Source organism: Bacillus sp. CZDM1 (assembly GCF_055502545.1).
This window is the reverse complement of record NZ_JBUESO010000012.1, coordinates 57,672-115,342: the sequence shown is the minus strand read 5'-3', so window position 1 is coordinate 115,342 and position 57,671 is coordinate 57,672. Positions and strand designations below refer to the sequence as shown.

Annotated in this window: 30 protein-coding genes (1 of these 30 only partly in view); 5 read left to right on the top strand and 25 right to left on the bottom strand. The window is 37.1% G+C overall.

The window, feature by feature from the left end:
- Positions 1 to 580, bottom strand: partial view of a spore germination protein gene (locus ACY3XC_RS22790; protein ID WP_464870594.1) — the 5' end (the start) only. 860 nt of this gene lie to the left of the window's left edge; only the first 580 of its 1,440 coding nucleotides appear in the window; it begins with the start codon at positions 578 to 580; its stop codon lies beyond the left edge, outside the window.
- A gap of 254 nt (positions 581 to 834) precedes the next feature.
- On the opposite strand from ACY3XC_RS22790, the gene ACY3XC_RS22785 reads away from it, so the two are divergent.
- Positions 835 to 2,055, top strand: coding sequence for a helix-turn-helix domain-containing protein (locus ACY3XC_RS22785; RefSeq protein WP_464870593.1), 1,221 nt, complete (start codon positions 835 to 837; stop codon positions 2,053 to 2,055).
- 129 nt (positions 2,056 to 2,184) lie between these two features.
- Here ACY3XC_RS22785 and ACY3XC_RS22780 read toward each other — a convergent pair whose 3' ends face one another.
- The 5 genes from ACY3XC_RS22780 to ACY3XC_RS22760 form a co-directional block, all read right to left on the bottom strand.
- Complete coding sequence (locus tag ACY3XC_RS22780; RefSeq protein ID WP_464870592.1) at positions 2,185 to 10,356, bottom strand: S8 family serine peptidase; 8,172 nt, start codon at positions 10,354 to 10,356, stop codon at positions 2,185 to 2,187.
- A gap of 702 nt (positions 10,357 to 11,058) precedes the next feature.
- Entirely contained in the window at positions 11,059 to 15,744 is a 4,686-nt protein-coding gene (locus ACY3XC_RS22775) for a S8 family serine peptidase (RefSeq protein ID WP_464870591.1), read from the bottom strand.
- 389 nt (positions 15,745 to 16,133) lie between these two features.
- Positions 16,134 to 19,688, bottom strand: a complete 3,555-nt coding sequence (locus tag ACY3XC_RS22770; protein WP_464870590.1) for a S8 family serine peptidase — start codon at positions 19,686 to 19,688, stop codon at positions 16,134 to 16,136.
- Positions 19,689 to 20,281: 593 nt separating this feature from the next.
- Positions 20,282 to 23,821: a S8 family serine peptidase gene (locus tag ACY3XC_RS22765; protein ID WP_464870589.1), complete on the bottom strand. Its 3,540-nt coding sequence runs from the start codon at positions 23,819 to 23,821 to the stop codon at positions 20,282 to 20,284.
- A 551-nt stretch (positions 23,822 to 24,372) separates the two neighbouring features.
- A complete protein-coding gene (locus ACY3XC_RS22760) occupies positions 24,373 to 27,924 on the bottom strand; it encodes a S8 family serine peptidase (RefSeq protein ID WP_464870588.1) in 3,552 nt (1,183 codons plus the stop codon).
- A gap of 605 nt (positions 27,925 to 28,529) precedes the next feature.
- Here ACY3XC_RS22760 and ACY3XC_RS22755 point away from each other — a divergent pair.
- Positions 28,530 to 29,345, top strand: a complete 816-nt coding sequence (locus tag ACY3XC_RS22755) for a M15 family metallopeptidase (protein ID WP_464870587.1) — start codon at positions 28,530 to 28,532, stop codon at positions 29,343 to 29,345.
- A 625-nt stretch (positions 29,346 to 29,970) separates the two neighbouring features.
- On the opposite strand, the gene ACY3XC_RS22750 is transcribed toward ACY3XC_RS22755, so the two are convergent.
- Entirely contained in the window at positions 29,971 to 30,708 is a 738-nt protein-coding gene (locus ACY3XC_RS22750) for a M15 family metallopeptidase (protein ID WP_464870586.1), read from the bottom strand.
- A 293-nt stretch (positions 30,709 to 31,001) separates the two neighbouring features.
- On the opposite strand from ACY3XC_RS22750, the gene ACY3XC_RS22745 reads away from it, so the two are divergent.
- Complete coding sequence (locus ACY3XC_RS22745) at positions 31,002 to 31,787, top strand: SDR family NAD(P)-dependent oxidoreductase (RefSeq protein WP_464870585.1); 786 nt, start codon at positions 31,002 to 31,004, stop codon at positions 31,785 to 31,787.
- Positions 31,788 to 32,043: 256 nt separating this feature from the next.
- Here the strand turns inward: ACY3XC_RS22745 and ACY3XC_RS22740 are convergent, their stop codons facing one another.
- The 11 genes from ACY3XC_RS22740 to ACY3XC_RS22690 all read right to left on the bottom strand — a co-directional run bounded on the left by ACY3XC_RS22740 (position 32,044) and on the right by ACY3XC_RS22690 (position 46,585).
- Positions 32,044 to 33,357, bottom strand: a complete 1,314-nt coding sequence (locus ACY3XC_RS22740; protein ID WP_464870584.1) for a 6-phospho-beta-glucosidase — start codon at positions 33,355 to 33,357, stop codon at positions 32,044 to 32,046.
- Positions 33,357 to 33,668: a PTS lactose/cellobiose transporter subunit IIA gene (locus ACY3XC_RS22735; RefSeq protein WP_464870583.1), complete on the bottom strand. Its 312-nt coding sequence runs from the start codon at positions 33,666 to 33,668 to the stop codon at positions 33,357 to 33,359. The genes ACY3XC_RS22740 and ACY3XC_RS22735 overlap by 1 nt, the downstream gene beginning before the upstream one ends.
- Positions 33,669 to 33,901: 233 nt before the next feature.
- Entirely contained in the window at positions 33,902 to 34,210 is a 309-nt protein-coding gene (locus ACY3XC_RS22730) for a PTS sugar transporter subunit IIB (RefSeq protein ID WP_464870582.1), read from the bottom strand.
- 14 nt (positions 34,211 to 34,224) lie between these two features.
- A complete protein-coding gene (locus ACY3XC_RS22725) occupies positions 34,225 to 34,761 on the bottom strand; it encodes an RDD family protein (RefSeq protein WP_464870581.1) in 537 nt (178 codons plus the stop codon).
- A gap of 12 nt (positions 34,762 to 34,773) precedes the next feature.
- Entirely contained in the window at positions 34,774 to 36,111 is a 1,338-nt protein-coding gene (gene celB, locus ACY3XC_RS22720; protein WP_464870580.1) for a PTS cellobiose transporter subunit IIC, read from the bottom strand.
- A 75-nt stretch (positions 36,112 to 36,186) separates the two neighbouring features.
- The gene (locus ACY3XC_RS22715; RefSeq protein ID WP_464870579.1) at positions 36,187 to 39,822 is read right to left on the bottom strand and encodes a hypothetical protein; all 3,636 of its coding nucleotides are present in this window, start codon (positions 39,820 to 39,822) and stop codon (positions 36,187 to 36,189) included.
- Positions 39,823 to 39,948: 126 nt separating this feature from the next.
- Entirely contained in the window at positions 39,949 to 41,880 is a 1,932-nt protein-coding gene (locus ACY3XC_RS22710; protein WP_464870578.1) for a BglG family transcription antiterminator, read from the bottom strand.
- 373 nt (positions 41,881 to 42,253) lie between these two features.
- A complete protein-coding gene (locus tag ACY3XC_RS22705) occupies positions 42,254 to 42,970 on the bottom strand; it encodes an SIS domain-containing protein (protein WP_464870577.1) in 717 nt (238 codons plus the stop codon).
- Between the two features lie 69 nt (positions 42,971 to 43,039).
- A complete protein-coding gene (locus ACY3XC_RS22700; RefSeq protein WP_464870576.1) occupies positions 43,040 to 44,407 on the bottom strand; it encodes a sugar phosphate nucleotidyltransferase in 1,368 nt (455 codons plus the stop codon).
- 93 nt (positions 44,408 to 44,500) lie between these two features.
- Positions 44,501 to 45,628, bottom strand: a complete 1,128-nt coding sequence (locus ACY3XC_RS22695) for a MupG family TIM beta-alpha barrel fold protein (protein WP_464870575.1) — start codon at positions 45,626 to 45,628, stop codon at positions 44,501 to 44,503.
- Positions 45,629 to 45,646: 18 nt separating this feature from the next.
- On the bottom strand, positions 45,647 to 46,585 hold the full coding sequence (locus ACY3XC_RS22690) for an N-acetylglucosamine kinase (RefSeq protein WP_464870574.1): 939 nt from the start codon (positions 46,583 to 46,585) through the stop codon (positions 45,647 to 45,649).
- Positions 46,586 to 47,165: 580 nt separating this feature from the next.
- Here ACY3XC_RS22690 and ACY3XC_RS22685 point away from each other — a divergent pair.
- Positions 47,166 to 47,651, top strand: coding sequence for a hypothetical protein (locus tag ACY3XC_RS22685; RefSeq protein ID WP_464870573.1), 486 nt, complete (start codon positions 47,166 to 47,168; stop codon positions 47,649 to 47,651).
- A gap of 152 nt (positions 47,652 to 47,803) precedes the next feature.
- On the opposite strand, the gene ACY3XC_RS22680 is transcribed toward ACY3XC_RS22685, so the two are convergent.
- From ACY3XC_RS22680 to ACY3XC_RS22670, 3 genes are all read right to left on the bottom strand, one after another.
- A complete protein-coding gene (locus ACY3XC_RS22680) occupies positions 47,804 to 48,847 on the bottom strand; it encodes an ATP synthase beta subunit C-terminal domain-containing protein (RefSeq protein ID WP_464870572.1) in 1,044 nt (347 codons plus the stop codon).
- 132 nt (positions 48,848 to 48,979) lie between these two features.
- A complete protein-coding gene (locus ACY3XC_RS22675; RefSeq protein ID WP_464870571.1) occupies positions 48,980 to 51,556 on the bottom strand; it encodes a DEAD/DEAH box helicase in 2,577 nt (858 codons plus the stop codon).
- A gap of 73 nt (positions 51,557 to 51,629) precedes the next feature.
- Positions 51,630 to 51,821, bottom strand: coding sequence for a YbxH family protein (locus ACY3XC_RS22670; RefSeq protein ID WP_464870570.1), 192 nt, complete (start codon positions 51,819 to 51,821; stop codon positions 51,630 to 51,632).
- A gap of 152 nt (positions 51,822 to 51,973) precedes the next feature.
- Between ACY3XC_RS22670 and ACY3XC_RS22665 the strand changes: the two genes are divergently transcribed.
- Positions 51,974 to 53,377, top strand: a complete 1,404-nt coding sequence (locus ACY3XC_RS22665) for a PQQ-dependent sugar dehydrogenase (RefSeq protein ID WP_464870569.1) — start codon at positions 51,974 to 51,976, stop codon at positions 53,375 to 53,377.
- Positions 53,378 to 53,451: 74 nt separating this feature from the next.
- Here ACY3XC_RS22665 and ACY3XC_RS22660 read toward each other — a convergent pair whose 3' ends face one another.
- The 4 genes from ACY3XC_RS22660 to ACY3XC_RS22645 form a co-directional block, all read right to left on the bottom strand.
- Entirely contained in the window at positions 53,452 to 54,414 is a 963-nt protein-coding gene (locus ACY3XC_RS22660; protein ID WP_464870568.1) for a DUF4822 domain-containing protein, read from the bottom strand.
- Positions 54,415 to 54,464: 50 nt separating this feature from the next.
- A complete protein-coding gene (locus tag ACY3XC_RS22655) occupies positions 54,465 to 55,163 on the bottom strand; it encodes an ankyrin repeat domain-containing protein (protein WP_464870567.1) in 699 nt (232 codons plus the stop codon).
- Positions 55,164 to 55,344: 181 nt separating this feature from the next.
- The gene (locus ACY3XC_RS22650; RefSeq protein WP_179160554.1) at positions 55,345 to 56,031 is read right to left on the bottom strand and encodes a response regulator transcription factor; all 687 of its coding nucleotides are present in this window, start codon (positions 56,029 to 56,031) and stop codon (positions 55,345 to 55,347) included.
- Positions 56,032 to 56,033: 2 nt separating this feature from the next.
- Positions 56,034 to 57,476 carry a sensor histidine kinase gene (locus ACY3XC_RS22645; protein ID WP_464870566.1) on the bottom strand — a complete coding sequence of 481 codons (1,443 nt, stop codon included), beginning with the start codon at positions 57,474 to 57,476 and terminating at the stop codon, positions 56,034 to 56,036.
- Positions 57,477 to 57,671: the final 195 nt, after the last annotated feature.

Below are 57,671 nucleotides of genomic sequence, written 5' to 3'. Positions count from 1 at the left end.
CGATGTCGATGTTTGTTATCCTGCGATCAAACTCCTTTAAGACATCTTCGTTGGCGAGAGAACGTAGGTAAAGTACGGCAACTTTTGTATTCGACCTGCGGCCAAGCTGATAGGACTTTACGACAAGATCGGGCGACGCGATCTGCTTGCGCATCAAATTGAGATTCGTATCCAGGTTTTCAATCAACGCTTGGTTGGAACCGCGTAGTACCCGTTCATTAACTGGAATATTTACCGCACGTTCTTTATTAAGCTCGGTTCCAAGTAAATAGAACTTGGCTTCACCTTCAATTTGAATAACCGTCTTCCCCGCGACGAGCGCTGTCGATGCAACCGTAATAAGATCCGTCTCACCATAATCTAGAATGGATACAACTTCGCGTACGCTAACATCCGTGTTACTCAGCAATGGTCGGATAATATGCTCTTGTACTACGGCAAGTTCGATCATTGTATCCAAATAAAAAAGCCGAAAATGTCGGTCGCCGGCCACGAAATCGCTCGATTTGAAGTCTGAGCTATGGAATAGCATCTTCTGCAGCGACTTCTCGTTTTTGTCTAGTGATTGGTCGGCTTTCATTAAAGGTACCTCGTTTCTTCAAATCGGAAAGTTTTACATATTTTACCCTCAACTTCTTTTCCTATTCCGTTTCAATGCTATTAAAATGAACTTTTCTCTACATCGAGTGGCAGCTTTATTATTTGGATATTTCATTTGAATGTCTTCTTAAGTATTACTTCACAAGATACTCCATTTTTCTAAATGTACTTAATATTTCGAAGAATGTAGAATGTTGTAATAATAGAGATAATTGGCCAAGGAGGATATTAGTTATGTATGAGGGGAAAATCATCAAGTTTTACCGTGAGAAATACAAACTAACTCAGGAACAATTAGGGAAAGATATATGTTCTATCACACATATTAGTAAAATTGAATGTAATCAAACAACCTACTCACCTGAAATCATTTCATTATTATCCAAGCGGCTTGGAGTAAATATAGAGTTGGAAGTAAATAAACTTAAAAATATTAAACAACACTTATTTCATTGGCAGGATGCTATAATTATGCAATCCTTTGAAGATATGGAACAAATTAACAGTGAGCTCGAGCGAGAAGTATTAATTGAAATCTCTGAATATAGATTTATGTATCAGTTACTTCGAGCAAGATATTTACTAATGAATAATTGTCCACATGAGGCAATTAAGACTTTAAAAAAATTACAAAAAATAGAAAACAAATTAACACCTTATGAAACGAATTTATTAAAACATGTTTTGGGTATCTACTACATTGCAAAACAAGAATACGTAAAAGCAATAGAAACATTAAAAACCATACAAAATGAGGATTATATTAATCCAGAATATTATTATCATCTGGCAATAGCCTACCACACTATACAATCACCCGTTTTGGCTTATTATTATGCTGAAAAATCCCATCAATTCTTTCAGGATATGAATAACTATCTTAGAGTTATTGATGCAGAAATGCTTATGATCATTCAGGTTGAAGATGATGAAGGTAAAGAGGAAATCATACAACGGTTTAAAAAATTAATTAAAAGCTGCGATTTACTTAATGCCCCTGAGCGAAAGGCAAAAGTGTTGCATAACTTAGCGACTGAATACTTCCGAAGAAAAAACTATGAGCAAGCAAGCAGGTTTTATAAAGAATCCATGTCCCTTAAGGATCAAGAATCTCCTGTCTACTTACTTTCTTTAGAAGGTTTTATTCGCAGTTCGTTTGATGGGAATCTAAATACCAAAGATCAACTAATACAACTAGCAGAACATGGATTAACGATTGCAACTAGGATAAAGGAGTTATTATATATCCATTTATTTAAACTTTTACTTTACTTATTAAAATCTAAAGAAACTGAATATCATCAATATTTACTCAATAAAGCATTACCTATGTTTAGTAAATCTGGTTATACTTATTTGATAAAGCGTTCTAAAAAAGAATTATTTTATTATTATTCTAAAAATAATTTACCAGATAAAGCATTGGAAATGGCAAACTTATTAATCAAAACTTAAACTTAATAAACCTTTAGGCAAACCCGTTTTCTCATTAGATTTGTCTACAGTCTGGAAGGAGGATGATTCATCCTCTTTTTTCGTTTGAACAAAAATATCCCTGAAAATTTTCAGGGATATTTTTGTTTCTTATTTAGTAACAGTTACTTTTGTAGCAGCACTTACGTTACCTGCTTGGTCTTTCACTGTTACGTAAAGGTTTGTGCCTTTTTTTTGTTTCTCAATGGAAATAGTGAACTTACCATCTTGATCCGTTTTTCCAATTCCAATTGTATCTTTACCTTCTTTTACATAAATCGTAGAGTTTGCTTCAGCTGTACCTGTTACTTCTCTTGTCTTAGAAGTCACTGTATCAACTGTCGGCGCATTTGGAACTGTTTTGTCAATTGTAAAGTTTACGATTGTTTCGTTTCCAGCTGCGTCGGTTACCACTAATGTGTGACTTCCTTCGCTTGTAACTGTCTTACCGCTTGTAAAATCATTCCCATCTAATTTAGCCGTTCCTTCATTAAAGGAAATGATCACATCTTTGTTGTAGAGTCCATTGTTGCTTACACCCGTTACGACTGGAGGTGTTTTATCAATGGTAAATTTCACCGTTGTTTCGTTTCCGGATGCGTCGGTTACCACTAATGTGTGGTTACCCTCACTAGTAACTGCCGTTCCGCTTGTGTAATCTTTGCCATCTAATTTAGCTGTTGCTTCAGTAAAGGTAATACTGACATCCTTGTTGTAATGCCCATTGTTTTCTACACCCGCTGCCCATTTTGCGTAAAGTCTTGTATCAGCTTCAACCTTATCTGTCGCAAAATTCCAAGCCGTTTTACCTGCAGCATCTTTATACCAACCAAGGAATGCGTAACCAGGTCTTGTTGGTACAGTTGGAGCCGTAATTGTTTTTAAATAATCTCCTGTCTTGCTATCTACTAAACTACCATCTTGATGATCGAAGACAACACTGAATTTATGTGGTGTCCATTTTCCATAAAGTGTTCTATCAGAATAGATAGAGTTTGTGAATTCCCATGGAAGAGTACATGCCTCATCTGCGAACCAAGTTAAATCATAACCATAAACAACTGGTTCTGTGATTCTGCGTACTACAATTTTGTCCTGTACGGCAAATGGAGCATTTTCTTGAACTACGAAATGTACATTATATCCATTCACTACTTTTTGAACAAGTGTCACATCCGCATAGTCCGTTGCCTTGATAAGAATCGTGTAATCTCTTGCTCTTGAGAACAGGCTCTTATCTAGCGTAATTGTACGGTTAACCGTATCTACACTGTACTTCGCTTGGTCTACCGCAATACCGTTTATCGTGATGCTACTAATCGCTTTTGCCCAGTCACTATCACTGAATTCAAGCTCTATTTTGTTCCCTAGAGCATAATCGGTTGTATCTGGCGTAACAACAGAACCTGCTAATGCGTATTTTGCATAAAGCGTGATCGGTTTTGTAACAATGCTTGCAAAATCATATGGTGTTGTTAAGTTTTGATCACTATACCAACCGTAGAACTTAAAGCCAACTTTTGCTGGATCAATTGGTTTTGAAGCACTTCTGTCTACGATTTGAGCTGGAACAGGATCTCCTCCATTTGATTCAAACGTTACCGTATAACCGATGACTTGATCGGTCACAATCGCGTCCCGATACCCTTCCGAAACAATCGTCACATTGACCTTTTGTCCGTTTGTGAATAGGTTATGGTTAAGAATGATGCTGTTATCCGTCATCGTGTAATCTGTATTTGCTACTAATGTTTTAGAACCAATTTGCACTGCTTTGATGTTCTTTTTCCATGTTCCGTCATCGTTGAACGTTAACGTAATTTCACTACCTACAATGTTTCCAACTGTATCCTTTGAAACCGCAGGTGGTACTTTTGTCCAACCTAAATAGTAGATGGCATTATCCGTTAAAAGAATCGGACCGTCTGTAATAGTGGACTTCTTGTCGCTTGAACCCGCTGCGTCTAAATAGAGGTATAGACTAGGTGTCAGATCGCCTTTTGTGACATGTGATGGAACCTGTGACATCGTTGGCGCACTCGCTTTTGTATTGATAAGCTGATCAGCCAAGAATAAGTCATTTGCATTTTTTAATGTTCCGCCGTTTAAATCAATATGACGTCTGTATCCAAGACTAATATCAGGGATTGTCACCGTTTCTCCTGTCGTTGCCGTTATCGTGACCTTATACCCTTTGATCGCCCCAATATTAGCAAGTGTTGGCATTTCACTGAACGCAAATTTCTCTCCCAAGTTACTTTGACCAGCTTGAACAGCATGATCATGTGTGGCTGTTTTGAAGGAAAGGATTCCGTTACTACCGTTTGACGTTAAGTCATAGGTAGTTGGGTCTAACGTATAAGTCGTTGGTGTTGTGGCTGTTGAACCATCACTATTTAGTTTATAGAAAGTCGCCTCAATTTTGGAAATCTTCTCTTTTCCTGTTAACCATGAAACATTGGTTAAATAGTCTGGGATGTTGATGTTTAAATCGCCTTCCCCAAGTACCCAACCTTTTCCACTCACAGCACCGTTACTTCCGTCGAATTTTAACCCATTCGGGTCCGCTGCATCAACAGGTGAATAGTTTTGAGTGGTATTCATTTGCCATTTCGCATAAACCGTCTTGTCTGCTGTTAAGACCCCTGAAGGATCCCAGTATATCGTTCCAGCTGGATCGCTCCACCAACCAAGGAATTTATATCCCTCTTTTGTTGGTGTAGGATTAAACGAGCCTATTAAACTACTACTCGGACCGTTAGACCTACTTGAACTTGCTTTAAAACCGACAGCCATTGATGGAATCGTCGAGCCGCCTTGGCTGTTAAACGTAATGCTGTAACCAACCGGCTGTTGACCTGTATAAACTGGGTCATAACCTGCAATGACATCTGGATAAGCATTGCCATTACCATTAGAACCAATGGTGATTTTGTAAAGCTGCGGCAGGAATTTCGCCCCACCAGGGTCGACCGTCGCATTACCATATGAAGCAGGGTTATTCGGGTCAAGCGTTGAATTCGTCATAAATGTTTTCGCGTTCAACGTAATTTTTCCAGGCTGACTAATATCGTAATATTTTTGATTCGTATCTGGATTGATTAACGTTGTGATATCCATATTTTTACCATTGTTTGTCGTCACGATCACTTTATTGATTCCATTTCGCCAGTTCGCATCTTCCGAGAAGGTTAACGTTAAATCCTGCCCGATATGAGCTACGGCCGGGTCTGTGATAATCGGTACCGCAGGCGTCGGAATTGGGACAGTTGAAATCGTAAAAGTTTTGACCACATCTTGGTATCCTGTAGCCTTCACGGTCATAGTGTAACTCGTAGCCGTAGGGAATAAAGAACCAGGGAACGTAATCTTCGATGACATCGACTGTGTTGCACCATTTGCATCAAAGTACGTATAACCCTTCGCGATGGTCACTTGATCGGTGACATCTGTTGAATTAAGCGTGATGTTCGTAATCGCTTTTCTCCATACTACATCATCCACGAACACTGGGCTTGTTGGAGCAAGTGAAATCGTAGCCCCATTCTGCAAGTCCTGTAACTTCGGTGTTGATGCGATTGCTTGGGCTGGAGCTGCAAAATTTAACTTTTGCATCACTTGTTGCAAGGTGTCGCCTGCATTTAACGTGATGCTACCACCATACTGAGTCGTAATCGTCATGTCTTGATCGACTGTCATTTGAGCATTTGGAACCGTTAAACCTGCATCAATGGCACTTTTATTTTTCTCCCCAAAGTTTTTAAAGATGAAATAGAAATCGTTGTAATCAATTCCGTAACCAAACCCCGTTGGCTTGATCCAATAAATATCTGCGTTACGGTTGGTGTTCAAGAACGCCGTCTTTTTCGCTACTGTATTATCTGGATTATTAAAATTATTTAGGTTTTTGTACTGATAGTAGACATCGATTTCATTCAGCAAATCTTTCATGTCGATGACGTTGTCGCCATTGACATCTCCACCTAAAAGAATCGGGAAGAGACCCGGAAGATCTTTGACGGTACCTGATTGATAACCAAATTTGTTTTCACCAATGACAGGTGTTTTTTCATATCCCTTGAAATGTCCTGGAACACTCGCTTCAACAGAATATGGTTGATCACTTACATCCATCGTCACGGCATAATACGGGTCGATGAACGTATACTTGATTGTATTATTAAATGAGGTAGGGTTGTCTGTTGTAAAGGTTTTACCCTTATCGTCTCTAACCGTTACCTTCGCTCCTGATTCCACCGTAAACTGTGGATATTGATTGTTTACGTTGTTTTTTTGGAACGATTCCGCCGCCACACGACCTCGAAGGACAGAGATGGACTGACGCACATTCGGTGTATTGGTTGGGAACCATGCTACTTGGGTATCCTCACCTGACAAGGTTAAATTCGATTTTAATAAAACGAAGTCAACTGGTCCTGTAATGGGGTCAGGGTTCTCATAAGTAACATCTGCTTCGATAATCTTCATATCGTGGTCTAAGGCACCTGCTGCACCGATTCCAGAGATGGTGACATCAATGTTTTTACCGACTTGATACACCGGATGAACATAGGGTTCACTGACTGTTAAAGCAACGTCATCAAGGTTAATCCCTTTTCCAACGAGATACTCTTTATATTCATCGGTTAGTCTGATATGGCTAAATGAATACACTTTGCTATCATTCAGCGTGATGGTCGCACCCGTCATGCCGATTCCATATTTGGTTGCAATCGTCGTTTTGAACGGTTTATTATTATCGACAACCACTTTATCTTCATTTCCTGGACCTGCATCGACTCCATTCGATGAAGTTAACGTTATATACGGATTACCCTTTTTGATAAAATAATAAGTCTCTTTTTTCACATCGTAATCTTCTGCACCCGAATAGTCGACGGGATTAAGAATAAATTCACTACCAAATTTGCTCGCTACATCCTCCGCTGTGACACCAAAATGGAAGCGACCATTCTCATCTGTATTGAAGAATACAGTTGGGAACATACTATCTTGGTAGCCCACAACAGCGTTCAATCCTTGATCAACAGGGACTGGTGTTACCCCGTCTTTCGGACTTGGAACACTCGTTTCACCATTATTTTTCATGACATCAATGTTCGAATCATAAACGGTACCATAAAATCCTTTAATCTCTTGCCCTGGTAGGTACCCTGCAGTATTAATTTCATAAATGCCACCGTTTGAATCCTTGTCCATCGTCATTGTTGGTGGTGTCCCGTCTACATAGACAGTGTCTTCTGCTGTGTAGCGTTTCCCATCTTTATCCGTCGCAATCATCTCAAGAGAGTAAGAACCTTCTGGTAAAACGGCTATATTACTTGAGATTCCAGACTGGTCATACGTTCCATCATAGTCTTTCGTAAATGGAAGATACATTCCTCTGAAAAGGGTGATCAAAGGACCGTAGTGAACACCTGGGGTAAAGTTTTTACCATTACTTAACGTGTTCGCTAAACCGATATATTTTCCATCTTTGTCTTTTATGAGAATATAGAAGTTTTCCATTTGGTTATTCACGGTTAAATAATAGGCTGAAAGGTTACCCACTGTCGTTGCTTTGATCGCAACCTTAAACGTATCAATTCCTTTTTCTGCCACTGTAACCGTGAACGGTATGCGATACGTTTCGCTTGCATCCGCCTCATTGACAAGATGGACATACCCTTCATAGGTGCCCTCTAATGCGTTCGATGGTACGGTGATGGTCGCGGTTGTTTTCGCTGTGTTTTTCCCACCGACCAAGATGCTAGTGACTTTTTCCCCGCCGTTCGTAAAATCAACCTTCACATCATTTCCTGTTCCAGGACCTACTTTATTGGATAAAGCAAATTTCGTAGAAAGAAACTCGGTGCTCACCTTAAAGGTTTTAGGGCTATCTCCTTGGTTAACAACGTTGAAGTCTTTTGACGAAACGACATCATCTGAGCCATTTGTTGCACCGTCACCACGGCCTTTAAAACCAAAGAACATGCTTCCGTTTTTGTGAGCAATTGGTTCCGTTTTTCCATCCACAATCGTCGTTGATAGGTCTTCTACTTGGACTTTAACATCCGATTTGATCGCTCTCTCAGGATCAATACGACCTGCACCTACTTGATAGACGCTATACGTTTTCGAATCGGTGTTTATGTCTTTCGCCGTATTCATTAAAGCCGTTTTCACGTCAGCTGGCGTGTAATCTGGATGAGCGGCAAGTACAAGTGCGATTGCCCCTGTTGTATGAGGTGCCGCCATAGACGTACCTGACATTGCTTCATAAGCATACTGATAATCATGTTGGGTAACGCCTTCTTGTGGACTCCATACGTCATATGGAACTGTCGACAAAATGTCAACACCAGGTGCCACTACATCTGGTTTAATGGTCCAATCTTTAACGGGACCTGTTGAACTGAAGCCTGCTAGTTCATCGCCATTTTTCTTGATAGGTGCATCAAGAGTCATTGGGAACGTAACGCTTGCTGAGTTTGGATCTGCTTTAATCGCGTTCGTTAGGGCTTGACCCTGTGCTTGCGTCAAGGAAATCGAATAAACATTATCTTGGCTTACACCTAAGAAATTTGGGATATATCCTTGTGTTTCAGTATCGTCTTGATTATCCCAAATGATCATTGCTTTTACGCTAGCATTATGAGCATTGGCCATTTTCGTTTGCAAAAACTCTCCACCGCGATGGACAAGTACGATTTTCCCTTTTACGTCTTTTCCTTGGTAATCCGCTGCACTACCTAAACCAACATCTACGATTGGTAATGTTTGACCTTTTAGCGCATCATCGGCATCTGCAAAAGTTTTACCGAATAAACGAGCTTGGTAAGAAGTATTTCCATTTTTTACAGTCATCACAGGTATTTCTACTGGTATACTACTTGCCCCAACCGTAATCGCTAGTGGAGACGTTCCTGGTGAACCGACTGTTGCGACACCTGGACCACTGTTACCTGCTGAAACCGAACAGACCACACCCGCTAACGTAGCGTTGTTAATCGCAATACTTGTTGGGTAGAATGGGTCGTTTTGATTTGCCCCTAAAGAAAGATTGATGACATCCATTTGATCTATTACGGCTTGGTCAATCCCTTTTAAAACGGAGTCTGATAAACCGGATCCGCCTGGCCCTAATACACGATATCCATGAAGTTCCACATCTGGCGCCATCCCATTTGCTGAAAACACGCCGTTATTATTCGTTGTGTTGGCTGCAATCGTCCCCGAAACATGCGTTCCGTGAGATGTGATATATTGTTTGTAATCTGCTGGAGCCGGCATAGTGATAGGATTTGGATTTGGATTTGCCCTCGCTTCCACCCAATCCGGATAAATCGTTTCCATTGGGTCATGGTCATCAATTAAATTGATATTTCCTTGCGCATCCAGCGTAGGATTGGCAAAGTCATGCCCTCCATAAAGGTTCCCATTCGCATCATGTGTCACCTTGTAAAGGTCTGGATGATTATAGTCAATCCCTGTATCTAATACCCCGACTTTTACTTTTTGACCTGTACGAGGACCCGTTTTGATAATTCCTGTATGCCCCTCCGCTTGAAGCTTGTCGACTCCCATTAATGTAAGACCACCAGTTGGCTTACCTACATTACCTGCTTCCGAAGTCTTTGATGTGTTTCCTGATTCCGACGCCGAATACTCCACTAATGGCCAAACGGAAGCTACTTCAGGGTTTTCCGCTAATTTTCCAACTTGATTTCCTGGAAGAGTTAACGCTACACCATTAAAGGCATCCGTGTATTTTCGCGTAATACTCATCTTGGTATTGACCGTTTTTCCGCCGATCACTTGCGTTTTCACCTGCGTATTGACAAAGGATTGAAACGCTTTGTGAGAATCTTTCACTTTTTGTTGAGCTTCTACAAATTCAGACGCAAATGCTTGAGCGCCCGCTGTTGCCCCACCTTTTTTAAGTGATTGTTTGATGACTTGGATTTTCGCTGGATCGGTTTTAAACTGAACTATGACTTGAATGTTACCTGATTTACGTAAATCCTTTTGCTCTACATGGATTTTTTGCGCAATATCTGCTCCCGTAAGCTTATTAATGTTTGCTTTTTGCTCAGGAGTAAGACCTGCAAGAATGCGGTTTACTTCTTTTGCATTAAAAGTTCCACTTGATACACTTTGCTGACTTGGATTAGGAGCAGCTTGTACGACTGTTCCACTCTGAGGTAGTACAAAGTTTAAAAGCATTACAATCAACAAAAAGATGGATACCATTCTCTTTTTTTGTCTCATTCTCTTACTCATATTTACCCTCCTTTTAATATATAAAACTATGAGCAATTTAATAGATGATCTACTTGCCCATACTTTCGCAAAATATTAAAGTATTAATAATTTTCTAAATACTTAAATATAATTATATTATAATAGCATTTATATAAATCGTACATTGGGGGAAAACTACCTTTTCGAATAGACGTTTTTCTTCCCAAAAAATAAATAATTGGGTTTTTTGCTAATAAATGATAGATTTTTAGTTAATTAGCGAATAAAGTCGACTAAGAAAAGGATGCTATGTTAAATAAAGGAAATAAATTGTTACTTTGTATTTGGGGTAATATTAGAAATTCTCAAGAAAATTGTCGAGCGCATATTGATTTTAAAGAAAAAATCTATCAAATTCCTTAAATAAATAGGAAGGATAGCTTTTAATAATCGAATTGTATCTCTCATAACTTTATAATCATTTCCTTGTACAGTTGTATAAATATTTCAACCAGGAACAGAAATCTCTGGTTGAAAATCTAATGTATTTTAATATTCTTCAACATTAATATTAGAAAAAAGAATGACACAAAATCCTTTCCACGTTCTCATTCTCATTGGTATCATTTCCTAAGCCCATAAATAAAAGTGCTACTCTTTCAAAGAGCAGCACTTTTCATTACCTTAGATTATTTCACTATTGTCCGCCGGTGTTGAATGCGGTTTTAATTGTTGTTCTTTTTACTTTTTAGCAGGTAGTAATGGATCTGCTGTTGTTACCGTTACAACGTTAGATATACCCGCGTTCAATCCACCTGTTACTTTCACTCTAAACTTGTAGGAAGTATTAGCTGACAATCCTGTTATTACCGCTTTGTTAGAGTCTACTTTAACTGGTTGTTCTGTTGTCGCAGCGCTCCATGTAACACCATTATCGCTCGATTGCTCAATTTTTACTTCCGTTGCATTGACAGCGGTAATCCAGCTAAGAGCGGCCGTATTTTTAAATATAGTAGTATTTTTCAATGTGTTAACAGTAGATGCAATTCCCAATTCATTGAAGTAATGTGTACTGTACTTACCAGCAACTTGTTCTTTCGGCTTAACGGTTGCATCTGCGTTTGATTTATACAAATTCTGAACAATAAACATCATATCTGTTTCATTAACAATGCCGTCTTGGTTCAAATCTTCTATTTTGAAGGTCTCTGTATCTTGCATACCAATTTTATTCGCTACTTTCTTAACGTCAAGGACATCAATAACGCCATCACCATTTACATCACCTGCAGCAGAAACTGGTTGCTTAGATGTAGCGTATAAATACTGACCAACTTCCTCGCCCCAAGTCGTTTTTGCACCTAGAGTCACTTTTTGTATACTCTTTAAATGTCCAGGAGCTTCCACTACAATATTATATGGTTCTTTTGAAAGAGGAATATTCTTTACGTCGATATAACCGTAATTATCAACTGTCCCTGGGTATTTCTCTCCGTTAGAACTTTGCGCGTATACTGTTGCTCCAACTTTCGAAAAATCTTTACTCCATTGACCGTTGAAAGCTTGAAGACGTACATATGAAACTACATACGAATGCTTCGGTATAATTTTGTAGCTGTCAATCTGGTTGAACAGAGTCATTTTTGTTGGTTCAGACTCTCCAAACTTCGTGTAGCTGAAGTCTTTCGTATTTTCTTCTCCGTCCATTGTATCTGCAAGAATATAGAAATGATCGTCTACAAGCTTAAACGTTACATCAAGGAACGGGCTATCCCCGCTAAATCCTTGGAATCCATCTCCGCTTATATGAGCTCCTACGTTAACCATTTTTTTAGACCAGGTATAAACTGAGTGCTCCTTTACGACTGGTTCGTCTACAGTTACAGTCAAGCCTTTATCTTGTGCATATTGTTGGAACTCTTGATTCACTTTTACATCTAAAAATTCAAAGTTCGTATAATAACCTAGATCGTACGTACCGGACATAAGTTTCTCAACATTGTTTAAACTTAAAGTCATTGTTAACGTATCGTTTTTATACACTTTTTCTTTATCGTAGGTAGGCACTACATACGGCGTACCTTCCTTAACAAAGGCATAAGGATAAAATTCATTTAATAAATGGGCGTTTGTAGCCTTATCCATTGGGAATAAAATAAGGGTTGCAGGACCATTCTCAATGTCTTCTTTCTCAATACCAAATTTCACGTCTCCGTTCGCTTCAACAGGAAAATCTCCATTAGGGAATATTTTCTGATTTTGATAATAGAATAGTGTGTTCGAAGACTGTGTAAGACCAAGTGGTGCTAATTGATTTGCACCTTCATCATAAAGATTTGCATGAATCCAAAATGCGTTATGAGAATTACCGTTTAGTGTTTCTTGTGTAAAGTCTGAATCTTTTAGCTCATATACTTTACCAGGAGCTTTATCTTTAAAGGTAAGCTTAGGTAATGTATTGTCCACAATAAACTCATGAGATTCCTCGTATGAAATACCGTCTGCATCTACTGCTCTTAGCTTCAGAGTATATTGACCTTCTGCTAATACTGATTGTGGTAGGTTAATATCCGTTATCTCATCTTTTGGATCTCCAATAAACGGATAGTAAGAAGCGCCAAAGCTTAAAAATAAATCTTCGTCTATCGGTGCAGTTCCAGCATTGATAGTTCTTGGACTTGTGCTTCCTAGTGCACGACCGTCTTTGTCATAGTAAATCGCTCGAACATTTTTCATCGGGCTATTTAATTTAAATTTCACCATATACACAGGACCATTCATAAATGGATGTGCAGGATCCCATTTCACGGTACTGATGGCTGGATTACTCACCTCAATACTATTAATCCCTTTTTCAACTGCACGAACAGCGAACGGAACACGATAGCTTTCTTGTGGATTTGCATGATTGACAATATTCACATAACCTTCGTATCTGCCCGTTTTTGCTGTTCCTGGTACACGAATCGTCGCTGTTAAATCAGCGGATTGCCCCGGTTCAACAGTTAACGACTGTGCAGATGTCGTCATTTCTACCTTATTGGACACTGCGTCAAGAACGCCACTTTTAGCCTTCGAATATTCATAACTGATATCAAAAGTTTTTGCTACAGTTCCTTTATTTTTAAGAACAACTTTACGACTGTCTTCATTCGTAGCGTTTTCTTTTCTATAAATCGTACCATAAGCAATTGATCCTGTTTCTTCGTCAATCGTGACAAGGCTGCCGTTTTGATCTTTATTTTGCGTCTTGTCCATAACTTTAACAGATACATCTGAATGAACGGCTTCTTTTACATCGACTAATCCTGCTCCTACTTCATATACAGAATAATCGCCAGATAATTTATCTGATGTATTCATTAACGCCGCTTTCACATCAAACGGAGTGTAGTCTGGATTTGCTTGTAAAATAAGAGCAGCAATACCGGCTACATGAGGCGATGCCATCGACGTTCCAGAAATACGTGCGTATGCTGACGAATAATCGATTCCGTCTTCTGGACTATGAATGTATTCCGGGTAAGTAGAATGAACAGATACACCAGGTGCTACTACATCAGGTTTAATGTCATAGTTCTTCGTAGCAGGTCCTCTTGAGCTGAAGCCCGCTAGATGATTTCCTTCTGTCGTAATTGAACCAACATTACTAAAAGTAATTGAAGAAGATCCTGCTGCCGCTTTTAATCGCTCTCCATCCGCTTTCGTTATACGGAAAGCAGGGATGAAATTGGTTTCATTAGCAAGATAACTGTCGATTTCGCCATCGACATTGTTATACATAATCACAGCGGCTGCTCCCGCTTTTTTAGCATTGACCACCTTATCGGCTAACGCGTACGATCCACGCTGAATTAATGCTACTTTTCCTGTTAAGTCAATTGGTTGACCATTAGCATCTTTAAAATCGTTTTCCCCACCTAATCCAACATAAACAACAGGATACGTTTTATTCACTAACGTTTCTAAATTGTCATTAAAGCCTTTACCTAAAAGCTTCATGTTGTTGAACGTTTCACTGCCAACGGTCGCTGATGCTGTAGGAATGCCCATCGGGAAGTCGCTTGCTCCAACTGTGATAGCAAACGCTGCTGTTCCTGGAGATCCAAGCGTTTTCTCACCTGGACCTGCGTTACCAGCTGATACTGTACATGTCACACCAGCAAGTGTAGCATTATTAATGGCAACGGATTCTGCAATTAACGGGTCGTTTACGGCAACACCCAATGACAAGTTAATAACGTCCATTCCATCTTTTACAGCTTTATCGATACCTGCAATAATGTCACTAGACCATCCGCTACCATATGGACCTAACACACGGTAACTATATAAATCAACATCAGGCGCTACACCTAAAGAAGGATTATCAACACTATTTTCCCCTTGACCTGCAATCGTTCCTGCTACGTGAGTACCGTGAGACGTATAATATGAATGACCAGGATACTCCGGCTTTCCTTCATTTATCCAATCTTGGTATGTTGTCTCCATGGGATCAGCATCATCACCGACAAAATCCCAACCTTTTACAGTTGTCGGATCAATAGTCTTTGCATCTTCTCCATCTTTTTTACGATATCCATTATATGCGTTTGTTAAATCTGGATGGTTGTAATCAATACCCGTATCGAGAACGCCGACTTTAATTCCCTTACCCGTAACACTATCATTATGCAAATCTTCAATACCTGGAAGTGGAATATAATTCTCTTTCAACGTTTTTGTAGAAGTATTTTGCTCGGAAACACTTTGCTGCTGGATTGAGGTTGCAGCTGATTTTACTTGCTCGTTTCCAGCTGACAAATTATCTTTATAGGACCCATTTAATTCTTTTGGATCAAGCTTTACAACTCGATCTTCATAAATACTGCTGACTAAGCCTGATTCTAAAAGTTTATCCACATCTGTTCCTGGGAGTGTCATCGCTACTCCGTTAAACGAGTGCTGGTATTCTCTAGTAATCTTAATTTCTGGTTGTGAAGCAGGAGTAGACGGGGTAATGACACTACTTTCTTCTTTTTGTTTCCCCAATCCTTGAACATAATCTTTAAACTTTTTATGAGAATCTTTAACCTTTTTAGCAGCGTCTGTCAATGAAATCTCGTTACCTCCTAATTGCTGCTGAACTACCGCTACTTCTGCTGGAGCTTGTTTAAATTCAACAATGACGCGAACTGGATCAGCACTGTGAACGTTGATATTTGGTGAAATTTTCACTTCACTCTCTGTGCTAATTTTGTTCATTGCTTCTAGCTGCTCTGGGGTTAGCGTATATGTCCCCGTATGAGCTTTACTCGGAATCGTACCTTGAGTGATATTTTGGACTGGGTTTGTAGCTAAAACATTAAAAGGTATGACTGAAGACATCAATATACAACTCATTGTTGTCGTTGCAAAAATCTTTTTAAACTTATTTTTCCCCAATTGACTTCTCCTCCTGAAATGACTTAATTTGTGTTTCTTTTTAAAATATTCCAACAAATATCGCTATTTATTTTATTGTACTTGGGGAAATTATGTTAGTAAATTGGGGGATTTTAATGATTTAGATATAAAAAATGGAGTATTTTATCGCTTAAATTTTTATAAAATCCCATCTCTGTGTTTTAATATTTGGGTTTTGAAGTAAATGAAATTTGGGGGATATCCACGAATTATCCAATATTATATTAGTTGAATATGTAACTATAAATTTTACCAATTTCATATTTTTGTTTTGAATATTAATCAGCATAATAAAAGATCAAAAAAAGCTATCCAATTCCTAAATTAAATAGGAAGGATAGCTTTTTAATTAATCTAAGTTTAATTTTTTAAGGTTGTTGTAGAACTGTTACTTGTTTGGGTGTTGTTGTTACTTTGAAACCGTCTTTTGCAACGACATCGGCCGTGATAGAATACGTACCATTTGGAAGATTTGTATTTGGTACCCATTGCGCTTGAAGTGTATGTTCATTTTTCACTTCAAACGAGTCAACAATCTGTCCGCTTGCATCTTTAACATTAATCGTCCAGTCTACTCTAGCAAAAGCCCAGGCAGAAATTTTTGCTGGTTTGGTTTGGTTAATATTTGCCGAAGGAGTTATACTGATCGTTTGAACGGCCATACTTGGTTTAATATAGCTCGTATCTCCCCAAACTTTGTACGATTGATTTCCTGCATAATCAATTGCTAGAATAACAATACTTTTTGGTTCTGTATTTGACAGTATAGATTTTACTCCAGTTGCAGGTGAATAATAATTCCCATTCACCCAAAGAACTGCCGAATTAAAGTCAGTTGCATTATCTTGCGGATCAAAGGAAACTTCATATTTTCCGTTCTTTGGCGTTACTTGAATATTTGAAACGGTCGGAGCGATGGAATCTACCGTCATTGGCATTTTAACAATCTGTGGTTTTGCGTTTTCATATTCTAATGTTGATTTGATTACATATTGGTAAATACCGTCTGGTACAAATTGACCGGAAGTGTCCTTCATATCCCATTTATATCCGCCATACATTATATCCCCATATGACATAATATTTTTTCTGAATTTCCATGGTGTTCCAGTGTATTCACTAAAATCACCTAAATTTTTAATAAGATTTCCAGATGAATCTTCAACATACATTTCAACTTTTTCTAAATTACGTAAGGCTTGGAATGACGGAAAGATTCCATCATTAATATAGTTCGGTGAGAAGGCAATATGGTTAAGAGAGAATGTATCAGTATACGGGTTATATCCCAAAGGATATCTTTCTGCACTTTCATCCCAAAGTGCCGTATATCCTACAAATGCATCTTTCTCCCATGCAGGAGCATCGATATTTCGTGGTTCATCCCACTCCCCATAGAATCCCATATAAGGAACCGTTAAAGGTACTGCCTTTTCTTGGTCTTTGGCTACTGGAACTAGACGAACAAATCCTTCTACAAAACTATTTTTCTTTAAGGAATCTGGTAATGTTACATTAACAGTAAGCATTTTTGTTTGGCCTGGTTTGATTTTTATTAATGCTCCTGTTTTATCTGTTACTGTATGATCATTTACAGTGACAGTCGCACCATTAACACGCTCGCTAGTTAATGTTAAATATTCTTTTGAGTCCAATACCCCATCACTATCTAAATCAAATTCCTTCATTTCCGTCTTATCTTTCAGTACATCAATATACACATTGTATTCAATATCTTCACTATTATTTTTACCCTTAGGAACGTCGAATGCTTCCATGTTTAATTTAAAGCTTGTATTTTGACCTATTTCCTTTAAAGCAACCGCTCCTGCTTGTTCTAAAGGCGTGTTTTGACTTGTCACAATGACAGGTGTGTTAATGGCATTTTGAATTTTCATTAACCCAGATCCTTGTACACGTGGTGAATATGGAACTTCTCCATTTGTTCTTGGATCCATGGCCACATTAGCTGTATTCATTAAAGCAAGTTTAGCCTTTAAAACGGTATCTTCTGAATGTGTTAATCCTTTTTGATAAAGTGCCTGCAATAACAATGCTGAACCGCCTGCAACATGAGGAGTTGCCATGGATGTCCCACTCATCACTTCATAATTATTTCCCGGCATAGTGGAATAAATACTTCCACCAGGAGCAGAAATCTCTGGTTTAAAATCTAATGTACTAGGTGAACCAATAGATGAAAAATGGGACATCGTGTCTTTCGCAAGGTTATCTACCCAAGTATCGCCTGTAAATTTCATGCTTAAATATTGACCACTTGGCATACTACTCATTTTATTCAATAATGCTTCACCTACAGCTTTACCTGTAGTGGCAGCTCGTGCCATATTTGGAGCTACGCTAAATTGTAAAGTAGGATAATCTGGTAAAACAGCAGCCGGTATTATAATTAATGCACTTGCTCCGGCAGCCTTAGCTGTCCTCTGAATGGATGAATGATCACTATATGCATTTAACATTTTTGCAACAGCAATGTAGTTAGTTTTACCAATAGGAAAATCAGTCGCATTCTTTCCTTCCCCTACGAATACCATTTCATAGCTAACATCTGGTGAAAGAACCTTAGAAAGTTTAAAATTATAGGATGCTGGGTATTGCGTTTGATCCTTGAAAGGGAGCGATACACCATTTCCTTCATCTAGTTTATGTACATGAAGTTTAGAATTTTCATAGGAAGCAACCGATAGAGCATATGGACTTACACCCGGTGCACCAACCGTTCCGATATCAGGATTTTCTGCATAGGGTCTTAATGAAGACGTAACGATATTATTTTTCGTACTGTAGGAAGAATTACCGGCTGCCACGACAACTAGGGTACCCTGTTCTGTTGCAACTCGGATGGCCTTTTGAATCGGATCAAATTCTTCATCTACATAGCCTGCATCTACACCTAAACTCATGTTGATAACATCTGCACCCATTGTGACGGCATGCTCAATACCTGCAATAATATCATCTTCATAAGCACCACCGCGACCATCTGCAAATACCTTCTCCGCTAATAATTGAACTCCTGGTGCAATACCTTCAACTCCACCATTCGTTTCGTCTCCACCTGCACCAATTGTACCAGCAACATGAGTACCATGCGCACTGCCTGTTGCTCCAGGTATAACATTCGTATCGTTATCTGCCCAATCATAGCCTGTTGGGACTTTATCGGAATACCAAATCTCGTTTACGTCTGTCTCTTCCATTTTTTGATTCATTTGATCTTGAGTCCATTTTTCTTTCGCTTTTGCTTCATCTGATAGTTTCATATCCTTGTGCGTATAATCAATTCCGGAATCAACGACTGCCACTACCAAGCCTTCACCTTTATAACCATATTGTTCCCAAACTTTTTGAGCTTGTACTAATTCTTTACTTGCTCCCATGGTTTCCTCGAATGTTCTAGCAACATGAACATGCGTAACACCTGGAATAGATTGGATATCCTTCAAATTTTGGAACTCTGTTTCGACACTGAATCCGTTAAACCCTTCAAAATAACGGTGTTTCACTTTAGTAGACGCATTGGATTTAGATGTTTTCGTGTTAGCGATTTGCTCGATGACTTTGTCTTGCTTTTGCTTCATTAATGATTTTTTATTTTTAGAAGTATTGTCCACATCTTTTGGTTGTTCCACTTCTACGATTAGACGAACCACATCATTGGGCTTATATGCTTTAATAGAACCTTCTTTATTTATGTCTTTAGAATATATATCCTCACTTCCAGGTTCCAGCTTGTCCCTATCAAAAAATAAATTCCGGCCTTGTTCCACTATATCTTCTAACACTTCTGACTGGGTTGAACTGTCATTCGTTTCCGCAAAAACTGTGAATGATGAAAGAAGTAAAGATGTTACAGCTGCAGTAGTCATCACCTTAAATGCCTTCAATTTACTCTTGGTCATTAATTTTGCTCCTTTTTTATTTGGTTTAAATTCTATATTTATTACATTTTACGAGATTAGTAATTTATCAAAATTACCATTACTAACCATTGCAAGTAATTAAATACAATTAGTATTGTACATACACCAAAAATCACAGTAAATCGGGGGATAAAAGCATAGTTCGATAGACTTAAATGTTAAAAGTTTCATTAAAAAGATTGTCAATTAAACAATATTAAAATAAAATTTCAAGTTATTATCGGGAAAAATATATCTAGATTTTGTCGAAATCAACATTATTAGTCGAGTACCCTATCTTAAATTGGGGGAAATAAACATAATTAATAAATTTTGTGAAAAATAAATAAATTCAATCAATTAAAATGTGTATAAAGAACTAGAAACCAATATGGTAGTTTGGACATGTATTCATTATGTAGAAATCTAATATTAATGCTGAATGGCCATTACTTTCCTTGATCCTGTGCAATAAAAAAAAGCCAACCCTTTTGCAAGGGTCAGCTTCATCTGTAGCAAATCTATATGATTCGCAATACTGAAATATAAAAAGTTATTGGGAGGAAGCAGAAGAACCGTCTCCTTGCTTTCTATTAATTCACTACCGTTACCGCTTTAGGTACGCTGGTTACTTTGAAACCGTCTTTGGTAGTGGCCTCAAACGAAATATAATACGTGCCATTTGGTAGGTCTTCAGGGGCCCATTTGGTTTGGACGGTGTGTTCATTTTTGACTTCCATCGAATCCATAATATTTCCGTTTGCATCTTTCACCGTCAACACCCAATCGACTCGGCTATACGCATAGGCAGAGATATTAGCTGGTTTGGTTGGACTCAAATTGGTATTAGGATAAACTTGGACCGTTTGAATCACCATTCCAGGATTTATATAGCTCGGATCTCCCCACGTCGTCCAAGACATATTTCCTGCATAATCCACGGCTAAAATTACAACACTTTTCGGCTCTGTCGCAGTGAGTATCGATTTTTGCCCAATGCCTGGTGTTGGTTGATGCGTTTTTCCATTCACCCAAATAACGGCAGAGTTAAAGTCACTTGCATTGTCTGTCGCATCGAATGAAATTTTGTATTTCCCGTTTTCGTCCTTTGGCGCGATTTGAACATTGGAAACCGTCGGTGAAACGGAATCGACTGTCATCGGCATTTTCACTATTTGCGGGCGTGCGTTCGGATAATCTAAGGTAGTTTTGATGACATATTGGTAGACACCGTCTGGTACAAATTGACCGGATGCGTCTTTCATATCCCATTTATATCCTTCATACCTAGTATCACCATATGACATAATATTTTTTCTGAATTTCCATGGAGTTCCCGTGTATTCACTAAAATCGCCTAACTGTTCAACGATATTTCCAGATGAATCTTCCACATACATTTCTACCTTTTCTAGATTACGTAACGCTTGAAAGGTCGAATAGATCCCTTGGTTTTGAAAGTTTGGTGAGAAGGCAATACGGTTCAAATGGAATTTACCTGTTACCGGGTCATGTCCTAATGGGAAACGTTCTGAAGCATCATCCCAAAGTGCTGTATACCCGACAAAGGCATCTTTATCCCATGCTGGAAGATCGATATTCGATAGTTCATCCCATTTCCCATAGAAGCCCATATAAGGAACCGTTAAAGGCACTGCCTTTTCTTGGTCTTTGGTTACTGGAACTAGACGAACAAATCCTTCTACGAAACTATTTTTCTTTAAGGAATCTGGTAAATTCACATTAACTGTCAGCTGTTTTGTTTGACCAGGTTTGATTTTAATTAATACTCCTGTTTTATCTGTTACTGCATTGTCATTTACAGTGACAGTCGCTCCATCAATACGTTCACTAGTTAATGTTAAATACTCTTTTGAATCCAATACGCCATCAGCATCTAAGTCAAATTCCTTCATTTCAGTCTTATCTTTTAGTACATCAACATACACATTGTATTCAATATCAGCACTATTAATTTGACCCTTAGGAACATCGAATGCTTCCACGTTTAATTTAAAGCTTGTATTTTGATCGATTTCCTTTAAAGCAACCGCTCCAGCTTGTTCTAAAGGCGTGTCTTTTCTTGTCACAATGACAGGTGTGTTAATGGCATTTTTAATTTTCATTAACCCAGACCCTTGTACACGTGGTGAATATGGAGCTTCGCCATTCGTTCTTGGATCCATGACCACATTAGATGTATTCATTAAAGCTATTTTTGCCTTTAAAACGGTATCTTCTGAATGGGTTAATCCTTTTTGATAAAGTGCCTGCAGTAGCAATGCAGAACCGCCTGCAACATGAGGAGTTGCCATTGATGTCCCACTCATCACTTCATAAGAATTTCCCGGCATAGTGGAATAAATATTTCCACCAGGAGCAGAAATCTCTGGTTTAAAATCTAATGTACTAGGTGAACCTAAACCTGAAAAATGGGACATTGTGTCTTTCGCTGGGTTATCTACCAAAGTAGCGCCTGTATTTTTCATACTTAAATATTGACCACTTGGCAGACTACTCATTTTACTTAACAATACTTCACCTACAGATTTACTTGTTGAAGCCGTTGGTACTCCAAGTCCGACTGGTAGAGTAGTATAATCTGACCATGCTGCAGGTGGTATCACAATCATAGCCTTTACTCCCGCACTCTTTGCAGTAAACCCAATGGATGCAATAGTACTATATGCATTTAATAGTTTTACTACCGCAATATAGTTAGTTTTGCCTTTAGGATAATCTGAAGCATACTTTCCTTCGTTTACGTATACCACATCGTAGCTAACATCTGGTGAAAGATTCTTAGAGACTTTAAAATTATACGATGCTGGGACTTGCGTTTGATCTCTGAAAGGGAGCGATATTCCGTCTACTCCATCTAATTTATTTACATGAAGTTTAGGATTTTCATAGGAAGCAACTGATAGAGCATATGGACTTACACCCGGTGCACCCACTGTTCCAATATCAGGATTTTCTGCATATGGTTTTAATGACGAGCCAGTGATGTTATTCTTCGTACTGTAGGCTTGATTACCTCCTGCCACGACAACTAGAGTACCCTGTTCTGTCGCCACTCGGATCGCTTTTTGAACCGGATCATATTCTTCATCTACATAGCCTGAATCAACACCTAGGCTCATGTTGATAACATCTGCACCCATTGTAACGGCATGCTCAATACCTGCAATAAGATCATCCTCCTGGGCACCTCCACCATTATCTGAAAATACCTTTTCAGCTAAAAGTTGAACACCTGGTGCAATACCTTCAACTCCACCATTCGTTTCGTCACCGTTTGCTCCAACTGTTCCTGCAACGTGTGTACCATGCGGATTACCAGTTGCTGCAGGAATAACATTTGTATCATTGTCTGCCCAATCATATCCGGATGGGACTTTATCGGAATACCAAATATCGTTTACATCAGTCTCTGCCAATTTTTGACTCATTTGATCTTGAGTCCATTTTTCTTTCGCTTTTGCATCATCCGATAGTTTCATATCTTTGTGAGAATAATCAATTCCGGAATCAACAACTGCGACTACTAAGCCTTCACCTTTATATCCGTATTGCTCCCATACTTTTTGAGCTTGTACTAATTCTTTACTTACGTCCATCGTTGCCTGGAATGTTCTAGCAACATGAACATGTGTAACGCCAGGCATGGATTGGATATCCTTTAAATTTTGGAACTCTGTTTCGATACTGAATCCGTTAAACCCTTCAAAATAACGGTGTTTCACTTTAGACGGAGTTTTTGATTTAGTGTTAGCGATTTGGTCGATAACTTTGTCCTGCTTTTGCTTCAATAATAATTTTTTATTTTTAGATGAATTGTCCACATCTGTTGGTTGTTCCACTTGTACGATTAAACGAACAACATCAGTTGGGTTATAGGCATTAATCGAACCTTCTTTATTAATGTCTTTATTATATAAATCATTACTGCTAGGATCTAACTTGTCCTGATCAAAAACTAAATTCCTTCCTTTTTCTACTATATTTTCAAACACTTCTGACGCGATTGAAGTGTCATTCGTTTCCGCAAAAGCTGTGAATGATGAAAGGAGTAAGGTAGTTACAGCTGCAGTAGTCATCACTTTTAATGGCTTAAATTTACTATTCTTCATTTACGTCTCTCCTTTTTTCTTAGGTTTTATATTTATTTCACTACAATTACGAGATTAGGAATTTAATAAAGTTATAGGATTAATAACTTTACGGTTAATGTTATCCCTAATGAGTAAATAAATATAATTCAAATTGTACATGCACCATAAAACACAGTAAATTGGGGGATTAACGCATAGTTCAAAAGTCTTATATTTATCTTTGGAATTTCATTAAAAGATTGTTAAATAAACAATATTTAAATAGAATTTCAAGTTATTATCAGGAAAAATGTTTCTGATTTTGTCGAAATCAATATTATAAGTGGAGTGTTTTCACTTGAAAATAGGGGGAAATACACATGTTTAATAGAATTTTATGATTTTATAAAATAATGAGTCGATTAAAATATGTATAAAGAACTAGATAGCAATATGGTATTTTGGAAATATATTAAATATCTAGTAAATAAATTCCATTACCGAATGTATATATGAGCTAGTCTCATTACCAAAACATATAAAGGAAAGCTAACCCTATATTAGGATTAGCTTCCATTATTTTTATTAGTTTATTGAAGAACTGTTACTTTAACTGGAGTTGTTGTCACTTTAAAACCGTCTTTTGTTACTAGGTCAGCTGAGATAAAGTAATTTCCATTTGGTAACTCCGGTTTAGGTTCCCATTTTTTATGAACTTCTTTTTCATTTTTAATTTCAAACGTATCGACTATATTTCCATTTGAATCTTTAACATTAATCGTCCAGTCCGATCTGTTTTGGGCAAAGTAATCTAACTCTGTTGGAGTGTTTTTGTTTAAATTTTTAGTCGGCCATACACTAGAATTGGAAAGGACCATCCATTCACTCATATATTGTGGACTTTGATCTCCCCAAACGGTGTAAGAGTGGTTAAAAGCGTTGTCTGCTCCAATTACTACAATACTTTTCGGTTCGTAGTTTAATTCTAACGTTGTCGCTTTTCCTGGTAGATAATAATTTCCGTTCACCCAAACCATTGCAGCTACATATCCACTTCCGTTTTCATTATCTGTGCCTTTCCAGGAAATTTCGTATTTTTCATCCTTTGGAGTTACAGTAATGTCAGTAACTTTAGGTAGTGTCGAATCTACTTTCACAGGCATTTTAACTTCCTGTGGTTTAGCACCTGGATAGTCTAATGTCGTTTTAATCACATATTGATAATTTCCATCTGGTACAAATTGTCCAGACTCATTTGTCATATCCCATTGATAGAGTTCATTGTAATAAGTATCCCCAAATGACATGATATTCTTTCTGAATTTCCATGGTGTTCCTGTATATTCACTGAAGTCACCTAAGTATTTAACGATATTACTTGATTGATCTTCAACATACATTTCTGTTTTTTGTAGATTACGTAAAGCTGTAAATGAAGAATAGATACCATTTAGATGGTAGTTTGGCGAGATGGCAATTTTGTTAAGATCAAACGTTCCAGTACTAGGATCATATCCCTTTGGATAACGTTCTGATGTGCCATCCCAAAGTGCTGTATAGCCTAAAAATGCATCTTTCTCCCATGCAGGAGGATCGATATTTAGTGGTTCATCCCAATTTCCATAGAAGCCCATATAAGGAACGGATAAAGGCACGGCTTTATCTTGGTCTTTGGTTACCGGAACGAGACGAACAAATCCTTCTACAAAACTGTTTTTCTTTAAGGAATCTGGTAAATTTACATTAACAGTAAGCAGTTTTGTTTGACCTGGTTTAATTTTAAGAAGTGCTCCTTCTGTTTCAGTAACTTTATTATCATTGACAGTGACAGTTGCTCCATTGATTCGTTCACTTTTTAAAGTTAAATACTCCTTGGAATCCAAGTCACCATCAGTGTCTAAATCATATTCTTTCATTTCAGTCTGATCCTTTAAAACATCTACAAAAACTTTGTATTCGATATCCTCACTATTATTATTTCCCTTAGGAGTTTCGAATGCTTCCACATTTAATTTAAAGCTTGTAGTTTGTCCTATTTCCTTTAATGCAACTGCTCCAGCTTGTTCTAAAGACATGTTTCGACTTGTTACAATGACAGGTGTGTTAATCGCATTTTGAATTTTCATTAAACCAGATCCTTGTAAGCGTGGTGAATATGGAACTTCACCGTTTGTTCTTGGATCCATGAGAACATTAGCTGTATTCATTAAAGCAATCTTTGCTTTTAACACCGTATCTTCTGAATGGGTTAATCCTTTTTGATAAAGTGCCTGCATTAACAATGCAGAACCGCCAGCAACATGAGGTGCTGCCATTGATGTACCGCTCATAATTTCATAATCATTTCCTGGAACAGTTGAATAAACATTTCCACCAGGAGCAGAAATCTCTGGTTTAAAATCTAATGTGCTAGGAGAACCATAGGATGAAAAACTGGACATGTTGTCTTTGTTTGCGTTATCTATCCAAGTATCCCCTGCTAATTTCATCTTGACGGTTTGACCACTTTTTAGTTTATTTACTAGTTCTTGGCCTGGAGCCTTACCTGTTGTAGCAGTTGGAATGGAATTTTGAGTTAATCTTAGATAAGGATAATCAGTCGCCATATTATCAGCTGGTATTATGATTACCGCTTTTGCTCCATACCTTTCTGCGTTAAATTGAATAGAAGAATAGAAAGAATATTCATTTAATAATTTTATTACTGCAATGTAGCCAGTTTTATTGACAGGAAAATCTGCTTTGCTTCGTCCTTCGTTTGCAAACACCATTTCATACTCTTGATTCGGATTTAAAAATCTTGAAAGTTTAAAATTATATTTTGCAGGAAACATCGTTTGGTCTTGGAAAGGAAGCTTGAAACCATCTGTATCTGCTAGAGTATTTAAATGCAATTTTGTATTTTCATAGGATGCTACCGATAAAGCATATGGACCTACACCCGGTGCACCAACTGTCCCAATATCAGGATTTTCTGCATATGGCTTTGAAGCAGAGTCAAGAAATGTATTATTTTTCGTACTATGAGCGGAATTACCAGCTGATACTATAACAAGTGTTCCACGCTCTGTCGCAACTCGAATGGCTTTTTGAGTCGGATCATCTTCTTCACTAACATAGCCTGCATCAACACCTAAACTCATGTTGATAACATCTGCACCCATTGTAACGGCATGCTCGATTCCTGCGATAATATCATCCTCATAGGCTCCGCCGCCACTATCCGAGAATACCTTTTCTGCTAATAGTTGAACACCTGGAGCAATACCAGCGACCCCGCCAGTTGCTTCGTCCCCGTTAGCTCCAACTGTTCCAGCAACGTGTGTTCCATGTGGACTACCATTTAATCCAGGAATGACATTTGTATCATTGTCTGCCCAATCATAACCTGTCGGGACTTTATCGGAATACCAAATTTCGTTTACGTCTGTTTCTGCCATTTTTTGATTCATTTTATCTTGAGTCCATTTTTCTTTCGCTTTTGCATCATTAGATAGTTTCATATCTTTGTGCGAATGATCAATCCCGGAATCTACGACCGCGACAACTAATCCTTCACCTTTATAGCCATAATGTTCCCAAACTTTCTGAGCCTGTACCAATTCTTTACTAGCTGCCATGGTTTCATGGAATGTTCTAGCAATATGTACATTCGTAACCCCTGGAATAGCCTCGATTTCTTTCATATTCTGAAACTCAGTTTCTAAACTAAATCCGTTAAAACCTTCAAAATAACGGTGTTTTACTTTAGTTTGCGAATTTACTTTAGAATTTTTCGTTTTAGAGATTTCATCAATAACTTTGTCTTGCTTTTGCTTCATTATTGACTTTTTATTTTTTGATGATTTCTCCTCATCAGTTGGTTGTTCAACTTCAACGATTAAACGAATAACATCATTTGGGTTATAGGCTTTATTCGAAGCTTCTTTATTAATGTCTTTATTATATAAATCATCATTTACAGGATCTAACTGGTTCTTATCAAAAATTAAATCCCCCCCAAGTTCCACTATATCTTCAAACACTTGAGACTCGGTTGAAGTTTCATTCGTTTCCGCAAAAGCTGTGACTGATGAAAGAAGTAAGGATGTTACAGCTGCAGTAGTCATCACTTTAAACGCCTTCAATTTACTCTTTTTCATTTACGTCTCTCCTCTATTATTTGATCTTGGCGGTTTATATTTATTTCTCTACAATTAAGTGACCAGAGACTTTATAAGTTTAATCGAATAACTTTACTTTTATCTCTAACTCTATTGATTAAAACAAATTGTACATTCACCATTAAGCACAGTAAATTGGGGGAATTGAGCATAGTCCGATAGACTTATATTTTAAAATCAACTGAAAGATTGTCATTTAAACCAAAAATAAGATAGAATTTTTAACTCCTATCTGGAAGAATATTTATTTATTTTGTCGAAATTAATATTATTAGAGGAGTGATTTTTCTTTAAATTCGGTGGAAATAAACAAAATTAATCTAATTTTATGAATTTTTAAAAAACTAGTCGATTAAAACAGGCATAAAGAACTAGATACGCCCCACTTTGACAACATACTAAGAAGAACGGTTTTCAGATTTTGAAGTGGAAATAAAAAAGGACCTCATATCCAATCTCCATCAAAGTAGTGAACATGTTTTTTTCATATGCCTCGTATAGATTCAAATTTTATTTCAAATCCTAATTTTAAATAGTTAATTTAATTGCGAAAAAACAATCCTATAGTGAAAGGCGTTGTTATTATGATCAAAAAATATATAAGCGTTGTATTGATTTTGATTTCAATAATAAGTGTTGGTGGTTGCAACAAAGATGAGGATATGTCTTCCTCTTCTAAAAATATGCAGAGTGAGACAGAAAAATCTGTAACTCCAATTGTAAATAAACCCAATTCCAACCAGCAAGGAACCGCTTCAAAAATGTCTTATATAAAGAAAGAGAAAACGCAAAATGGAAAAGTGGTGTATACGACCAAATATCCTGCATCTATAGCTGTAGTTGTAACTAAAAAAATATACCTCCCTAATGGTTATGTTCCTCAGAATTTAGTTTTTCCACAGACCTCTTTTATATTTAACGAAAAAGTAGAAAAACGTAAATTACGGAAGGAAGCGGCGGTTGCCTTAGAAAAAATGTTTGCAGCAGCAAAAAAGGATAAAGTTTATTTGAGCGGAGTATCGGGTTATCGTTCTTATGCAACGCAAACCTCAGTCTTTAATCGATATGTAAAAAGGGATGGTTACGAAAAGGCAAGAACATACAGTGCAATTCCTGGTACAAGTGAACATCAAACAGGATTGGCCATTGATGTTAGTGGAAGTAATGGGAAATGTGCTGCAGCTTCTTGCTTTGCCAATACAAAAGAAGCGAAATGGCTCGAAAAGAATAGTACAAATTTTGGTTTTATTATTCGTTACCCAAAAGGAAAAGAACATGTAACAGGCTACAAATATGAACCTTGGCACATTCGCTATGTAGGTACACCCATTGCACAAGATATGAAGAAACAAAATTTGACATTGGAAGAGTATTTCGGTATTTTCCCGATTATTAAGTAAAGCTGATTTTCACCAAGGTGAAAAACGTGAAGATTAGGCGGGGAATCTCACCTAATCTTCACGGATGAATGTTATTTGTTTGCCAGGATCTATATACAATGATTATTTTTATGTTCACTTAATTCTTAAGTTTTAATTCTGAGAAGTTAACTAGTTTTACTAAATGATTAAAATCATTTTCTTTTATTATTTCACAGTAACCACATGCATGTTGATGTAGAATAATATATTCCTCGCCTTCAAAAATTACTATCAATTGCCCCATCAATGACCACACTCCCTATGACAAATATTGTGTTATGCCTTTTATATGGTCTACTAATCTGTTGCTGTAATTGATAGTCTTAAAAAATATTAAAGACATCTAGAAATGCAATTAACAAAATTCTATTTTCACAATGATGCATCTGCAATAATTCTACAATTTTCGACATGAATAGGAAATCATGGATTTCTTACCTACATGTTAAGTATCTCTTATATTGAATACAAAACTGAGATAATCGAGGAACCAAGCATAATTTGGAACTCTTGACACCTATTCGTTACGTGTTCTTCTGCAGGTCAATAAAGGTAAACAGAACATAAAAAGCGTCAACCTCCTAAAGGAAAATGACGCTTTTTGTTACTTATTAACTGGTTCTGCATGATAAAATTCTTCCAGTGTAATTCCTTGGTTCATAATTTTAAGAGCGATCGATTTCCCAACATAACGTAGGTGCCAAGGCTCATATTGATAACCAGTAATGGCTGTTTTACCTTTCGGATATCGAATAATAAATCCGTAATCCGCAGCATTCTCCTCTAGCCAAATTGCCTCTTTTGTTCCGGCGAAGCAGTCTTCTGCAGCACACTCGCCATCTCCTCCGGTAACATCGATTGCAAGACCGGTTTCATGTTCACTCGTACCAGGTAATGCACTGTACGTTAATGCTTTCTCATACCCATCCTTACTTACATAAGAGTGAAATAATGCTGTTTGGGTTGCATGTGACCGATAAGCCGAAACACCTAAAAATGTAATACCTTGTGCTTCTGCATCAGTGAATAGTTCTTTAATCGCTCCGGCGGCAACTGCACGCATTTTTCGTTTTTCAGTTTTCACTTGGAAAACAAATGGAATATCCGCAATAATCAGCTCTGATGGGTAATAACTTTCTGGCAGTTTATGTAAGTGATTTACTAGAACAGAAATGCTCTCTGGGTTAGTGTCAACATCGATACTTTCATCATGCTGTTTTGCATGAACGGCTGTGGACGTTGTTGATACAGGTTTGATTTTTGTATCTCGATTAATATCTGTAAGTAAAGTACATAACACTGCAAATATAACGATGCAGTCCCTGACTAATAATCTATCCAATGTAAGCACATCCATAATAAAAACTGTATACATAAACTAATGTTAATTGACAGTTTAAATTTTATCATGGTGTCATTATGTTCTGAACTCCAGATAACTTAATATGTTATGAAGTAAAGCTTAAAACTAAAGATTTTATGTTCATTGTAAATAGATTTACCCCTTTTCTAATATTAGTAATACTTACTTACATATTAAAATCGTTAATTTTATATAATTATAATTTATAAGTATAATGAATATTATAAGGATTTTAAAATCTTTGAATATTCACAATACAGGAGGAAAACAGCATGTCATTGAACCAATTTTTTGATTTAACCGGAAAGACAGCAATTGTTACTGGAGGAGGCAGCGGGTTAGGCCGTCAAATGGCAATTGCACTTGCAAAAGCTGGTGCTACCGTTGTAGTAGGTTCACGTCGTTTAGAAGTTTGCGAGAACGTTGTAAATGAAATTGAAACGTCAGGAGGACAAGCATTTGCCCTGGCATTGGATGTAACAAATCCTGAATCTGTTGGACAAGCTGTAGAGAAAGTAATTTCTCAATTTGGCAAGATTGAAATTTTAGTCAACGCTAGCGGAGTAGCATATGAAATCCCAGCGACGGAGATGCCTTTTAAAGAATGGCAAATTATGATCGATACAAATTTGACAGGTACATTCTTAATGTGTCAGGCTGTTGGAAGACATATGATTGAAAACAAATACGGAAAAATCATCAACGTTTCTTCAACAGTTGCAACTAGGGGTACGGATCCAGAAGTAGTAGACTCCGTAGGTTATGCAGCAAGTAAAGGTGCCGTTAACACGTTAACGAAGGACCTTGCAGTCAAGTGGGCTCGTCATGGACTGACTGTGAATGCTATTGCACCTGGAATCATGACTACTGGAATGAATGATCCGCAAGTAGAAGGTACACTTGCAAATAAATTGGGCGGGGTAGGTACTAAGACTCCTTCAAGAAGATTAGGCGGAGATAATGATATAGCTGGAGCTGTTATTTACTTTGCTTCGGCATCTTCTGATTATTGTAATGGAAATATATTGGGTATTGATGGCGGACTTGGGGCTAAGTAAAATTTATACCCAACATTAGTTTGAAAATGGATAAAAATATTATTTTACTTAATTGTAAGTTAAAAATGCTATTTACAAGTAAATTAATCTTAGATTTCCTAGCAAAATTAAAACAATATTTAGCACAAAAAACAGAGGCTTCTTAACACTCCTCTGTTTTTATTTTGATTTTTTTGGACAAGTACTTCTCTTCAAGGATTTGTAAGTATTATCAAGAAATCAGATAAAATATCTAACAATCGGATTTGCTATTTTTTCAAAAAAACCTTGGTAAATATGCTTTGTGTGCCTCTAGCATTTCGTCTACAATCGCTATAGCCACTTTATCGTTTGCAACAAGCGGATTGATCGTCAATGCAACGATTGCTTTTTCACGACTTCCTTCTACCGCAGCCTCAATGGCCATCTGTTCAAAAGATTTAATCGTTTGTATCAATCCTCGAACTGGAACTGGTAATTCTCCCATCGTTAGTGGAACCGGACCATCCTTTGTAATGACACAGCTAACTTCAACAGCAGCGTTATAGGGCAGGCCTGAAATTGCCCCTTTGTTCATTGTATTCAATGGTTGAATATCTCGCGTATCATTGTAAATAGATGAGATTAAGCGACAAGCCGCATCGGAGTAGTATGCTCCGCCACGTTTTTCTAACTCAGGTGGTTTTACATCTAGCGTTTCATCTTTATATTTTTCAAACAGAGATGCTTCAATCCGTTGGACGACTTCTGCACGCGTTTCATTAGACTCAAATTCTTTCAATTCTCTCTCCAGCATTTCAGAGGTTTTGTAGTAGTAATGATGGTATGAGCATGGGATGACATTGATACCTTTGAGAAATTCAGGTGCCCACTCCTCGGCGTCAATATTTTTTACAAAACTTGCATTGGCAGGATCCATGATCATTTCAAGAACTTTATCTTTTACACTTACTCCATCTAGATAAACTTCTAATCCAAAAACCATATGATTAAGACCTGCAAAATCAATACGAATACGAGAGTAATCCACGTTTAAAAGTTTTGCAATGCCCATTTCCATTCCAATCGGAATATTACAAAGGCCAATAAATTTCTTAATATTTGAATATCTTAATGCTGCCTCTGTCACCATACCTGCAGGGTTTGTAAAGTTAAGTACCCACGCATTTGGACAAAGCTCTTCAACTTCCCTACAAATATCTAAAATAACGGGAATCGTACGGAGCGCTTTAAACAATCCACCTGCACCATTGGTTTCTTGCCCGATAACACCATGCTTTAATGGAATTCTTTCATCAAGTGCACGTGCAGCCAATTGCCCAACACGAAGTTGTGTTGTAACGAAATCAGCATCTTTCAAAGCCTCACGACGATCATACGAAAGGTGAATCTCAATTGGAACTTCAGCTTTTTTGACCATGCGCTTTGCTAGCGCACCAACTATTTCTAATTTTTCGCGACCTGCTTCGATATCCACAAGCCAAAGTTCTGTAACTGGTATTTTTTCATAACGCTTAATAATGCCTTCAACTAGTTCCGGCGTATAACTGGAGCCCCCGCCAATTGTCACAACTTTAAATTTCTTTGACATTACTTAAGGCCCCTTTCATATATGTCTACAATCTCTTTTGCCAAGTCTTTTACGGTCATCGCATTCATCAAGTGATCCTGGGCATGAATCATTAAAAGTGAAATTTCAGTTGGGTTTCCACCAATCTCTGATTGAATTAGCGATGTTTGAATATGATGTGCCTCATTTAAAGAATCACTTGCTTCTTTTAATTTCTTGCGTGCTAAATCCATATTCTGCTCTTTTGCGGCATGAATGGCCTCCATTGCTGCACTTCGACCATTTCCACCATGTAAAATCAATGTAAAAATTTCTGTTTCATGCTTTACCATAAAACTGACCTCCTTCCTCTTTCAAGAGAAATTTTGAAACTCTGTAAGCTTATGGCCACAAATTTTCTATGTTAAAAACCCCTTGGGATATTCTTGAATTCTATAAAATTTTCAAACTTAAATTTTTTTTATTATAATATTTTTTTCATGTCCTTCATAATGCCTTTTGAACTCAAAGTCATTTGCTTTCAAAAGGCATTATATAGGAAGAGACACTTCTTTCGATTTGTATACTACTTATTTTCTATTAGTTTTATTGCTTGCTCGAGAATAGCTTCACCATCACACATTCCATAATTCATCATATCAATAACTTCAACTGGAATGTTTTTCTCCCCACAGATGTTTTTCATTTCGTTCAATAGAAAACGTACTTGTGGTCCTAACAATAACACATCCGCCTCTTCTACTTCTGAGCGAACAACAGATTCAGAAACTGCCCAAATATGTGCTGAAATCCCTTTTGACGTAGCAACCTTTTCCATCTTTGTAACAATTAGACTTGTAGACATGCCGGCAGCACAACAAAGTAAAATATTCATTATTTTTTCCCCTTCTATTCTAAGCTAGTAACGTCGTTCTTATTGACTACGACTAATCGAGCTAATCGATCGTGTGCAGCTAATGAGTTTGGATTAGCAAAAATGCTTATAACGGATATCAAAAATGGAAGGCCCTGAAAAAGAAACATCGATAAAAATTTAAAGAAACTTCTAACAATCACTAATAATCCATAAGCAAGCTTACCTTTTTTGTTATTGATGTGTGCTAGTTTCAATCGAAAAACCATCTTCCCAATTGTAGAACCTCTTAATAATAAGGTTGTTAAGACATCATAACAAAACCAGATAAGAAGCGATTGGAGAAAGGCTTCATTAAAAAGAGCCATTACCTGTACAGTAGCATCTTGACTAGCTGCTTCACTCATTGTTTTTTGAATTTCAATCATCTTTGTTAAGACTCCAGGAAAGTTTGCAAAACCTGTTATTCGATAAACAATTGAAAGGAGGATTGAGACAATCACCGCATCTATGGCAAAAGCAGCTATTCTTTTTATTCGAATCTGAGTAAATATTTTCTTTTTCATATCCATAGTAAGTATTCGCTAAAAATTAAGATTTCCTTTGGAATCTATAATATTATTAGCTTTCTCCATTTCTAAGTTTTTCTTATCCCACATCTTAATGAATGGGAACCAAATTGTAGAGGCAACTGCAAAAGCAACCAATTGCATGACTACACCCATAATTTTACCGCCAGTCATAAGATAACCACTGATGAAATATGGTGTTGTCCATGGAATAATCGTACCAGTCGTTTGTGGGAAAATTCCCATTGACGTACCAAAATAAGTAACGGTTAATACTGCTACTGGTGCCAGCATGAAAGGAATCATTAAGAATGGATTTAAGACAACCGGAACTCCAAACATAATTGGTTCGTTGACATTAAAAATGGAAGGTCCGATCGCCAAACGTCCAACCTTCTTAAGAAGGTTTGATTTTGCTAAAAACATCATATAGATAGCAACTGGTAACGTAGCACCTGATCCACCCATCCAGATACCATTCTCATAGAATGTATACGTAATGATATGCGGCAGTGTCTTTGCACCCTCTTTTACTGCTGCTAAGTTTGCATCTGCATTTGTAATCCAAATAGGTTCCATAACAGAAGTGATGATGGATGAACCATGGATTCCAAAACTCCATAAGAGATGTTCCATTAAACTTGCGATAAGCGTACCAATGTAGGTTGAACCTAAGATCGTAAATGGTTGTGTGACAACGACCTGTATAAAAGTTGCGAAAGTTTCCCAACTAGTTTGCACAAATATAAATCTAATAAATAAGAAGAAAATAATAATAACCAAACCAGGAATAAGGGCTGTAAAGGAACGTGAAACGGTTGGTGGTACAGTATCTGGTAACGTAATGACCATCTTCTTTTGTAAGAAGAAACGATAAATTTCAGCGGTAATAATGGCAACAATTAATCCAACAAACAAATACTGTGCACTAAAAATATCAGGTGACCAAGCGGATACGCTTTCTTCATCAACCGTGAATGTGCTCATAATGTTAACAATTAAATATCCTGCTAATGCTAAAACACCAGCTGGAACACCATCAATATTCTTTCCATCGACTTTATAACTGCCTGCTAGTGAGTATGCTACACCAAATACAGCAATTAATGCGATGATACCCATTGTACCGTTATAAACGATGTCTCCAAAAGCATTCCAATTGTCCCCAAAGGTTTTTGCCATGAAGTTTTGATACCATTCTGCTTCTAACCAAGCTACGATAATGAAAAACGAACCAATTATCATAAGAGGCATTGCAAACATAATTCCGTCACGTAAGGCAAGCAAATGTCTTTGATTACCTATTTTCGAAGCAATCGGTAAAAATTTCTCTTCAAAATAATTACTTTTCATTGAATTATCACTCCTAAAAGGATTAGGATCTTGGTAAATCAGAAATTTCCCTTATACCAAGATCCTTTTAAAATATTAACGATTCGAATTCTTAGAAACAGGTCTTACAAAAGTCATCACGTGGCTATCGTTTTCAAATCTAGGCTCTCCATCAATTGTCATTGCAGAGTATAGAACAGTAGCAATGATGAAAGCTTGTTTATCTGTTTTATACGTAACTTCTCCAGTTTCACTATCAACAGCTACATCGTCTGGTGAAGATGATTCGTAACTAACTTCTACAAATTTGTTTCCATCTGTATTTAATTTTGAATCAGCCATTGCAGTTTTCAACCATGTTGGATAGGCAAAAGAATTCTTGTCAAGCACAGTAGGAGCAATTGGTTTCGCTGATTTCTTAGGATCAATAACTTCGATTGTGTATGTTATTTTAGCAGGGGTTCTAAAGAATCCATCAATAACATACGCCGTAACGGTAGCAGTTCCTGGTTTTAAACCAGTTGCATAAGCACCATAGTACTCGCCGTTTACACTTAAATCCGTTGGTCTTACGTTTCCTTCATCACCGTACGTTGCTATATTTCTTAGGTCAATGACTTTAGATACATCTGCTTCAGCATTGATTTGTGTAGGTAATCCATTGATATATCCTGCTTGATCCCAAGCATTCGTTGCCCAAGACACATTTTTAATATATCCCGTTGTTTTAGCATCAAGCTTTACAGAGTCACCCACGTTAATTGTAAATGTATGTGTGTCTGCATTATATTTAGCATGAGGATTCATAGATGCTAAATTAGTTGGGTATGCAAGGCTTTCTGTACCATTATTAACTGGTTCAGTAACTTCTGATCCTAAATCTTCTACATAAGCAGCATCTTCAGGGTTTTGAGTGATCCAGTAAGGCATTGAAATGACAGTTGAAGATTCCATTGTTAAACTGTTACCAGAGTCAATCGTTCTTCTATCCATCGTTCCGAAAATGTTTGTGTTGTACTTGGACATCATAACTTCATCACGAGGAATTAATTGGTCAACCATAAGATTTGGTGCTACGTGTGTTATGTCATTTCTGTTTGCTGATAATACATCAAAGTTCATGAAATTGTTAGGTATACGAGTCATATACCAATCTGAACCTGCAAGGTCAACTTGTGCGTTTCCGATATCAATACCTTTAGCTTTCAAAGCACCTAGAGAAGCCGCGTAGAAAGTTGTCATGAATGGGTTTTTCTCTCTCTTTTCGTTTGTCCACCATTGATTCATGCCATCTAAGATTTCGTCACCGTTAAACTTATCAGCATGGTGAGATAATGTGTAGTATGCTAGTGCTTCTTCTTCTTCATCAGAATAGTTCATGTATGATTCGTGAGTTACACCACTTACACCGATATCATCACCGTTATGAGCAGCAATACCAAAGTATCTTGCAAGATATTGTAATGTCATATCAAGCATCGATTTTGAGTTATATGTTTTTGGATATCTTACTTCAAAATCATTATGTTCATTAGCTTTTTCTGACGCTTTTACGCCATTCATTACTTTGTATTCGTTTGCAAAATCAAGTGGTTCAATTACATCAATGCCTTGATCTTCAAGGATTGCTTTTTCTTCAGGAGTATACGTACCCAAATCTCTTGCAACTACAAGTGCTTGTAACTGTAATTGCGCATTTAATGGACCGTCTTCATAGTCTGCGTCTCTTCCCCATGCATCCTTATTACCATCAAGGTATTCAGGGTTCATATTTGCCCATCTAGTTGGAGCATTCGGGCCGTTTAATCCATTTCCAGGAACAGAACCACTAGCAAAACGAGATTCAGCAGGGTTCTCACCATTAACAGTCAATTGGAAATAGTTATTTAGAACTAGTGCATTTGTGTGGTTAATCATATCATTTTTGATAAGCGCTGCTAGTTCTGGATCATCTTCTTTGAATGCCTTATATGCTAGGTCTAATGTAAAATAATGACCTACTAATTCATCAGTTGATGTTGTTGCTTTGTAATAAACTTTATTTGAGTCTAAATCCATTGAATCCGCATCAAAACCTTCGTTTTGGTTTGCAAATATTTCTGTTAAACGTGGAGGTACTGCAACTGTGTCATATGCTTTAAGATCAGTTTGTGTTCCATTTTTGAAAGAGCCAGGGACATTATACCAAACTGTATTTCCATTAATATCTTCAGCTTGTCCTGCCTTCTTTTGAATCCATGCATTATCCCATGTTCTAGCTTCTGGAATTGTAGCGCCATTGTTACTTGTGTCTACTTTGTACGTACGAGCAAAGAAACCAGCTGAAGCAGGATTTCCAGTGTCAGTCAATGTATATTTACCCTTTTCATCAACGAATACTGGCTTTCCTTCGTTAGCAGTAAGCCATGCTTTTGCTTCAGCGATCGTTTTTACGTTTCCACCATAAGAGTTAACAACGTACATATAGTCGTTTACATTGTATTGAGAAGTAACTTTTAATTGCGTACCAGATACATAACCAAGCGTTACGATTGATTCAACTGCACGAATAGCAGATGCTTTTGCATCTTTTGTTCTTTCATCATTTGGACCAAATGTATTTTTCATGTAGTTGTATCTCCAGATTTCACCAGAAGCATACATTGTCGTCCAAAGACCGTCATTGTCTGTATCATAGTTTCCTCTAGCAGCATCTTTATCAGCTGTCATAAGCGCTTTCATCATGTCCTCTTGAGTAGTGAATCTCATATTACCAGATTGGAATCCGTATCTGTCTGTAAAATTTCTTGAAATTTCTGTTTGAAGTAATGCTTTACTTTGTAAGGACATTTGCTTTCTCACAATGTGAGTTGCGTTTCCTTTTTCGCCAAGAATCCAAAGTCCATTATTACCATCAGGCATGATGTTGGTAATCACTTCTTTTGCGTTAAATGTTGCAGTATTACCAGCATTATTAGTACCAGAACCTGAAGAACCACCAGTTTGTGGAATATATCTTCCACCCTGCAAATATTGAATTTGATCAGCCGAAGATACGTTAGGATCGTAAAGTGTAATTGCATCAGATACGATACCAGTAATTACTCCATGCGCTCTCTCATCACCCAGGATGATTTTATCATTTGACTTGATTAAAGTGTCTTTTGAAATTAACCATTTTACACCGTCTTCTCCTTCAACATATCCCACATAGCTCTTTGATGGGAATTTCTTTCCTGCTGGAGCAGAAGGAATATTAGTTGTTTTCCAAGTCGATGTTGAAAGGGCAGCTGGTATCCTATCATCCCCAGCATTATAGTAGTAAACTAATTTTTCAAGATTAGTAGTACCTTGTGCTTCTACTACAGTAACAGTAATCTCTACAGTTTTAGCAGCACCAGTTGTATCCACTCCAGTACCAGTGATTTTTGCCGTACCACCAGTTACGCCTAAAATCTTTCCGCTGAAATCACCTTTTTCGTTGCCAACCATATCTACATATGCAACATATGGATCAGAAGTTGTCCATTTTACTGGCTTTGTTGTATCTAAACCAGTAGGTTTTGCATGAGTGATATGTGTAGTGTTCATGTAAATACTTGTGCCAGTTGAAACAGGAGCTACCGTAAAAGAATGGGCTGAAATTGTAGGAGCAGCTTTAACAACTACACCACTATAATTACCTGCAGCTATTGTAGCTGCTAAAACAGCCGCCGTAACAGGTTTACCAAAACGCAATTTATTTCTTTTCATTATGTTCCTCCTAAATAATATATTCGAATCCATTTTCCAACTCAGAGATTTAACCATACATTCTAAACCCTTCATTCCCCTGCTACTATCAACCCCTTTCACATAATTGGCAAAAATCTTGTTAGTCTAGCAGAATAATATTTTAGAAACCTCGTATTGAAAATCATTGAAGTTAGTTGACTTCAGAATTCTCTGTTTCGCTTCGGGATGCTCCATTAAATGTAAAACTAACCGACTTAACTCCTTGTGTAGAAACAAGTCTCCCGCCCGCAGATTAATTAAAAAAAGTATTTGTACAACCTTTCCATCATAAGTTATTGGATTCTTAAATATCACAACACTTATCGAATCTTGAATAGCAACCATTTTTAATGCATGTGGCACTGCTATCCCATTTTGGAGAATCGTCGATATTTTTTCTTCCCGTTCGGCAACCAAATCAGGAAAGTCAAGTGTTGCAAAACCCAATTCAACAACTCTTTTCGCTTTTTCTTTAATGTAAGCTTTGTAGTCAAAAGCCTCTCTAGTATCTTCGATATAAAACATTTCTGAATGAAACAGAGATAAGAGTGTTGGTGCATTTTCCTTAACTCTATTTGCCGGATACCTAGTAAGCGTTCGACAAATTCTCTGGATATCCGTCTCAGTTAGTATTGGTGGTACTTGAATATATGGAATTGAAATATTGTCAAAACGAATCGGATGGGATGAAACTAATAAATCATATTCTTCTAGACGAACCGATTGAAGTTCACTGTATAGAACGACGTTAATCGTTGCACCTTGAAAAAGTGTTTCGAGTTTCATTTTAAGTAAATCAGCCGATCCTGCTCCTGATCCGTACGATAGTAGAATCTTCTTATAGGAACTTAATTGTTTTTGCTTTTCTCTTTCCATATGAGCTGCAAAATGCATGGTAATGTATCCCATTTCATCGCTAGAAAGTTCGAATCCCCATATTTCCTTTATCATTTCAGAAAATTTTAATGCAATCATAAAGACGTCGGAATATCTACTGTATACATCATCTATCAATGGATTTGTAAGCTTTAGGTTGAAATAGATTCTTCTTAACAACGGATACATATGCATCAAAAGCATATCCAAAAGTTGCTGATCACCTGTAAACTGTGTCAAGAAAGTTTGATCTAATTTTTCAAAACAATTCTTTAGTTTCTGTTCCAAATCATTCTTTTCTTGTTCCTCAATATCATCCACACTAGATTTACCACTTATATGTGCAGCAAGATAGATCATTTCACTCTCTGGAAGTACAACATGGTATAGTTCAGAAAGTACTTCACAAATTCTCTTGGCTATATTCATATAAGATGGCTTAATCAGGGAAACATCTAACTTCTTTTCTTGATTAGGCAATATAAAATTGTGTTGAGTGACTCGAAATGAGAGTATTTGAATATGCACTAAAATGTTCTCAAGGGCAAAATAACTTACTTTCAAATGATTGATTTGTACCTCTTCACTCAAAACAGCTCTAATTTCTTCAAATGGAAACGCTTTCTCGAAATTTAGATAATTAGATTTTTTTAACAATCCTGTTTCCTTTTGACTTAAGAAATAGGAAAACGCCCTTCTGAAATTTGTTTCGTCACCTAGTAAACGAACACCGTAACGTGATTTTGCTTCTACTTTTAAATCAAAAAGCCTAACTTGCCTTTCAACATCAACCATATCGCTAAGAACGGTCGATCTGCTGATCAATAGGCTATCAGCAAACATATCAATGGTTTGAAACTCTGTCGTTTGTAGCAATAGCATAATAATATTGATTACACGAACACGAGGTAAATCCGGGGCTAAAGCTCCCTTAATTTCTTCTAAATACGATTGAACCATTTCTTGATTTTCTACATGAAGTAAATATCCTTCACCGCGTTTTTTCTGAATAACAAATCCAGATTTTTCTCCAATAACGTTTAATTCCTTCAATTCATTTCGTAATGTCCGATTTGAAATGGCGAATTCTGATTCAAGTTCATAGGATGTAAGTGTTTTGCCTTTTTGATACAAATATTGTAAAATTAAATCTCTTCGCATACATTACCTCATCACTCTAGAAACTCTTCTAGTTGGTTTAAGTTTACTTCCCGCCAAATCCATTTAACAGTTTGATTTTTTCCAATATACCTAGCAATTTGAAACAAATTAATAGTCTAGCTTATAAATTTGATGCTAAATAGCACTATCTACAACTTAAAAAATAATCTGAACGAATCTTAACATAGATCTACACATTTAAAAATTTAGAATTACTTCATACATGTTAAGTAAAACTTATATATCCCTTGAATTTTCCTCCATGTCCAGTACATGGCAAATTTTATATAAGCCAAATAAGCGTTCCCATGTCTTGGAAACGCTTTTCTCATTGAGCTCATATTCACTTTACTAGTTACTTATCAGGGCTTGATTAAACACCATAATACTTCGCAAAAAGTTCTTTATTCCATTCATCTCCGCCATCAACATTAGAGCTCTTAAACACTGGCGGTTTCATTCCAGCTTGTTGGTATTTTTTTGCTAACAAAATAGAAATGGTTTGAGCAACAAAAGCTCCCGCCATAGTAGAAGTTGCCCCCATACCAGTGTTTGCTTCTTCTACATAAAAGTGAGCATCCCCAGGTCCAGTACAACTATCAATAACAACATCACTGAAGTCAAATAGGTATTTTCCGCTGCTGTGTCTTGATTTTGAACCTGTAGGATGATTCGGATTTGTAAATGCAATGACCTTTGTACCACATTCCTGTGCCATTTTTGCAAGTTCCACAGTCATTCCATTTCTTCCAGAATTGGAAGCAATGACAAGTACATCCTTTGAGTTGATTTTATATAAATCAAAGATAACTTTTGCATAGGCTTCTAGGCGTTCAATCACAGTACTTTTTAAAGGATGATCGTGTAATAAAAATTCATTTGGCAAAATAGGCGAGACTTGTGCAAATCCACCCGCTCTTACATAAAATTCTTCCGCAAACATATGGGAGTGACCTGAACCTGTAACTAGGAAGCGACCTCCATTTTGAAGTGCTTCAAAAATGCATATGGCCGCTTCATCCATTTTTTCATTCTGTGTCGTATGCAGTTTTTCGAGATTTGCTGTCACATATTGATAATAATTCTCCATTATCACTATTCCTTCTTTTATTAATTTGAATACCCATGTCATAGGTTTCGAAAACTTCTAATCTATCTATTACCAGCCGTATTTATTTTCGGTCCATTTTTTTATAATTAAATCTTGTTTCACGAAAACAAGACTATTTTTTTCGATATCTTTATCGATGATTGCACCAGCTCCGAGAACACTATATGCACCTATTTTACATCCAGGCATAATAATCGTATTTACGCCCGTTCTGCAATAGTCGCCAAGATAAGCAGCATTTGAAAAATGTAACGGTACTTCTTTTCGTCCATTCACAACGTGCTCCGTTTCTCCGTCATCAAAGCGTAATGTTCCGCAAACGGTTGCTGCCCCGATATCCGTATGACTGCCAATTGCACCATAAAACTCGCCATAGTGGTAAAGATATACCTTATCCATCACCATTCCACCAAGGAACTCTGCACAATGGTCGAATATACAATTCGAACCTATCGATACTCCATCGTAAATGATGCAGTAATTACTAATTTTTGTATGATCACCAATCACAGCATTGCCATTAAAAATGGCTCCATTATCAATGTTTGTATTGTCACCCACAATCAGGTTACCGTGAATGACAACTCGATCACCAATTGAGGAGTTCTTGCCAAGTTTTACAAGGCCATGAATGGTTGCATTTGCTGAAATCGTTGCACCTTCTGCTAGTTGGTTCTCTTGTAGGGAGTTACAAAAATGATCTACCATAAATTGGTTCGCTTCTAACATATGCCAAGGCTTATCAATATCAAAGAAAAATCCACTACATTCGATCGCATTCAATTTTATTTTATCAAGCGATTTCAGAAGTCCCGCTTCAATATATCTCTCTTTTGGTACCCCTACACCTACTTTTACATCTGGAAAATAATCTGGAGTTCTTTTCACATAATCTAGAAGTGTATCATCAAAGTGAAAGCCGGCAAAATGATGGGTAATGCTGTTCCCACGATAGTGGGCACCAATCGACTGAATAAACCCATTTTCAATACTCGCACCAATCCAGTTTCTTGAGGATTCCTCCAAATTCTTCAACAACACAGCAGGTTTTATAGAATTCACTAAGCTCTCTAAATCCTTTTCTTCAACGATGGTATCCCCATAGAGTACAATAAAGTCCTTCGTATCAGAGAGTTTCTCAGCCCCTTTTACCAGACTTTCTGCACTTCCTAAATTTGTCTGATCAGTCACAAATTTAACGTTTTCTATATCTGATAAAAGATTTTCTATTTCTCTTTGATGTTCCTCATTAACAACAACAATAATTTCTTCTATTCCCATCGCCACAATGGATTCAATGTTATAGCGGATTAATGACTTCCCTGCGATTTTTATTGTCGTTTTGGAGCGAACCGCATTGAAAGGAAACATTTTAGTACCTTTGCCTGCCGCAAGAATAATGGCGCTTTTCACCATTCCACCACCTCTAGTTTCATTCACGTTTTATAACTTTGTTTTTTAAACACATCAAATAACAGTCTAAAATCATTCATCTACTATAAAATATTTTCACTTATATTCTACTAATCGAAATTTATTTCTGCCTGCTAAAAGATAAGGCAATAAATCTTTTGCAAAGGGATGAACAAATCCAATCACATTGTGTTCAACAGATTGTCCTAAATCTTTCAATGAGATTTGTAATTCTCCTTCATATTGAGCACTTCTATTATTTAATACAGAGATTGTAAACTTTCCTCTTGGTGCACAAAAGCAAGGAGGCACTTCCATTCCTCTCGTATCCGTCGCCCGAATGAGATTGGCAGGCTGATCAACTCTTGAAATTAGGATGGACTCTTGAATTTTCATTTTTGTATTTTGAGGAACAAACGGATTAAATACAACTGGAATCTCTATATAATCTTGCTTGTAACATCTTGCCATTTCGGCAAGCTCTGAAAGATCCGCAAACGAGTCACCAATTAGCACATCATCAAAACCATTTGCAAATAACTCTGACATTGCAATATGACAAGGCAAAAAGCGGTGTTTTTCAATCGTACAAACCCCATGACCTAAGTGGTGCAAATCTTTTGGCGAAAGTTGCGATGCAACAAACCCTCCGACCGGCACACCGAATGATGCAAACAAGTTGTTAATTGGACGAATGTTCTCAAGAGACAATGCTGTATCGGGCAGCGGGAAAAAATTGTGACAGGCCGTTAGTTGACCAATATTTCCTTCTTTTTCTACTGTTTCTAAAAATTCACGACATTCACGCAAAGCGTTTCCATTCTGATTATCAGAAGAAGACATCGAAGCATTTACTTCTATTTGAATCCCCTGCTGATTTTTTGAAAGAAGTGCAATTTCTTCGCCCGTAAAACCTCCATCAATACGGAGTTTTGTGATGCCCATCTTTTGTAACGCTGTAAGATCGGTCAATGTACAACCCAACTCATTGAAAACTTCATCATTCATATCAGCTGATACAGTCATACCAAGTTCTTTACAGTAATTCAATATGTTATTCCAAGTGTTCGCATTTACATCCTCGGCACCTTCAAAACCATGATTATTTAAAATCAGTGAAACAAATACTTTTTTAAAACCAAACGAATGGGCCTTTTCTAAATAATTTTTGATTTGATCTAAAGGATAAAAGTTAGGATACACACTAATTCCTATTTCTCGCATGTTACGTCACATTCCTTACTATTCTAAATTTGTATTTACTTGTACCTGCGCACCAATAATGATGGCACCGAATACTGGATCATAAAGTGGAGTAGAAATCTCTACTTGTGGTAAAACCACACGTAACTTCTCTTTTAACGTGCCGAAATAATCTGTTGATTTCGTCAACAAACTGCCTGCAACAGAGAGACCGAAGTTTTCTGACCCCATTTGTCGACTGATTCCAACGACTAAACGAACTAATTTCTCTAGCTCTGCTTCAACAATCGTACAGGAAGCTTCGTCTCCTTTTGCCCATGCTTCTAGAATAATTGGCGTACATGAAGCTACCTTGTCAACTGGCAGCGTATCTTCCAAATATAATAAATCCATAAAATCTTCTGGAGAATTCAACTGAAAATGAGCAAGCAACTTTTCCGTAAAGGATGTAGGTGCAATAACTTTGTCGTACTCTTGCATTACGGCCGCAATCGCATGTCGACCAATTTGGAAACCACTTCCTTCATCACTTATCAATCCGCCCCATCCACCAGAGCGTACGATTTTTCCTTTAGAATCAATTCCCACAACAATGGAACCTGTTCCTGCAATCATCAAAGCATCTTTTCGATCTCCATTGCCGCCAACAAGTGCAATTTCTGCATCATTCACTACTTCTAGTCGGCAAGTGAATCCGCTTTCTTTTAATGCAGTCAGATAGATTTCGACATCCTTCGGTCTATCTACACCTGCAGAACCTAATACGAGAATCGCATCATGCAGTTGCTCTTGAAAACAAGAGAATAAAGCTTCATAAATTTCGCGAAATACTGGTCTAAGTCCGTCTACGCCGATGTTATTATAATTTGACATCCCGAAATTTTGGTCAAATAGCGTTTCTCCATCTGGTCGTTCTTTGACCATGACTCTCGTTTTTGTCCCTCCGCCGTCCATTCCAATAATCAATCTATTACTCATTATCTGTCCATTCATCCTTTCATTAATAATTTATTTCTTTCTAAAAGCAAGATCTTGCGCTTTGATTTTATGGTTATAGTCAGATTTAAACAAAAAAATTGAAAAAGTTAGAACATCAAAAAACACAACTATGTTAATCATCTAATAAACCTAGATACTACTCTAGTTTATTTAAGTATACTTACCACCCAATACATTAAACAGTTGGATTTTTTCCAACTTATTTTGAAATATTATTAGTCATATACCCTGTAGTTTAAGGGAAAGGGACCGACACGACCGAAAAACAGAAAAATCGGCTCAAAGAGCCTTACTTTTCGTCGAAAGATACCAAAGGGACCGGTCTAGGTATGCTGACTGTATACCGAATTGATGATACAATGCAAAATTTGATTGCTTTAAGGAATACTTAAGAACCTATTAAGATATCTGGAATTTAATTACTTTACCAGACCATGTTAAAATTTTCATTGTCAAGCGGGCAGTTCAGATTGTAGTTGTTTTTTTTAATGGGAGTTACTAATTCGCATGCAAGTTGTTTTTATATAAGGAAATTTTAAATTAGAACAAGGAGGCTCCTATGACTAGAAGCACAAAAAGAACTCCTGAATTAATAAAAGAAGTTGGTTACTTTTATTATGACAAGAAGTTAAGTATCAAAGAAGTCGCTCAAAGATTAAATATAGGACAAACGATGACATTAAAAATTTTGAACCAAAATTTAGACGGTAGTCGAAACCCTAAAGAAGCAGCAAAATTAAGAATGAAAAAATACGGTAATCCCAAACTTACCCCTATCCAATTAGATCATTTGCGTAACAAAATTAGAGTTCGTGGTTTTAAAGAGGAATGGAAAAAACAAATTTCGCTGAAAAATCGCGGCGAAGGTAATAAACGAGCAAAATTAACCGACCAAACAGTGATGGCCATAAGAAATGAGTATGAAAAAGCTATAAAGCAAGGAAGGCAAAAAACAGCAACTCAGTATGAATTAGCAGAAAAATACAATATTAAACGACCGACTGTTTCCGATATAGTACTTTGTAAAAAGTGGAAACATATTTAAAGAGAATGAAAAACAAAAATGTTTCTAATAAAAAAATGAAACCTCCAGTTCTGGAGGTTTTGATTTTTAAGGGGTTGCTGTCGAGCAAATATCGATAGTGTCTTTTTCAATCAATTGATTTCCTTTTGCGTCACTCCAACCCCATAGAACCATTATATCGTCCCGATGAAATTAAATGATGCGATATCCCTGGAATCGACGACCCCGTCTAAAATTTTCTTTACATCATTTAAGGTATCCTTGAGACTTACTTCCTTACCTTTAATACCCGTAAACGCTTCAGCAACATAGAAGGGCTGAGTCAAATATGCTTCTAAACGTTCTCCGCGATGAAACGTTTCGATTTCAGATGCTGGTATCCCGTTAATTCCTTTCACATTTACAAGCGAACGTAATTCTCGGTAACGGCGTAATAGTTTTTGGGCTTTTTGTTGGATCGTTAGGTGGTTTTGGTCTAGGTGCGCACCTTCTAATACAGAAGATGTAGAGTAGATTGGGTTAACCGCTGGGTAACGATGTCTTACTGCTAGATCCATATCAAACTGCCATAATGTTTCAAGCGGTCCATATGGAAGATCCTCATCCACAGAAGCACCTTTTAAATCTAATAAAAAGGTTGTGACGGTCTTGATATCGACATCTTGTAATTTTTCCTGAAGTTCAAAGATTTCACCTGTTAATACATGTGAACGGTCGGCAACGAAAATGATTTCTTTATTTTTACCAACTACGGACATTTCCGCAAAAGCCTTTTCAATACTTTCAGCAACAATCTCTGTATCATCTAGGATTTCCGCTAACTCTGGATGATCGTTTTCTGGTTTCAATAAAACGGTAGTATAACCTTCTCTCTTAAATCGATAAAATAGTTCCGCCAATACAACCAGCTGACCCATTCCAGGCCGAGCAACAAGCCCAATAGTTCCTCCCTTAACGATCGGTGCAAATAAATCTAATGTTTTTATTTTTGTCTCAATCATCTCCACATTCTCCCCTCGTAAAATTAATTCATCTAGACTACATTGTGCTAATTCTGCTAAAGCTACAATCGTGCGAACTTCAGAGCGTCCCACTGGAATTTTCCCCGTACATAAATTCGATACAGTTGCCGGCCTTAAGCCGACCTCACGTGCTGCACTTGTAAGGTTTGGCACCCTCCTTCGCAATAATGGAACATTTAATCTTATATTTTCCATTATTTCCACCTCCTTACTTTATATAGTAATTCATCTTACTCTAAAACGCAACAATTAATTACTCTGAAGCGTAATTATTTTTCTCCCAAACGTAAAAAAAAAAAAAAACGATATGATTGAAAAATCATATCGTTAAAAATCATCACCATATCGAGTTCTTCTATATTTAGCACTATGGCAGGCGTCACAGGTTGGAAACGAGTGATCCCAAGCAAGGTTCTTACCACAGTTTTTGCATTTTTTTACAAAATTTTTGATATCTGTTTTTAATTTATCTTGAACTTTGTCGCTCATTTCCTCACGAAGCCGTTCCCAATAAATAGCCTCCGTCCGTTCTCCTAACCGATACAGAAAGAGCAGATGCAAACCAAGCGCTTTATACGCTAACTCGAGATCCTCCAAGCTTCGTTCCTTATATGGCGGTTCCGGAAGAGGAGTACCTTGAATAATTGCATACATCGTATCTTCCCATTGTCTTGTTAAAGCCTGTTCATTTTTCGAAAAAGGAAGATGTAAAAACCCATATAAGTCCATCAAAGGTAAGCGTGCTTCAATTTCTGTCCCGGCAATCAGGTTGTAAAGTGACCGTTCCTCAGCTAATGAAGCTTTCTTCGTTCCTGGCGGGCTGTTGAATTTCCCCCAGAGCTCAAAGAATGTTCCTAAATCCCGGTAATATCGCTGGAACCGCTCAAACACCGAGTTAGTTGGTGCAATCGCAAAGGTATGAACAGGCTCATCCTCTTGAATAAGCAATTTCTTCATCATCCTAATGTCTTTTGTGAAAGCAACCTTCCCAACATCATAAATCCCTTTACGGCCGGCACGACCGGCAATTTGCTTTACCTCCTGGGAGGTTAACAGCCGTCTTCTCGTACCATCAAATTTCTCATTTTCCAAAAACACAATCCGGCGAATCGGTAAATTTAAGCCCATTCCAATTGCATCCGTTGCAACAATTACCTTTGTTTTGCCGCTGTTAAATTGCTCAATTTGTTTTTTCCTAGTTTCAGGCGGCATGCTGCCGTAAATCATACTGACAGTATGCCCGTCACTTTGGAGCCGAGAAGCTGTTTCAAGCACCCGTCTTCTTGAAAAACAAATCAGCGCATCCCCTTTTTTTACATGTTTAATATGGAATTCCTTTGATTCCACTTCAAGAGGAATATCACGGCTATATTCGTGGATGACAATATCCGATTCTCCTAACAGCTGCAAAAGCATCGGTTTCGAGTTCCTGCTCCCGATAATATGTACTTCTCTTGCATTTGCTTTGGTTATCGCCTTATACCACGAAAAACCACGATCCTTGTCTGTAATCATTTGTGCTTCATCAATGACGACGACATCATAGTTTTCTTTTTCATGAAACATCTCCACCGTACATGAAAAATGGTTCGCGCCAGGAACGATTTTTTCTTCTTCGCCTGTTTTTAACGAGCAGGGTGTTCCTTCAGCATTTAACTTATCATAAACCTCCAGCGCTAATTGCCTAAGTGGAGCTAGATATAAACCACTGTGTGCTTCTTTCATTCGCTCGAGGGCATGGTGTGTTTTCCCGGTATTTGTTTCCCCAATATGAAGGACATATCGAACCCGTTTTCCAAACGATGGATTGTATTCCTGGCCGAAGATATCCTCCATCATTCGTTCTTCTTCTTGTCTTTTTCGTTGTAATTCTGCCTCTTCCTCCGCCTTCTTACGTTCTCTTTCAGCAAAGTCCTTTTCAAAAATTTGCTGATGAAGTGAAAGGTCAAATGGTATATCAGGAATTTTCAAGAGATCAGAAAGGTATTCGTCTTGAATATCTTCAATAAAATAGTCTTCAACCTCATAAAGAAGCTGTGTCAAACTACCCTTAATGAAAGAGGGAGTAAGTTTTTCACCAAATGTTTCTTGGAACTGTTCCTTTATTCCATCTGGAAGATTCTCTAGAACCCTTTCCGGAATCAGTTCTGACAGATAATCTGAAATTAAGCTTTCGTAAACAAAAAAGTAGGTTTGATATTCATATAAACTTCTTCCCCAATTTACCGTTTTATGAATATCCCCTGTCAGTTCCTCAAAAAACTTTGCGACCGTTGTGTATGATTCGGGGTTAAAATGACCTTCGTCCTCCAATTTCTCTTCCAGCGCAAAGGTATCAACATTTTTAAATTTCACATTGTTCTTGATGTCTGCAGCTAATTGCTTGGCCGTAAAATGCCGAACATATAGATAAACTTGAGCATAATCCTTCTCAAGCATATCACCCGCAGTCTCTTCTATCATTGCTCGAATTCGAAGTCGCACTTCCTCTAGACGGGTGACTTCTTGTCTTTTTATAAAATCAGCTTTTGCCTGCTGATATCGTTGTTCCCATTCCTCTTCTTTATCTGCAAAGGTTTCCTTCGTCCATTTCAATACATGAAAAGGCTGATAATCTCTCATTTCATCCCGAAAAAGTTTATTAATCAGCTTGCGGTCCACTCCCTGTACCTCAAACCCTTTTTCCCGCAAAAACTCTTTTTTCTCATTCTTTGGGACATCATTGGTGACCTTATTCAACCAGACATTGACCCAAATTTGCTCCAGATAATGCCCACGATCGGTTAAATATTGGCTAAAAGAAGGCAGACTCTCTTTTGTCTCTAAGTAATAGTTCATATCTTCCATTACTTTATTCTTCGTATGTTCAATCGCTTGAGGGTAAATAGCGGTTAATTTACTCAAATTTTACCCCCCTTTCATATTTTTGGTAATTCTAGTATATCAAAAAACAAGAAACCGAACGAGTATTCGATTTCTAAATTTGACGGCGGTCGCAGTATTGATCCACCAAGTCCTCTATTTGATCTAGTTCAGGAAAATCCCCTGAAAACTGAAATTTGATTTCTTCTATTAAACGATCCTTGTTATAGACATGAATCGCCCCATTTTGATGGCTGACACTATATTCAGGTACAAAGCGAAATCCGTTTCGTTCAATGGCTCCCATAATAATCTCCTTTTTTGAGTTTTTTTTAGTATTTACTATTATCCAGTCGTTAATCTCCAAAAAGAATCTCCACAATCCATATTTGGTACTAATAGAAAAGTTTTAGTCATATTCTTTTAGGAAAAATGCATTTAGAAGGGGTGAAAAAATAGGTGGTTAACGTTCGTTTGCGGCCCGTTGTAAGTAAGATAAATTTACCCACTGTTTTAAAAACAGCCATACTGCCTGGTGACTCAATGGAAAGATTATTTATTGCAACCCAGCTAGGAGAGATCTTTTACATAGGAAACTCAAGTTTAAAGACATTTTTAGATATTCGGTCGCGAATCATTAAACTAGGTTCTTCTGGAGGTTATGATGAACGGGGATTGCTAGGATTAGCGTTTCATCCCCAATTTTATTATAACGGTCTGTTTTATCTTCATTATTCAGTAACTGGATCACAAGGTCTAGGTGCTCTTTCTGAAGATTTTATGCCTAACCCATGTGATCCTAAAACCTTAAACCTAAGATGGACAAATAGAGAAACTCAATTTGATCATATTGATACTGTTGAAGAATGGATTTTACAAACAAATGGCCAGCCTCAAAAACGCCGGACATTGCTTAACTTAAGAAGACCATTTATGAATCATAATGGTGTCAATAGCTTAAACTTTTCCCCTGAAACAGGAAAACTTGTTTTAACAACTGGTGATGGTGGATCAGGCTACGATCCCTTTAATTTAAGTCAGGACGATATGGAAATTGCCGGTAAAATAATTGAAATTGACGTGGCTAAGGATACCTTAATAGCTAATCCACCCGTGGTCACACGCTTTAATGAACTTCCAGTACCTATACAGGAAATGCTTACGGTAATCGCTAAAGGTGTTCGCAATATACCAGGCATTTCCTATCAAAGGTTTTATCATCAATATATCAAATATGTGGGAAATGTCGGACAGGATTTGGAAGAGGCAATTTTTTCATTCATACAGTATAAACCAATACCTGTGACTCAGCTTATTCAAGCTTCATTCATGAATTCCGAACCTGCCCAAGAAGGATTTATTAACTTTGGCTGGCGAGGGTGGGAAGGTGCTTTTCCAACCTCGATGATGAGGGGCTGCTCCGCAAATCCAAGTTTAGATGAGAAAACCATTGTTTTTTACAATGAAGCTATAAAAACTTCAGCAAGACGTCTTCCACCTTTAACTAGTTATTTTCATAAGGATCCACGACCCAATAAGTTTAGTGGAACGGCACTTACAGGAGTGCAAGCTTATATGGGGAATAGTATACCTGGTTTAACCGGAAGCGTTGTGTTTACTGATCTTGCCCGGAAAGAATCCCAACCTCAGGTTAGAGGGGCTATAGCTTTCACTACTGTAAAACCAGATGGTAGATATAATGATTTTAGTGTCATTACACCCAATTATGATTTTGGGTCTCAATCCGCTTATTATGTTAATTTGGGAAGTAATCTGGATCAAACCAGACTATATTTAGGAGTTTATGGATCTATGAAGGTGACTGATCTTAACCAAGGTACTGTTTTTGAAATTGTTCCATGATAAAACAAACAAGAGAGCAATAAACGCTCCCTTGTTTGTTTTTTACTATTTCCTTCACGGATGTCAAATTGTGTTTAAAATTTAGTGAATTTCAGTTTGAAATCACCTTTATATGGAATATGTTCAACAGTTATCGTTATGTCTTTACCATCTTTATCTTTACCATTTCGTTTATAGGTGAATTTATTTTCATTCAGCTCTGTAAGTTCAAGAACTGCACCATACTTCATCCCCAGTGAAACATGGGCTCTTATCTTATTCCCATGCACAACATCATAATAGCCGTAATCACCGCGGCTTTTTCCTGTTTTCGCATCAAAAAATTCATATTTATTTGTCTTAAAATCATATTTAGCAAGACCCAAATAATTTTGGTTATAAGCTGATACATCATTGCCGTTTTCATCTAATGCCACTGTCCCTTGCCAAAGGGTGTCAGATAAAATTTTATCTCCATCTTTGTCTGTAACAATTTCTCCAGTTTTTGTTTCCAAGGTCTTATCGGGATCCGTAAAGGTAAGTTCTGTTTCTTTATATGGAATATGATCAACAAATACCTCTACTTCGTTCCCTTGCGCATCTTTTCCCATTCTTTTATAAGTAAACATATCTTTATTGAGTTCTGTTATTTCAACCACTGCTTGGTAGCCCATTGATTCCGAAATTAATACTCTACTCTTTCCATCGTTGGTGATAAAGAAAGTTCCTTTATCGCCACGGCTGTTTTTTGTCGTTTTATCAAAAAATTCGTATCTCGCTGTTTCATCATCATATTTCGCTAGACCAATAAAGTTTACGTTCTCTTTCGTTAAATCATTTTTATCTTTATCATAAACTTTTGTACCCTGCCAATTTGTGTTACTAAGTATTTTAGCGAATTCCTGACCTTTTGTCGCCTTGTCTTGTTTCTTATTCATATTTTCTGTTTGCTCTGCCTTCACTTCACTCGATTTTACAAGTGTGGTTGTGCCGAATCCTGCCAGCACTAGGGTTAATCCAAGTAGTATAGCTGGTACTGCTTTTGTTTTTTTATTCATTTTATCGTCTCCTCTTATTTTGTTTCTTATTGGAATGGACTTCGACCTGATTATTTTGCTCCGGCTCTTACCAAAATATGTTCAATCTCTTTAAATCCTTTCTCGCGTGCATGCTGTAAAGGGGTCACATTATTTTTATCCGGAATGTTGACATCTGCTCCATGATCGATTAATAATTGCACTGTTTGCTGCTGTTTTCCATCACCATTATTTAAAATGATAGCTTCAAGCATCGCTGTCCAGCCGAGATCATTTACATGATTAATATCCATATCCGTTTTAGTAAGGAGTTCATTAATAACATCTACATATCCATGTTCTGAAGCCGGGATTAAAGCAGTTCCGCCATATCTGTTTGTTATAGATGGGTCAGCACCGGCTTTTATCGTAAGTTTTAGTATGTCGAGATACCCTTCTGCACCAGCATATAAGAAGGGGTTATTTTTCATGTCATCCTGGATGTTGACGTCTGCCCCCGCATCAATAAGTATTTTTGCCGACTCTGTATCATTGTTGTAAGTCGCAATCATTGTGGAAGTTCGCCCATCTGAATCCTGGGTATTAATATCGACACCTTCCTCAATTAATCTTAATATAGTATCTACGTCTTTACGTTCTGCAGCTTGAATCAGTTGTTCTTCCATATCCCCCTCAATCATCTCCTGTTTATTTGGTTCTCTATCGTTATTTAAGTTACAACCCTGCAGTACCAATATACTGCCTAAGACTAGTGTCAGGCACTTCCACATATTTTTCACCCCTGTAAGTTTTTTTCACATTCTTGCAACCCTCCCTACTAAATTTGAATTTATCTTTATGTTAATATCAAATCTTAAACTCCATCGAAAAAATTTCTTAAAAAAAGATAAACTTTATCTGAAAATTTGTTCATATTTATAAAAAAATCCGCCACTTTTTGTGACGGACTGGTTAAACATTGAATCGATAACCTGCACCCCAAACCGTTTCTAAATATTTCGGCTGGGCAGGATCTTTTTCAATTTTCCCTCGGATTTTTCTGATATGAACTGTCACAGTTGAAACATCCGCTGCCATTTCATAGCCCCAAATATTTTCATAAAGCTGTTCTTTGTTCAATACTTGATTCGGGTGATTCACAAGAAATACCAACAGATCAAATTCCTTTGTTGTGAAGGCTGTGTCCACTCCGTTTAGATAAACTTTGCGTGCTGACTTATCAATCGTAATCTCTTTAACCTTAATACTATTTGATTTTGCTTGATTCCCTGCTAATCTTTCGTAGCGATCTAAATGTGCTTTCACCCTAGCTACCAACTCGCTTGGACTAAAAGGTTTGGTAATATAATCATCAGCCCCTAAACCAAGACCTCGAATTTTATCGATATCCTCTTTTTTCGCGGAAACAAACAAAATCGGAATATTTTTAACTTGGCGTACTTGTTTACATATTTCAAACCCATTTACTCCTGGGAGCATGATGTCCAATATAATCAAATCATAATCATTTTGAAGTGCCAGTAGTAGTCCTGAATCACCATTATGTTCTACATCAACATGAAACTGATTAATTTCTAAATAATCTCTTTGCAATTCTGCTATGCTCACTTCATCTTCAATCAATAATATCTTTTTCATCCTTACACACCTTTCTTCAAAGAAAAGAAAACACTTGTACCTTTGCCTTTCTCACTCGCTGCCCAAATCTCCCCTTCATGCTCTTCAATAATGTGTTTAGAAATGGCTAGCCCTAACCCACTTCCGCCAGTCTGGGAATTTCTTGATATTTCAGCTCGATAAAAACGATTAAAAATGTATGGTAACGCTGAAGGGTCAATTCCATAACCGTTATCCGTCACTTCTACGACTACATCAAATGGTCCTTCATGCAAAGTAATAGAAATGTATTTATCATCTTTATTCATATACTTAACACAATTGTTTATTAGATTTACTAAAACACGTTTTAACTTCTCTCGGTCAGCTGTCACGTACATAGGTTGATTCATTGTATGATAGGTAATCTGTATCCCTTTTTGAACTAAATCTAAATGAAGTTTTTCTACAAAATCCCGCATGTATTCAACTAGTTCGATTATTTCAAAAGTGAATGATTCTTTCTTTAAATCAAGTTTTGAGAATAAAAACAGCTCATCAATCAATGAATCCATATCTCTTGCTTTTACGTGAATGGTGGTTAAATACTTCTCCATTTTCTCTCGGGTGTTTGCCACACCGTCTTTTATCCCCTCCACATAGCCAATTATGGAAGTAATCGGTGTCTTTAAATCATGGGAAATATTTGAAAGTAGTTCTTTTCGATTTTCCTCATATTGAATCTGTAGGGTTATCGACTCCTTAAGTTTAACTCTCATTTCTTCAAAGGTTTTATTTAATTGGCCGATTTCGTCACTTGAAGCAGTTTTGATTTCAAAATTTAAATCTCCAGACTTAATCCGTTCTGCACCTTCTTTTAGAACGGAGATTGGCTTGATAATGCTCCTTGACACTATATAGTTTAATAACCCAATAATCATGATAAACAGAAGCAGCAATAGACCTAATAAAATGGGAAACATTTCTCTAATCAACTGAGCATTCGAGCTTACCTTCCTCAATACAAAAATACTTCCTTTACTTTTATCTGAAAAGTAAAAATCAAACTTTACATACGTAAAAAAGAAGTCATTTATTTTAATGGAATCCCTCGTATTAATATTCGTTTCTTCAAACTTAGGAAGTGATGTATCCAATGCCTGCTGATCTAACGTGGAAGTAGCGTACTCAATGTCCTTATCTTTTCTAACAACAATTTTGATATCTTGATGTTCAATCTTCTTCAGTTGTTCAATATTTAATAGCTGCTCAGAGTTATTTTTTGCCAATAGCTTTAAATCAAGAAACACACTTTCCTCTATAGGAGTCAAAGGTTTTTGAAGATAAGATTTTTTATAAAAGTTCGCTATAGAATTTACATCGCCCGTTATTGTAAAAATAAGTAAATAACCAGCAGCTAAGAATAAAGTGATAGAAAACAGTATTACCCCCACGTAAGACAACAGAAATCTCATTTTAATGGACATATAATCACCTCCGATTCATCCCACGCTAATCTTTATAAAAACTTAAGAAAACCATATCATACAATTCTTAAAATTTTCGAAAATAAAAATTAAAAAAATGAAAACATCTACAAATTATATCCCCAAGTAGGCGCATTTATTGTAACAGAAAAAAGCATACCAATTCTTAGCGAATTGATATGCTAACTATATGTT

Coding starts and splice junctions, on each gene's coding strand:
- ACY3XC_RS22660 (WP_464870568.1), bottom strand. CDS start 54,414: ATGAATAAAAAAACAAAAGCAGTACCAGCTATACTACTTGGATTAACC.
- ACY3XC_RS22670 (WP_464870570.1), bottom strand. CDS start 51,821: ATGGGAGCCATTGAACGAAACGGATTTCGCTTTGTACCTGAATATAGT.
- ACY3XC_RS22740 (WP_464870584.1), bottom strand. CDS start 33,357: ATGTCAAAGAAATTTAAAGTTGTGACAATTGGCGGGGGCTCCAGTTAT.
- ACY3XC_RS22715 (WP_464870579.1), bottom strand. CDS start 39,822: ATGAAAAGAAATAAATTGCGTTTTGGTAAACCTGTTACGGCGGCTGTT.
- ACY3XC_RS22710 (WP_464870578.1), bottom strand. CDS start 41,880: ATGCGAAGAGATTTAATTTTACAATATTTGTATCAAAAAGGCAAAACA.
- ACY3XC_RS22695 (WP_464870575.1), bottom strand. CDS start 45,628: ATGCGAGAAATAGGAATTAGTGTGTATCCTAACTTTTATCCTTTAGAT.
- ACY3XC_RS22755 (WP_464870587.1), top strand. CDS start 28,530: ATGATCAAAAAATATATAAGCGTTGTATTGATTTTGATTTCAATAATA.
- ACY3XC_RS22785 (WP_464870593.1), top strand. CDS start 835: ATGTATGAGGGGAAAATCATCAAGTTTTACCGTGAGAAATACAAACTA.
- ACY3XC_RS22780 (WP_464870592.1), bottom strand. CDS start 10,356: ATGAGTAAGAGAATGAGACAAAAAAAGAGAATGGTATCCATCTTTTTG.
- ACY3XC_RS22690 (WP_464870574.1), bottom strand. CDS start 46,585: ATGAGTAATAGATTGATTATTGGAATGGACGGCGGAGGGACAAAAACG.
- ACY3XC_RS22650 (WP_179160554.1), bottom strand. CDS start 56,031: ATGAAAAAGATATTATTGATTGAAGATGAAGTGAGCATAGCAGAATTG.
- ACY3XC_RS22680 (WP_464870572.1), bottom strand. CDS start 48,847: ATGGAAAATATAAGATTAAATGTTCCATTATTGCGAAGGAGGGTGCCA.
- ACY3XC_RS22655 (WP_464870567.1), bottom strand. CDS start 55,163: ATGTGGAAGTGCCTGACACTAGTCTTAGGCAGTATATTGGTACTGCAG.
- ACY3XC_RS22765 (WP_464870589.1), bottom strand. CDS start 23,821: ATGAAGAATAGTAAATTTAAGCCATTAAAAGTGATGACTACTGCAGCT.
- ACY3XC_RS22725 (WP_464870581.1), bottom strand. CDS start 34,761: ATGGATATGAAAAAGAAAATATTTACTCAGATTCGAATAAAAAGAATA.
- ACY3XC_RS22705 (WP_464870577.1), bottom strand. CDS start 42,970: ATGGAGAATTATTATCAATATGTGACAGCAAATCTCGAAAAACTGCAT.
- ACY3XC_RS22760 (WP_464870588.1), bottom strand. CDS start 27,924: ATGAAAAAGAGTAAATTGAAGGCGTTTAAAGTGATGACTACTGCAGCT.
- ACY3XC_RS22730 (WP_464870582.1), bottom strand. CDS start 34,210: ATGAATATTTTACTTTGTTGTGCTGCCGGCATGTCTACAAGTCTAATT.
- ACY3XC_RS22735 (WP_464870583.1), bottom strand. CDS start 33,668: ATGGTAAAGCATGAAACAGAAATTTTTACATTGATTTTACATGGTGGA.
- ACY3XC_RS22645 (WP_464870566.1), bottom strand. CDS start 57,476: ATGTCCATTAAAATGAGATTTCTGTTGTCTTACGTGGGGGTAATACTG.
- ACY3XC_RS22770 (WP_464870590.1), bottom strand. CDS start 19,688: ATGACCAAGAGTAAATTGAAGGCATTTAAGGTGATGACTACTGCAGCT.
- celB (WP_464870580.1), bottom strand. CDS start 36,111: ATGAAAAGTAATTATTTTGAAGAGAAATTTTTACCGATTGCTTCGAAA.
- ACY3XC_RS22700 (WP_464870576.1), bottom strand. CDS start 44,407: ATGGTGAAAAGCGCCATTATTCTTGCGGCAGGCAAAGGTACTAAAATG.
- ACY3XC_RS22685 (WP_464870573.1), top strand. CDS start 47,166: ATGACTAGAAGCACAAAAAGAACTCCTGAATTAATAAAAGAAGTTGGT.
- ACY3XC_RS22745 (WP_464870585.1), top strand. CDS start 31,002: ATGTCATTGAACCAATTTTTTGATTTAACCGGAAAGACAGCAATTGTT.